This window comes from Methylobacterium platani (assembly GCF_001653715.1).
In the GTDB taxonomy this organism is placed as follows: domain Bacteria; phylum Pseudomonadota; class Alphaproteobacteria; order Rhizobiales; family Beijerinckiaceae; genus Methylobacterium; species Methylobacterium platani.
The window spans coordinates 1-55,788 of sequence record NZ_LWHQ01000045.1; the positions used below are offsets into that span (position 1 = coordinate 1).

At 71.4% G+C, this 55,788-nt stretch carries 54 protein-coding genes; 27 read left to right on the top strand and 27 right to left on the bottom strand.

All coding sequences use genetic code 11. The annotated features are described in order from the left end of the window. Window positions 1-267 (top strand): FG-GAP repeat domain-containing protein (locus tag A5481_RS22160; RefSeq protein WP_197514224.1); only part of this gene is annotated, 267 nt, incomplete at its 5' end. A gap of 140 nt (window positions 268-407) precedes the next feature. Here the strand turns inward: A5481_RS22160 and A5481_RS22165 are convergent. After that, window positions 408-950, bottom strand: a complete 543-nt coding sequence (locus A5481_RS22165) for a Fur family transcriptional regulator (protein ID WP_064504307.1) — start codon at window positions 948-950, stop codon at window positions 408-410. A 175-nt stretch (window positions 951-1,125) separates the two neighbouring features. On the opposite strand from A5481_RS22165, the gene A5481_RS35370 reads away from it, so the two are divergent. From A5481_RS35370 to A5481_RS22175, 3 genes are read left to right on the top strand one after another with little or no spacing between them, the layout of a single operon-like run. Beyond that, the gene (locus A5481_RS35370; protein WP_245239247.1) at window positions 1,126-1,287 is read left to right on the top strand and encodes a hypothetical protein; all 162 of its coding nucleotides are present in this window, start codon (window positions 1,126-1,128) and stop codon (window positions 1,285-1,287) included. Continuing rightward, a complete protein-coding gene (gene aztA, locus A5481_RS22170; protein WP_048437483.1) occupies window positions 1,284-2,117 on the top strand; it encodes a zinc ABC transporter ATP-binding protein AztA in 834 nt (277 codons plus the stop codon). The genes A5481_RS35370 and aztA overlap by 4 nt, the downstream gene beginning before the upstream one ends. After that, the gene (locus tag A5481_RS22175) at window positions 2,114-2,980 is read left to right on the top strand and encodes a metal ABC transporter permease (RefSeq protein WP_048437484.1); all 867 of its coding nucleotides are present in this window, start codon (window positions 2,114-2,116) and stop codon (window positions 2,978-2,980) included. The genes aztA and A5481_RS22175 overlap by 4 nt, the downstream gene beginning before the upstream one ends. A gap of 55 nt (window positions 2,981-3,035) precedes the next feature. On the opposite strand, the gene A5481_RS22180 is transcribed toward A5481_RS22175, so the two are convergent. Both A5481_RS22180 and A5481_RS22185 read right to left on the bottom strand, forming a co-directional pair. Next, window positions 3,036-3,206 carry a DUF2256 domain-containing protein gene (locus A5481_RS22180; RefSeq protein ID WP_156312198.1) on the bottom strand — a complete coding sequence of 57 codons (171 nt, stop codon included), beginning with the start codon at window positions 3,204-3,206 and terminating at the stop codon, window positions 3,036-3,038. A 3-nt stretch (window positions 3,207-3,209) separates the two neighbouring features. Continuing rightward, window positions 3,210-4,076, bottom strand: a complete 867-nt coding sequence (locus A5481_RS22185; RefSeq protein WP_048437485.1) for a methionyl-tRNA formyltransferase — start codon at window positions 4,074-4,076, stop codon at window positions 3,210-3,212. Between the two features lie 206 nt (window positions 4,077-4,282). On the opposite strand from A5481_RS22185, the gene A5481_RS22190 reads away from it, so the two are divergent. Next, window positions 4,283-5,884, top strand: a complete 1,602-nt coding sequence (locus A5481_RS22190; RefSeq protein WP_064504308.1) for a cryptochrome/photolyase family protein — start codon at window positions 4,283-4,285, stop codon at window positions 5,882-5,884. On the opposite strand, the gene bcsS is transcribed toward A5481_RS22190, so the two are convergent. Further along, complete coding sequence (gene bcsS, locus A5481_RS22195) at window positions 5,807-6,574, bottom strand: cellulose biosynthesis protein BcsS (protein WP_245239166.1); 768 nt, start codon at window positions 6,572-6,574, stop codon at window positions 5,807-5,809. The genes A5481_RS22190 and bcsS overlap by 78 nt on opposite strands. Before the next feature lie 347 nt (window positions 6,575-6,921). On the opposite strand from bcsS, the gene A5481_RS22200 reads away from it, so the two are divergent. Both A5481_RS22200 and A5481_RS22205 read left to right on the top strand, forming a co-directional pair. Next, window positions 6,922-7,191, top strand: coding sequence for an usg protein (locus A5481_RS22200; protein ID WP_048436897.1), 270 nt, complete (start codon window positions 6,922-6,924; stop codon window positions 7,189-7,191). 350 nt (window positions 7,192-7,541) lie between these two features. Continuing rightward, window positions 7,542-8,165: an exopolysaccharide biosynthesis protein gene (locus A5481_RS22205; protein ID WP_048436898.1), complete on the top strand. Its 624-nt coding sequence runs from the start codon at window positions 7,542-7,544 to the stop codon at window positions 8,163-8,165. A 102-nt stretch (window positions 8,166-8,267) separates the two neighbouring features. Here the strand turns inward: A5481_RS22205 and A5481_RS22210 are convergent, their stop codons facing one another. The 10 genes from A5481_RS22210 to A5481_RS22255 form a co-directional block, all read right to left on the bottom strand. Next, complete coding sequence (locus tag A5481_RS22210; protein WP_048436899.1) at window positions 8,268-8,861, bottom strand: nucleotidyltransferase family protein; 594 nt, start codon at window positions 8,859-8,861, stop codon at window positions 8,268-8,270. Further along, window positions 8,854-9,888, bottom strand: coding sequence for a molybdopterin-binding domain-containing protein (locus tag A5481_RS22215; RefSeq protein ID WP_048436900.1), 1,035 nt, complete (start codon window positions 9,886-9,888; stop codon window positions 8,854-8,856). The genes A5481_RS22210 and A5481_RS22215 overlap by 8 nt, the downstream gene beginning before the upstream one ends. After that, window positions 9,885-10,583 carry an XdhC family protein gene (locus tag A5481_RS22220; RefSeq protein ID WP_048436901.1) on the bottom strand — a complete coding sequence of 233 codons (699 nt, stop codon included), beginning with the start codon at window positions 10,581-10,583 and terminating at the stop codon, window positions 9,885-9,887. The genes A5481_RS22215 and A5481_RS22220 overlap by 4 nt, the downstream gene beginning before the upstream one ends. Further along, complete coding sequence (locus A5481_RS22225) at window positions 10,580-10,903, bottom strand: XdhC family protein (protein WP_048436902.1); 324 nt, start codon at window positions 10,901-10,903, stop codon at window positions 10,580-10,582. The genes A5481_RS22220 and A5481_RS22225 overlap by 4 nt, the downstream gene beginning before the upstream one ends. A 46-nt stretch (window positions 10,904-10,949) precedes the next feature. Beyond that, window positions 10,950-12,158: a vWA domain-containing protein gene (locus tag A5481_RS22230; RefSeq protein ID WP_064504309.1), complete on the bottom strand. Its 1,209-nt coding sequence runs from the start codon at window positions 12,156-12,158 to the stop codon at window positions 10,950-10,952. Continuing rightward, window positions 12,155-13,057: an AAA family ATPase gene (locus A5481_RS22235; RefSeq protein WP_064504310.1), complete on the bottom strand. Its 903-nt coding sequence runs from the start codon at window positions 13,055-13,057 to the stop codon at window positions 12,155-12,157. Before A5481_RS22235 ends, A5481_RS22230 begins: the two co-directional genes overlap by 4 nt. Window positions 13,058-13,465: 408 nt before the next feature. Next, window positions 13,466-14,266 (bottom strand): FAD binding domain-containing protein, encoded by an 801-nt coding sequence (locus tag A5481_RS22240; protein WP_048434924.1) that lies wholly within the window; start codon window positions 14,264-14,266, stop codon window positions 13,466-13,468. A 20-nt stretch (window positions 14,267-14,286) separates the two neighbouring features. Beyond that, window positions 14,287-16,656: a xanthine dehydrogenase family protein molybdopterin-binding subunit gene (locus A5481_RS22245; RefSeq protein WP_064504311.1), complete on the bottom strand. Its 2,370-nt coding sequence runs from the start codon at window positions 16,654-16,656 to the stop codon at window positions 14,287-14,289. Window positions 16,657-16,817: 161 nt separating this feature from the next. Next, the gene (locus A5481_RS22250; RefSeq protein WP_064504312.1) at window positions 16,818-17,312 is read right to left on the bottom strand and encodes a (2Fe-2S)-binding protein; all 495 of its coding nucleotides are present in this window, start codon (window positions 17,310-17,312) and stop codon (window positions 16,818-16,820) included. Between the two features lie 257 nt (window positions 17,313-17,569). Next, window positions 17,570-18,046 carry an SRPBCC family protein gene (locus A5481_RS22255; RefSeq protein WP_048435882.1) on the bottom strand — a complete coding sequence of 159 codons (477 nt, stop codon included), beginning with the start codon at window positions 18,044-18,046 and terminating at the stop codon, window positions 17,570-17,572. Between the two features lie 226 nt (window positions 18,047-18,272). Here A5481_RS22255 and A5481_RS22260 point away from each other — a divergent pair, with 226 nt between their 5' ends. From A5481_RS22260 to rpe, 8 genes are all read left to right on the top strand, one after another. Beyond that, window positions 18,273-19,193, top strand: coding sequence for a branched-chain amino acid ABC transporter permease (locus A5481_RS22260; RefSeq protein WP_048435881.1), 921 nt, complete (start codon window positions 18,273-18,275; stop codon window positions 19,191-19,193). Then, on the top strand, window positions 19,193-20,611 hold the full coding sequence (livM, locus tag A5481_RS22265) for a high-affinity branched-chain amino acid ABC transporter permease LivM (protein WP_048435880.1): 1,419 nt from the start codon (window positions 19,193-19,195) through the stop codon (window positions 20,609-20,611). The genes A5481_RS22260 and livM overlap by 1 nt, the downstream gene beginning before the upstream one ends. After that, window positions 20,611-21,486, top strand: coding sequence for an ABC transporter ATP-binding protein (locus tag A5481_RS22270; RefSeq protein ID WP_048435879.1), 876 nt, complete (start codon window positions 20,611-20,613; stop codon window positions 21,484-21,486). Before livM ends, A5481_RS22270 begins: the two co-directional genes overlap by 1 nt. Further along, window positions 21,483-22,265: an ABC transporter ATP-binding protein gene (locus A5481_RS22275; protein ID WP_048435878.1), complete on the top strand. Its 783-nt coding sequence runs from the start codon at window positions 21,483-21,485 to the stop codon at window positions 22,263-22,265. The genes A5481_RS22270 and A5481_RS22275 overlap by 4 nt, the downstream gene beginning before the upstream one ends. Further along, complete coding sequence (locus A5481_RS22280; RefSeq protein WP_048435877.1) at window positions 22,265-22,630, top strand: DUF6867 family protein; 366 nt, start codon at window positions 22,265-22,267, stop codon at window positions 22,628-22,630. Before A5481_RS22275 ends, A5481_RS22280 begins: the two co-directional genes overlap by 1 nt. A 157-nt stretch (window positions 22,631-22,787) precedes the next feature. After that, entirely contained in the window at window positions 22,788-23,915 is a 1,128-nt protein-coding gene (locus tag A5481_RS22285) for a branched-chain amino acid ABC transporter substrate-binding protein (RefSeq protein WP_048435876.1), read from the top strand. A gap of 252 nt (window positions 23,916-24,167) precedes the next feature. After that, the gene (gene infA / locus A5481_RS22290) at window positions 24,168-24,446 is read left to right on the top strand and encodes a translation initiation factor IF-1 (protein ID WP_048429304.1); all 279 of its coding nucleotides are present in this window, start codon (window positions 24,168-24,170) and stop codon (window positions 24,444-24,446) included. Between the two features lie 79 nt (window positions 24,447-24,525). Then, complete coding sequence (rpe, locus tag A5481_RS22295; protein ID WP_048435875.1) at window positions 24,526-25,209, top strand: ribulose-phosphate 3-epimerase; 684 nt, start codon at window positions 24,526-24,528, stop codon at window positions 25,207-25,209. Window positions 25,210-25,297: 88 nt separating this feature from the next. On the opposite strand, the gene A5481_RS22300 is transcribed toward rpe, so the two are convergent. The 6 genes from A5481_RS22300 to A5481_RS22325 all read right to left on the bottom strand — a co-directional run bounded on the left by A5481_RS22300 (window position 25,298) and on the right by A5481_RS22325 (window position 31,701). After that, window positions 25,298-25,495 (bottom strand): hypothetical protein, encoded by a 198-nt coding sequence (locus tag A5481_RS22300; RefSeq protein WP_048435874.1) that lies wholly within the window; start codon window positions 25,493-25,495, stop codon window positions 25,298-25,300. Beyond that, window positions 25,492-25,788, bottom strand: a complete 297-nt coding sequence (locus A5481_RS22305; protein WP_048435873.1) for a hypothetical protein — start codon at window positions 25,786-25,788, stop codon at window positions 25,492-25,494. Before A5481_RS22305 ends, A5481_RS22300 begins: the two co-directional genes overlap by 4 nt. An 18-nt stretch (window positions 25,789-25,806) precedes the next feature. After that, window positions 25,807-28,053 (bottom strand): DNA topoisomerase IV subunit A, encoded by a 2,247-nt coding sequence (gene parC / locus A5481_RS22310; RefSeq protein WP_048435872.1) that lies wholly within the window; start codon window positions 28,051-28,053, stop codon window positions 25,807-25,809. A 177-nt stretch (window positions 28,054-28,230) separates the two neighbouring features. Then, the gene (recO, locus tag A5481_RS22315) at window positions 28,231-28,971 is read right to left on the bottom strand and encodes a DNA repair protein RecO (protein WP_048435871.1); all 741 of its coding nucleotides are present in this window, start codon (window positions 28,969-28,971) and stop codon (window positions 28,231-28,233) included. A gap of 61 nt (window positions 28,972-29,032) precedes the next feature. Then, a complete protein-coding gene (locus tag A5481_RS22320) occupies window positions 29,033-30,601 on the bottom strand; it encodes a PAS domain-containing sensor histidine kinase (protein WP_053082512.1) in 1,569 nt (522 codons plus the stop codon). Window positions 30,602-30,969: 368 nt separating this feature from the next. Continuing rightward, entirely contained in the window at window positions 30,970-31,701 is a 732-nt protein-coding gene (locus tag A5481_RS22325) for an SGNH/GDSL hydrolase family protein (RefSeq protein WP_048435870.1), read from the bottom strand. A gap of 213 nt (window positions 31,702-31,914) precedes the next feature. Here A5481_RS22325 and A5481_RS22330 point away from each other — a divergent pair, with 213 nt between their 5' ends. Next, window positions 31,915-32,985, top strand: coding sequence for a hypothetical protein (locus A5481_RS22330; protein ID WP_048435869.1), 1,071 nt, complete (start codon window positions 31,915-31,917; stop codon window positions 32,983-32,985). 7 nt (window positions 32,986-32,992) lie between these two features. On the opposite strand, the gene A5481_RS22335 is transcribed toward A5481_RS22330, so the two are convergent. Further along, complete coding sequence (locus A5481_RS22335; protein WP_064504313.1) at window positions 32,993-34,732, bottom strand: calcineurin-like phosphoesterase C-terminal domain-containing protein; 1,740 nt, start codon at window positions 34,730-34,732, stop codon at window positions 32,993-32,995. A gap of 95 nt (window positions 34,733-34,827) precedes the next feature. Beyond that, window positions 34,828-35,253: an alternative ribosome rescue aminoacyl-tRNA hydrolase ArfB gene (arfB, locus tag A5481_RS22340; protein WP_064504314.1), complete on the bottom strand. Its 426-nt coding sequence runs from the start codon at window positions 35,251-35,253 to the stop codon at window positions 34,828-34,830. A 72-nt stretch (window positions 35,254-35,325) separates the two neighbouring features. Here arfB and A5481_RS22345 point away from each other — a divergent pair, with 72 nt between their 5' ends. The 8 genes from A5481_RS22345 (at window position 35,326) to A5481_RS22380 (ending at window position 45,470) form a co-directional block, all read left to right on the top strand. Next, window positions 35,326-37,860 (top strand): ligase-associated DNA damage response DEXH box helicase, encoded by a 2,535-nt coding sequence (locus A5481_RS22345; RefSeq protein WP_064504315.1) that lies wholly within the window; start codon window positions 35,326-35,328, stop codon window positions 37,858-37,860. A gap of 48 nt (window positions 37,861-37,908) precedes the next feature. Next, window positions 37,909-38,622, top strand: coding sequence for a ligase-associated DNA damage response endonuclease PdeM (gene pdeM / locus A5481_RS22350; protein ID WP_048431729.1), 714 nt, complete (start codon window positions 37,909-37,911; stop codon window positions 38,620-38,622). A 220-nt stretch (window positions 38,623-38,842) separates the two neighbouring features. After that, window positions 38,843-39,592 carry an SDR family NAD(P)-dependent oxidoreductase gene (locus A5481_RS22355; RefSeq protein WP_048431730.1) on the top strand — a complete coding sequence of 250 codons (750 nt, stop codon included), beginning with the start codon at window positions 38,843-38,845 and terminating at the stop codon, window positions 39,590-39,592. 11 nt (window positions 39,593-39,603) lie between these two features. Next, the gene (locus A5481_RS22360; protein WP_048431731.1) at window positions 39,604-40,452 is read left to right on the top strand and encodes a transketolase; all 849 of its coding nucleotides are present in this window, start codon (window positions 39,604-39,606) and stop codon (window positions 40,450-40,452) included. Beyond that, window positions 40,449-41,480 (top strand): transketolase family protein, encoded by a 1,032-nt coding sequence (locus A5481_RS22365; RefSeq protein WP_048431732.1) that lies wholly within the window; start codon window positions 40,449-40,451, stop codon window positions 41,478-41,480. Before A5481_RS22360 ends, A5481_RS22365 begins: the two co-directional genes overlap by 4 nt. Further along, window positions 41,477-42,361 carry an NAD(P)-dependent oxidoreductase gene (locus A5481_RS22370; protein WP_197514226.1) on the top strand — a complete coding sequence of 295 codons (885 nt, stop codon included), beginning with the start codon at window positions 41,477-41,479 and terminating at the stop codon, window positions 42,359-42,361. Before A5481_RS22365 ends, A5481_RS22370 begins: the two co-directional genes overlap by 4 nt. Window positions 42,362-42,562: 201 nt before the next feature. Continuing rightward, entirely contained in the window at window positions 42,563-43,576 is a 1,014-nt protein-coding gene (locus tag A5481_RS22375; RefSeq protein WP_048437120.1) for a TRAP transporter substrate-binding protein, read from the top strand. A 13-nt stretch (window positions 43,577-43,589) separates the two neighbouring features. Beyond that, on the top strand, window positions 43,590-45,470 hold the full coding sequence (locus A5481_RS22380) for a TRAP transporter large permease (protein WP_048437121.1): 1,881 nt from the start codon (window positions 43,590-43,592) through the stop codon (window positions 45,468-45,470). Between the two features lie 145 nt (window positions 45,471-45,615). Here A5481_RS22380 and A5481_RS22385 read toward each other — a convergent pair whose 3' ends face one another. Further along, window positions 45,616-46,353: a transporter substrate-binding domain-containing protein gene (locus tag A5481_RS22385; RefSeq protein ID WP_082173571.1), complete on the bottom strand. Its 738-nt coding sequence runs from the start codon at window positions 46,351-46,353 to the stop codon at window positions 45,616-45,618. 186 nt (window positions 46,354-46,539) lie between these two features. On the opposite strand from A5481_RS22385, the gene A5481_RS22390 reads away from it, so the two are divergent. Continuing rightward, on the top strand, window positions 46,540-47,664 hold the full coding sequence (locus A5481_RS22390; protein WP_048437123.1) for an FUSC family protein: 1,125 nt from the start codon (window positions 46,540-46,542) through the stop codon (window positions 47,662-47,664). A gap of 6 nt (window positions 47,665-47,670) precedes the next feature. On the opposite strand, the gene A5481_RS22395 is transcribed toward A5481_RS22390, so the two are convergent. From A5481_RS22395 to A5481_RS22405, 3 genes are all read right to left on the bottom strand, one after another. Then, window positions 47,671-48,294, bottom strand: coding sequence for a hypothetical protein (locus A5481_RS22395; protein WP_048437124.1), 624 nt, complete (start codon window positions 48,292-48,294; stop codon window positions 47,671-47,673). Between the two features lie 777 nt (window positions 48,295-49,071). Continuing rightward, the gene (locus A5481_RS22400) at window positions 49,072-49,887 is read right to left on the bottom strand and encodes a hypothetical protein (RefSeq protein WP_048437125.1); all 816 of its coding nucleotides are present in this window, start codon (window positions 49,885-49,887) and stop codon (window positions 49,072-49,074) included. 46 nt (window positions 49,888-49,933) lie between these two features. Further along, entirely contained in the window at window positions 49,934-50,326 is a 393-nt protein-coding gene (locus A5481_RS22405) for a hypothetical protein (RefSeq protein WP_048437126.1), read from the bottom strand. Window positions 50,327-50,660: 334 nt separating this feature from the next. Between A5481_RS22405 and flhA the strand changes: the two genes are divergently transcribed. Beyond that, a complete protein-coding gene (gene flhA / locus A5481_RS22410; RefSeq protein WP_048437127.1) occupies window positions 50,661-52,781 on the top strand; it encodes a flagellar biosynthesis protein FlhA in 2,121 nt (706 codons plus the stop codon). A gap of 200 nt (window positions 52,782-52,981) precedes the next feature. Then, window positions 52,982-53,512: a gamma carbonic anhydrase family protein gene (locus A5481_RS22415; protein ID WP_048437128.1), complete on the top strand. Its 531-nt coding sequence runs from the start codon at window positions 52,982-52,984 to the stop codon at window positions 53,510-53,512. A gap of 124 nt (window positions 53,513-53,636) precedes the next feature. Here the strand turns inward: A5481_RS22415 and A5481_RS22420 are convergent, their stop codons facing one another. Next, entirely contained in the window at window positions 53,637-55,712 is a 2,076-nt protein-coding gene (locus tag A5481_RS22420) for a methyl-accepting chemotaxis protein (RefSeq protein ID WP_053082591.1), read from the bottom strand. Window positions 55,713-55,788 lie beyond the last annotated feature (76 nt).

A 55,788-nucleotide genomic window follows, 5' to 3' on the forward strand; every position in this document is an offset into this window, starting at 1 on the left:
GACGTGAACGGCGACGGGCGCGCCGACATCGTCGGCTTCGGCGAGGCCGGCGTCTACGTCGCCCTGGCCGACGGCAGCGGCGGCTTCGGCCAGGCCCAGCTCAAGCTGCAGAACTTCGGCGCCGGGGCGGAGGCCGGCGGCTGGGCCAGCGACGACAGGTACCACCGGGCCCTGGCGGACGTGAACGGCGATCGGCGTGCGGACATCGTCGGCTTCGGGGAAGCGGGCGTCTACGTCGCCTTCAGCCAGGATACGTCGTTCACCTGAGAGTCGTCCGGCTTCCGGGAAGCCGCTCCCGGAAGCCGGACCGGATCGTTACCGGCCGCGATCACGCGCGGACGACCTGCGCACGGGCGACGGCCAGTCCGTCGCAGCCCCCGGATGCTCCTCGCCGGTGCGGCCCATCGTCAGCACGGTTCGGTCCGGCTCGCCTCCCCCCGCCCCTGGCATGCCCCGCACTCCCCCTCGATCTCGACGATCCGGCTCGCCGGCTTGAATCCGGCCTGGGCGAGCGTCCGGTCCAGGCTGCGCTCGATCTCGGCGGAGATCGTCTCGTCGACGCTGCCGCAGCTGCGGCAGATCAGGAAGACCGCGCTCTCGCCGGCACCGTGGCCGTGCTCGCACGGGACGAAGGCGTTGCGGCTGGCGATGCGGTGGACGAGGCCGTGCTCGGTCAGGAAGTCGAGGGCGCGGTAGACCGAGACCGCGGCGACGCGCTTGCCCGGGGCGCTGAGGCGCTCGGCGATGTCGTAGGCGCCGAGCGGCCGGCCCTCCTCCGCCACCACCTCCAGCGTGCGCCGGCGCAGCGCCGTGAACTGCAGGCCGAGATCCTGCGCCAGCCGCTCGGCCCGCGCGACGAGGTCGGCCGTGCGGACGGGGCCGTGGCCGTGGCCGTGGGCATGGTCCCCGTGCGCGTGGTCGTGGTGCCCGCAGGTGCCGTGCTCGTCCATGCGCAAAAACCTCCCGGCGTCCCCGGTGCTTCCTACCCCAAGCCGGCGGCGGTTGACAGGTCCGGCCTGTTACAGTGTAACGACCGGGCCCTGGGCGGCCGTCGGCCGCCCCTCATATGGGGTTCGCGACGGTGCCCGAAGAGGGCGCGCCCGGATTCCGAGCGACGATTCGCCGATGCCGCATCACCATGGTCCCGCGCCGCGGGCCGACGCCGCCGTCCAGCGCCCGCTTCCCGTGCCGTTCTCCCTGCTGCGGCAGGGGCTGGCGCCGCGCCTCGCGGTCGCCGCCGGGCTCGCCGCCCTGGTCTGGGCCCTGATCGGGTGGGCCATGGCGTGAGCGCAGTGTCGGCACCCGGCGGCGCCCTGGTCTTCCGCGGCCTCACCCTCGGCTACGCCCGCCACCCGGCGGTCCACCACCTCGACGGCACCGTCCCGACCGGGTCGCTCACCGCGGTCGTCGGGCCGAACGGAGCCGGCAAGTCCACCCTTCTCAAGGGCATCATGGGCGAGATCGCGCCGCTCGAGGGCGCGGTCGTCCGTCCGGGCCTCGCGCGGCACGACATCGCCTACCTGCCCCAGGCGGCCGAGATCGACCGGGCCTTCCCGATCGGCGTGTTCGACCTCGTGGCGATGGGGCTGTGGCGACGGGTCGGGGCGTGGCGCCCGCTCAAGGCCCATCGCGCCGCCGTCGAGGCCGCGCTCGCCGCGGTCGGTCTCACCGGGTTCGAGCGCCGCCCGATCGGCACCCTGTCGGGCGGGCAGCTGCGCCGCGCGCTGTTCGCCCGCGTCCTCCTCCAGGACGCCCGGGTGATCCTCCTCGACGAGCCCTTCGCGGCGATCGATTCCCGCACCACCTACGAGCTGCTCGCCCTGGTGCGGGGCTGGCACGCGGAAGGGCGCACCGTCGTGGCGGTGCTGCACGACCTCGACCAGGTCGCGCGCCACTTCCCCGCGACCCTGCTGCTCGCCCGCGAGGCGGTGGCCTGGGGCCCGACGGCCGAGGTGCTGACCGCCGACAACCTGCGCCGCGCCCGCCGGCTCTGCGAGGCCTGGGACGAGGAGGCGCCGGTCTGCCGCGCGCCCGCGGCGGCGGCGCACGACCACGGCGCCCACGGCCCGCCGGACCATCTCTCCCACGACCACCACACGCACGGGCACGCCGCGTGATCGATGTCCTGACGGCGCCCTTCGTCGAGTTCGCCTTCATGCGCCGGGCGCTGGCCGGCTGCGTCGCCCTCTCGGTCGGCGCGGCGCCGGTCGGCGTGTTCCTGACCCTGCGCCGGATGAGCCTGATGAGCGAGGCGATGAGCCACGCCATCCTGCCCGGCGCCGCGGTGGGCTTCCTGTGGGCCGGGCTGTCGCTGCCGGCGATGACGCTGGGGGGCCTCGTCGCCGGCCTCGCCGTGGCCTTGCTCTCCGGGGTCGTCGCCCGCTCGACGGTCCTGCGCGAGGATGCGAGCCTGGCGGCGTTCTACCTCATCTCGCTCGCCGCCGGCGTGCTGCTGATCTCGGCCCGCGGCTCGTCGATCGACCTGCTGCACATCCTGTTCGGCACGGTGCTGGCGCTCGACGACGACGCGCTCCTGCTCCTCGGGGGCATCAGCACCGTGACGCTCGCCGGCCTCGCCGTCGCCTACCGGCCGCTGGTGATGGAATGCGTCGATCCGCTGTTCCTGCGCTCGGTCGGCCGGGCGAGCGGGCCGGTGCATTACGCCTTCCTGGCGCTGGTGGTACTCAACCTCGTCGGCGGCTTCGCGGCGCTCGGCACGCTGCTCGCCGTCGGCCTGATGCTGCTTCCGGCGATCGCGGCCCGGTTCTGGGCCCTCGACCTCACCGGGCTGATGCCGGCGGCGGTGATCCTGGCGCTGGCGGCGAGCGTGGCGGGCCTGCTCGTCTCCTACTACGCCGGCCTGCCGACCGGGCCGGCGATCGTGCTCTCGGCCGGGGTGCTGTACGTCGCCTCGATGCTGCTCGGGCCGCGCGGCGGCCTGGTGTGGCGGCTGCTGCCGTCCCGGCACCTCGAGGCCTGAACCTCGGCCGCCGATGCGGTCGCCGGTTCGGCAGCCCCGAGGCCGGGACGCGGATCTATTCGGGCCCCCGCGGCGGCTCGCCCCGATGCGCCGCCCGGCGGCACGCATCCGAGCAGTAGCGCACCTCGTCCCAGACCCGCTCCCACTTCTTGCGCCAGGCGAACGGCCGCCCGCACTGGGCGCAGGTCTTCTGCGGCAGGTCGCCCTTGCGGCGCATCTTCGGCATTCTCTAGCGCCCGGTCTTGCCCGCATCGGCCAGCGCGATGCTGCTCCAGCGGGCGATCTGCACGTAGCCGTCCCGGGCCGCGACCACGAGCTGGCGGCGATAATGGTGCACGACCGTGCCGGGGACGTGGCGGTGGCTCTCGGTCCAGCCATGGGCTTCCTGCACGAAGACCTTGCTGTCGTTGATCCGCGCCAGGGTCTCGATCGTCCCGAAGGCCCGGACCCGGCGCAGGATCGCCTCGACCGGCTGGCGGAAATCGAGGGTGCGGTCGAGGTCGGTCACCCGGGGCCAGTAGGCGCCGTCGCCCTGCGGCTCGGCCTTGCGCCACAGCGACGGCAGGTCGTGGGCGATCGGCCCGCGGGCGAGCCGCGCCGCCGCCACCTGGCAGCGCGTGAGCAGGGTCTCGTGCGTCTCGGCGCGCGAGAGCGGGAAGAGGTCCTGGGCTAGGATGTCGCCGATGTCGAAGCCCCCCTCGGCGAGCACGTGGGCGGTCACGCCCCAGGTCTCGTAGGAGTCGAGGACGGCGCGGAACAGCGGATAGGGCCCGCGCCCGTCCGGCAGCGGCGAGGGGTGGATGTTGAGGGCGTAGCGCACCCGGCCCGGCCAGCCGGTGATGAGCCAGGGATATCCCGCCACCACCAGGGCCCAGTCGCGGCCATGCTCGGCCGAGAGCGCCTCGAGATCGGCGACGCGGATGCGCGAGAGCTGGATCGGCACCCGGTGCCGCCGGGCGAGCGCCACCACCGCGTCGTTCTGGTCGTAGACCCCGTCGCAGGGGCGGGTGAACAGCTTGATCGGCTGCCAGCCCGCGGCGGCCAGGGCCTCGAACACACCGCCGAGGAAATCGATTCCCGCGAAGGCGAACTTCACACCGCAACTCCCTGACCCGTCCAGCCCCGGCGACCGGATCCCGCCCCGCCCGCCCCTGCGTCGGTTCGGCCCGGCCCGACCCTGCCGCCGATGCCGCCATTCGCTCTAGCTAGGGTTATGGGCAGCCGGAGGGGAGCCGCAATGGGGCATGTGTCGTTCAACGTTCCGCGCGCGGTGTCGCGTGCGCTGGCGAGAGGCTGACCGCGTTGCGCACGCTCCGCCTCGTCCTCGGCGACCAGCTCCATCCCCGGCTCGCCACCCTCACCGACCTCGATCCCGACACCGACACGGTGCTGATGGTCGAGGTCGCCGAGGAGGCGACCTATGTGCGCCACCACAAGCAGAAGCTGGTCTTGGTCTTCTCGGCCATGCGCCACTTCGCGGCCGACCTGCGCGATCGGGGCATCGCGGTCGACTACGTCGCCCTGGAGGATCCGGGCAATGCCGGGTCGTTCACCGCCGAGCTCGACCGGGCGGTCGCCCGTCACCGGCCCGACCGGATCGTCGTCACCGAGCCCGGCGAGTGGCGGGTCGAGGCGATGATGCGGGCCTGGGAGGAGCGGTTCGGCCGTCCCGTCGAGATCCGGGACGACACCCGCTTCCTGTGCCCGCGCCCGGTCTTCGCCCGCTGGGCCGAGGGGCGCGAGGCCTTGCGGATGGAGACGTTCTACCGCGCCATGCGCCGGCGCACCGGCCTCCTGATGGAGGGGCGCGACCCGGTCGGCGGGCGCTGGAACTTCGACCACGACAACCGCCGCCGCCTGCCCGCCGGCCACGCGGTGCCCGACCGGCTCCGCTTCCCGCCCGACGCGACGACGGAGGCGGTGATGGGCCTCGTCGCCCGCCGCTTCCCCGACCATTTCGGCGACCTCGACGGCTTCGCCTGGCCGGTCACCCGCGCCGAGGCGCTCGAGGCCCTGCGGCACTTCCTCGACGTCTGCCTGCCCGAGTTCGGCGACTACCAGGACGCGATGCGCGCCGGCACGCCGTTCCTGTATCACGGCCTGATCGCGCCGGCCCTCAATCTCGGTCTCCTCGACGCCGAGGAGGTCTGCCGGGCGGCGGAAGCACGCTGGCGCGACGGCTCGGCGCCCCTCAACGCCGTAGAGGGCTTCATCCGCCAGATCCTCGGCTGGCGCGAATACGTGCGCGGGGTCTACTGGACCCGGATGCCGGACTATCCCGAAACCAACGCCCTCGGCGCCACCCGCGACCTGCCGTGGTTCTACTGGTCGGGCGAGACCCGGATGGCCTGCCTCGCCGAATGCGTGCGGGACACCCGGGCGCATGCCCATGCCCACCACATCCAGCGCCTGATGGTGCTCGGCAACTTCGCCCTGCTGGCCGGCCTCGCGCCGGCCCAGGTCGAGGAGTGGTTCCTGGTGGTCTACGCCGACGCCTACGAGTGGGTGGAGCTGCCCAACGTCCACGGCATGGCGCTCTTCGCCGATGGCGGCCTCCTCGGCTCGAAGCCCTACGCGGCCTCCGGTGCCTATATCGACCGGATGTCGGACTATTGCGGCGCCTGCGCCTACGACGTGAAGAAGAAGGCGGGGCCGAAGGCCTGCCCGTTCAACTACCTGTACTGGAACTTCCTGATCGCCCACGAGGACACCTTGAGCGGCAATCCGCGCATGGCGATGCCGTACCGCACCCTGGGGCGGATGTCGGCGGCGCGGCGCGGCGAGATCGCGGCCGATTCGACCCGCTTCCTCGCGTCGCTCGACCCGTCAGAGGGGCAGCCAGGCGGTGAGCGTGCCGTAGACGCCCGGGCGCCGGACCTGTTCCTCGTAGGCGTAGCCCGCTGAGACGCGCAGGCTCACCCGGTCCAGCGCGACCTCGGTGGCGTGGAGGCCGAGGCTCCATCTCCGGTAGCCGGTCCGGTCGGCATAGAGCGCCGCCTCCGGCCCGACATAGGCCTTCGCGAGGGCGGCAATGCCCGCCTCCGGCAGCCGGGCGCCCCAGGCCGCCCGGCCCCAGAGGCTCCAGCGGGCGGTCCCGGCGACCAGCGTCGCGGTGACGAGGGTCGCCTCGGTCGGGCGCACCCACATTTCGCCCTGCACGCGCAGCCCCGGCCGCGGCGCCGGCAATCGCCGGGTCGCGGGCGAATCCAGCACCTCGAAGGCGAGTTCGGGGCCGGCGAAGAGCGCGACGACGCCCGAGTCGCGCAGCCATTGCCAGCCCGCCAGGGCGCCGGCCTGCACGGTGTGGCGAAACGTGCGGGGCGGGCGCCCGCCGGCCGGGCCGCGCGGGTCGCCCCACCAGTCCCGCTCCGGCCGCAGGCCGTAGCCGAGGGTCGCGAGGGCGACGAAGCCGTCCCGGCCGGTCCCGCCGGGCGCGAGCTTGGCACCGGCGCCGACGAAGGTGGAGCGGCCCGCATCCAGGCTGCCGAACAGCACGGTCCGGACCTCCTCGCGCTCGTCGGCGCGCAGGGCGTCGGGGCAGGCGAGGCTTGCCGCCGCACAGAGCAGGACCGGGCTGACCGAAGGACGAGGCACGGCGTCCGGGACCATCGTTGCGGTGATGGAAATATCTTTTCCATGGAACGCTGCGTCAAGCGGATGCCGGCATCGCATCACAGGCGATCGACGGCGCCCGGGATCGTGTCTCTCGCAGGCCCGCGGCCGGACCGGCGACGAGCCCGGTCGGCAACCCGGGGATCCCTGCGGGACCGGTCTGCCGGATCCTGTCAGCACTCGTGTAGAGAGGCTGCCATGACTTGAAAGATCGACGGATCGACGCCGATTCCGGCTTGAGCTTAAGCACTCGTTAACCGCATCATCGGACCCTTGGTCGGCAAACAGCTGTGCATCCGAGAAGGAACATCGAAAGCCGAGGAGGTTTCATGGTCTCGAAGGAGTTCCGGCAGCAGATCGAGGGATACGGGCTGACGACGGCCCACATCCTCTACCGCATCCCCGATCACCCCGGCGTGCTGCAGACCTTTGTCTGGCAGGATTACGACCTCGCCCCGCGCTTCCCGGTGCTCACCGGCTTCCTCGATTTCTGGAAGCGCGAGCTCGACGGGCCGCTGCATTCGGTACGGGTTGCCCATTCCCAGCTCGTCAAGCCGGCGGAGTTCCGCGCCGTGAACGGGGTGCTGACGCTGCATTGAGCGGGGACGCGGCGCGGTTTCTTCGCCCGCTGCCCTACGATTGCCCGGTTGACCGTGTGTGAGGCCTCCACAGCCGCGCTCCTCGCGTGCGGCGCTCACGTCGGTGAACCATGCACAGGCGCATTCTCTCCGCGGCCGAGCCGCTTCGACGGCGGCTCCGGCCCCTCCTCGCCGGCGGGCCGGGTCGTGCCGATCTGGGCGCGGGGAACACCCATGCCCGCGGGTTGGCCCGGGCGGCGGAGTGGGCTAGAGGGGGCCGGGCGACCCCGGCCCGGGGCGCCGCGCCTCCGTTCGGGGGCGCCACGACCCAGCCGGGAGGCGCCTCCCCGGTACCCGACGGCCAGAATCCCGTGACCCAATTCGCCCGAACCTCCGAGGTCCTGACCGTCCTCGCCGCGCAGGACTCCGAGCGGCTGACCGTCGGCGACATCGTGGCGGTGCTGCGCGACCGGGCCTTCGCGCTGCTCGTCGTGCTGCTCGGCCTGCCGAATTGCCTGCCGATGCCGCCGCCGATCCCGCTGATCTGCGGCCTGCTCCTCGCGCTCGTCGCGGCGCAGCTCGCCGCCGGCATGTCGGCCCCCTGGCTGCCGCGCGCCCTCCTCGGCCGCTCGATCGCCCGGTCCGACCTGCAGCGGGCGGTCAACCGCGCGGTGCCGCTGCTGCGCCGTCTCGAGCGCTGGTCGCGGCCGCGGCTGCGGGTGTTCGAGAACGACATCGGCATGCGCACCATGGGGCTGCTGCTGCTGGCGCTCTCGCTCGTGCTGATCGTCGCCGCTCCGCTCGTCGGCCAGATCCCGCTCGGCCTCGCCGTCACCCTCGTCGGCCTCGGCCTCGTCGAGCGCGACGGCATCGTGGTCGCGGCGGGCCTCGGCATCGGCGTGCTCGGCGTGCTCCTGAACCTCGGCTTCGTCTACGCGGTGTTCACCGCCGTGGTCGGGCTGCTGAACCTGGGGGCCGCCGCGGCGGGGGCGTAATACCGCGGCGCCCTCGGACGGATCCGCTCGAGGGCGCTGGCTGAGCCCGCAACGACCCTGTCTCCTCGCGCCGACGCCGATGCGAAGGCGCGAGCGTATGAATCACGACAGCCCGGCCAACGCCGCCGGCGTATCCACGTCGACCAGCACCCCCGCATCCTCCACCGGCAGGTCCAGCACGTCGCTGCGCCGCGCGAGCAGCGGGCCGGCGCCGCGATCGCCCGTGAGCGTGGCGAGCCCCTCGGCGAGGAGGCGGCGGTTGAGCAGGACCGGGTTGCCGCGCTGTCCCTCCCGCACCGGCACCACCGCGGACGGCGCGACATGGGCCGTCCGGAAGGCCTCGGCGAGCTGCACCAGCAGGCCGGGCCCGACCCGCGGCATGTCGCCGAGCAGCACCAGCGATGCCCCGATCGTCTCCGGCAGGGCCGCCAGCCCGGCGCGCAGCGACGTCGACAGGCCTTCGGCGTAGTCGCGATTCTCGACGAGCGTCAGCGGCAATCCGGCCAGGGCCGCCCGCACCGCGTCGGCGGCATGGCCGAGCACGGCCACGACCGGCCCGAGATCCGCCGCCAGGGCGGCCTCGGCGGCGTGGCGCACCAGCGGCTTGCCGTCGAGCGGGCTCAGGAGCTTCGGGCTCGCGCCGAAGCGGGTGCCGCGGCCGGCGGCGAGCAGGACCGTCCCGACCGGGTCACGCATCGTCGGCGCTCGCGCCGCCGTCCCGCGGCTGGGGCCGCGACACGATCTCCATCAGGAGGCCGCCGACCCCGAACCCGACGATGTCGCCGCGGGTGACCGGGAGACCGGACAGCAGTCGCTGCAGCACCCAGTCGAAGCCGTTCTCCTTCGGCGAGCGGGCGCAGCCGGGCGCCCCGATCACCGGCACGGGATGCCGCGAGTCCTGACCGAGCCGGCCCAGCAGCAGCAGGTTGCCCGGATCGACCGGCATGCCGAGATGGTCGACGACGCCGCCCGCCGCCTCGATCCCGGCCGGGATCACGTCGCGCCGGTCGGCGATGGCCGAGGCGCCGAACACCACGGCGAGCTCCGCACGGTCGCGCTCGATCGCGTGGCGCAGGGCGTGGGCCACCGCCCCGGCCTCGTGCGGCACCCGGACCTCGCCGACGAGGCGGGCGCCGGCTGGTGCCAGCCGCGCCTCGAGGGTGCGCAGGGTCTTGTCGACCACGCTCGCCTTGAGGCCCGGCAGCAGGGTCGAGATCGCCGCCACCCGGGTCAGGCGGTAGGGCGCGACCCGGATCGCCGGGGCCGCGGCGGCGAGCGCCCGCTCCAGGACCGCGCCCGGCACCGCATAGGGTATGATCTTGACGGTCGCCACCATCTCGCCGGCCACGACCGGCTTGTACGGCACCAGGGTCGCGAGGGTCACCGCCTCGTCGACGCGGTTGACGGCGCCGATCGCCGCCTCGTCGAGGACAAGCAGGCCGGCCTGCGCGGCGTGCAGGTTGGCCCGGCCGGTGAAGGGCGGCTCGACGGCGACGCCCGGCCCCGCCACCGCGGCGGCGAGCCGGGCGGCCGCCGCGTCCTCGCCGACATCGTCCGGTTCGAGGCGGACCGCCACCACCTCGGCGATGCCGGCCGCGGCGAGCCGGGCGGCATCCTCCGCGGCGATCGCCCGGCCCTTCCTCACCACCGCATCGCCGGCGCGCACCGAATGGGCGGCGATCAGCCCGACGGACTCCGCGACGGGAACCGGGCCGAACCTCATGCGGGGGCCCGGCGGCGATCCTGCCGCAGGGACGCGATGACCTGGGCGAGCACCGAGACGGCGATCTCGGCCGGGCTGACCGCCCCGATATCGAGGCCGATCGGCGCGGCGATGCGGGCGATCTGCTCAGGCGCCAGGCCGGCGGCGGTCAGGCGCTCGACGCGCTTGCCGTGGGTTTTTCGCGAGCCCAGCGCCCCGACGTAGAAGGATTCGGCCTTCAGCGCCGCGATCAGCGCCGGGTCGTCGATCTTCGGGTCGTGGGTCAGGGCCGCGAGCGCGGTGTAGCGATCGAGCGGCGGCAGTTGCGCCAGGGCGTCGTCCGGCCAGAGCGGCAGCAAGGTCACGTCGGGAAACCGCTCCGGCGTCGCGAAGGCGGTGCGCGGGTCGATGACGGTGACGTCGAGGTCGGTCGCCTGCGCCATCGGGGCGAGCGCCTGGCTGATATGGACGGCGCCGATCACCACGAGGCGCGGCGGCGGTACCTGCACGGTCAGGAACAGCGAGCGCCCCTCGGCCTCGACGGTCCCGCTCCTGCCGGATCGGAACCGGTCCGCGAGTTCGGCGGCCAGCGGATCGCCCTCCGCCTCGGTCTCGCGCACCAGGCGCTGGCCGCCGTCGGCCGTGTCGGTGACCAGGATGACGGCGCGGCGGGCGGCGCGCTCCCGATTCATCTCCCGCAGGATGTCGAGCTTCACGCGACCGGCTCGACCAGCACGCGGATGCGCCCGCCGCAGGACAGGCCGACCCGCCAGGCGGTCTCGTCGGCGACGCCGAATTCGAGCACCCGGGGCTTGCCGTCCTCGATCACGTCGGCGGCCTCGGCGATGACCGCGCCCTCGACGCAGCCGCCCGAGACCGAGCCGAGGAAGTTGCCCTCCTGGTCGATGATCAGATGGGAGCCGACCGGGCGCGGGGCCGAGCCCCAGGTCTCGATCACGGTGGCGAGCGCCACGCCGCGGCCGGCGTCACGCCAGGCCTCGGCGGTGGCGAGGATGTCGGTGTCTGTCGACAGCATCGGGCAAGGTCTCCGGGGCCATCAGCCCCGTTACAACAGGTAGGTGTCAGCCGGCTTCGCGCAACCACGCCTTCGGCTCGCGGCCGCGCGGCTGGTGCGCGCCGAGCGCGCGGCAGAGGTCGGCCATCGCCGACAGGCTGTGGATCGGCCGGAAATCGTCGACGTGGGGCAGCATCGCCCGGATGCCGCTCGCCCGGGCCGAGAAACCGTCGAAGCGCAAGAGCGGGTTGAGCCAGACCAGCCGCCGGCACGAGCGCCGCAGCCGGTCCATCTCGTGGGTCAGTTCCGGCGTCACCTCGCGCTCGAGCCCGTCGGTGAACAGCAGCACCACGGCGCCGCCGCCGAGCACCCGGCGCGACCAGTGCCGGTTGAACAGGTGCAGGGCCTCGGCGATGCGGGTGCCGCCCTCCCAGTCCTGCGCCCGGGCGCTGGCGCGGGACAACGCCTCGTCCGGGTCGCGCCGGGTCAGCTCCCGGGTGATGTTGGTGAGCCGCGTCGCGAAGACGAAGCTGTGCACCCGCCGCTGCTCGCTCATGGCGTGCAGGAAGTGCAGGAACAGGCGCGAATACTCCGCCATCGAGCCGGAGATGTCGCACAGCGCCACGATCGGCGGCGGCCGCTCCCGCGGCGCCCGGAAGGCGAGATCGATGGCGCCGCCGGCCCGCACCGTGCGCTGGAAGCTGCGCCGCGGGTCGATCCGCCCGCGCGGCCGCGCCTCGAACCGCCGGGTCCGGGTGGCGTCGTCGGGAAGCCGCAGGCCTGCGATGAGCCGGCGGGCCTGCGCGACCTCGTCGGCGCTCATCTGGGCGAAGTCCTTGCCCTTCAGCACCTCGGCCTGCGACACCGACAGGGTGACGGTGGTGAGATCCTCCTCCGTGATCCTGGGCTTGGGCCGCTCGGTCTTCGGCGACAGGGCCTCCTGCACCCGCAGCGCCCCGGCATTCGGGGGTTTGGGCGGCGCCTTGTCGGGGGCGACCGGCGACATCTGGGCGATCATCTTCTCGATGAGGTCGCGCCGGCGCCAGAACAGCCGGAACGCCTCGGCGAACAGGGTCGCGTGCTCGCGCCGCCGCACCAGCACGGCGTGCAGCGTCCAGTAGAAATCCTCGCGGCTGCCGATGCCGGCGGCCTCGACCGCCGCGACGGCGTCGATCACGTCGCCGGGCCCGACCGGCACGCCCGCTTTTCGTAGCGCCCGGGCGAAGTAGGCGATGTTGTCCGGGAGGCGGCCGGAGCCCGCGGGCGCCTCGCTCATCCGGCGGAGGACCGCACCTCGTCGAGCAGCGCCTTGGCGCGCCCGCCCTGCATCGCCTGGATGTCGTCCTGGTACTTCAGCAGCACGCCGAGCGTGTCGATGACCAGCGTCGGATCGAGCGCGATGGCGTCGAGCTCGACGAGCGCGGTGGCCCAGTCCAGCGTCTCGGCGACGCCCGGCGCCTTGAACAGGTCTTCCTTGCGGATCGCCTGCACGAAGGCGACGACCTGGCGCGACAGGGCTTCGGGCGCGTGCGGCAGGCGGGTGCGCAGGATCTGCAGCTCGCGCTCCGCGTCCGGGTAGTCGACCCAGTGGTAGAGGCAGCGGCGCTTGAGGGCGTCGTGGATCTCCCGGGTGCGGTTCGAGGTCAGGATCACCAGCGGCGGCTCGGGCGCGCGGATGGTGCCGAGTTCGGGGATCGTGACCTGGAAGTCGGACAGCACCTCGAGCAGGAAGGCCTCGAACGCCTCGTCGGTGCGGTCGAGCTCGTCGATCAGCAGCACCGGCGCACCGCCCGCGCCGGGCTCCAGCGCCTGGAGCAGCGGCCGGCGGATCAGGTAGCGCTCGGAGAACAGCTCGGATTCGAGCCGCTCGCGGTCGACGGCGCCGCCGGCCTCGGCGAGGCGGATCGCCATCATCTGGCCGGCATAGTTCCACTCGTAGACCGCGGCGGCGACGTCGAGCCCCTCGTAGCATTGCAGCCGGATCAGCGGCCGGCCGAGCGATCTCGCCAGCACCTTGGCGATTTCGGTCTTGCCGACGCCGGCCTCCCCTTCGAGGAAGAGCGGGCGCTGGAGCTTGAGCGACAGGAACACCACGGTGGAGAGCGCCCGGTCGGCGACGTAGCCGGCCGACGAGAGCAGCGCCTGGGTGGCGTCGATGGAGGTGGGGAGGGTCATTCGGCGGAGGGGGCTTCTCGCGGGGGCGGTCGCGTCCGCCGGGGTATCGCTGTGTGAAATATTGAGGCGAGCCGCTGCCCGTCCAGTCCCTTCTCCGCAGAGGTGGGGATGTACAGGGAAAGACGACGCGCGGGCCTCCCCCTCTCCCCGCGGGCGGGGAGAGGGCCGACGACACCTTGTCGTGTCGTCGGCAAGCGGAGGCGCAGCCGGAGCGAGGGTGAGGGGGTCTCGACGAGTGAGGCTCCCCCGGAAATACCCCCTCACCCTCGCCCTGCGGGCTGCCTTCACCCCCGACAAGGGGGGTGAAGGCCTCTCCCCGCCCGCGGGGAGAGGGGAAACCCGCGCCTTGTTCTTTCTCCGCACAACCCTACCGCAGAAGGGGGGAGGGTTGGCGATTGAGGTCACACCTTACCGATCCGCCGCCTTCTGCACGGCGCGCCGCGCCATCACGCCGATCAGGTGGGCCCGGTAATCGGCATCGGCGTGGATGTCGCTGTTGAGGCCGCTCGCCGACGGCGACATGCCTTCGAGCGACTTCGCGGAGAAGCGCTTGGCGAGCGCCTCCTCGGCCTCGGTCCAGCGGAAAACGCCGTTCGAGCCGGCGCCCGTCACGGTCACCCGGATGTCGCTCGGGCGCTTGGCGACGAACACGCCGACGAGGGCGTAGCGCGAGGCCGGGTTGCGGAACTTCTCGTAGGCGGCCTTGTGGGGGATCGGGAACGAGACCCCGGTGACGATCTCGCCCTCCTCCAGCGCCGTCTCGAACAGGCCGGTGAAGTATTCTTCCGCCGTGAGCTTGCGCTTGTTGGTGCTGATCGTCGCCCCGAGCGCGAGGCAGGCCGCCGGATAATCCGCGGCCGGATCGTTGTTGGCGACCGAGCCGCCGATCGTGCCGCGGTGGCGCACCGCCGGATCGCCGATGAGCGCCGCGAGTTCGGCGAGCGCGGGGATCGCCTCCTTCACGTCGGCCGAATCGGCCACCGCGCCGTGGGTGGTCATGGCGCCGATGGTGATCGAGCGCGGGCTGCGCTCGATGCCGACGAGGTCCGGCACCTTGCCGAGGTCGATCAGCGTGCCGGGGGCGGCCAGCCGCTGCTTCATCGTCGGGATCAGGGTGTGGCCGCCGGCGACGAGCTTGGCGTCCTCGCCGGCGAGCAGGCTCACCGCCTCCTTGAGGCTGGTCGGCTGGTGATAGGCGAAAGCGTACATGAGGCTCTCCAGACTTGGATTTATTCCGCGGCTTCCGGGCGCAGGTGGGGGCTGCCTTGAGCCGCCCGCCACACCGCCAGGGGTGTCGCCGGCATCGCGATGTTCTCGTGGCCGAGCGCGTCGGTGAGCGCGTTCATCACCGCCGCCGGGGCCGCGATGGCGCCGGCCTCGCCGCAGCCCTTGATGCCGAGCGGGTTCGACGGGCACGGCGTCACCGTCATGCCGACCTCGAACGAGGGCAGGTCGGCGGCGCGGGGCATGCGGTAATCCATGAAGCTCGCGGTGACGAGCTGGCCGTCGGAATCGTACAGCGCCCCCTCGAACAGGGCCTGGCCGACGCCCTGCGCGATGCCGCCATGGACCTGGCCCTCGACGATCATCGGGTTGATGACGTTGCCGAAATCGTCGACCGCCGTGAACCTCTCGATGGTGACGACGCCGGTATCGGGATCGATCTCGAGCTCGCAGATGTGCATCCCGGCCGGGAAGGTGAAGTTGGTGGGATCGTAGAACGCCCCCTCCTTCAGCCCCGGCTCGAGCTGCGCGCCGCTGAACTTGTGGGCGACGTAGGCCTGCAACGCCACCTCGCCGAACGCGAGCGACTTGTCGGTGCCGGCGACCGAGAACCGGCCGTCCTTGAACTCGATGTCGTCCTCGCCGGCCTCGAGCGCGTAGGCCGCGACCTTGCGGCCCTTGGCCACCACCTTGTCGATCGCCTTGGCGATGGCCGACATGCCGACCGCGCCGGAGCGCGAGCCGTAGGTGCCCATGCCGAACTGCACCTTGTCGGTGTCGCCGTGCACGATGGTGACGCTCTCGATCGGCACGCCGAGCCGGTCGGAGACGAGCTGGGCGAAGGTGGTCTCGTGGCCCTGGCCGTGGCTGTGCGAGCCGGTCAGCACCTCGATCGAGCCGGTCGGGTTCACCCGGACCTCGGCCGATTCCCACAGGCCCACGCCGGCGCCCAGCGACCCGACCGCCTGCGAGGGAGCGATGCCGCAGGCCTCGATGTAGGACGAGAAGCCGATGCCCCGCAGCTTGCCGTTGCGGGCGCTCTCGCGCCGGCGGCGGGGAAAGCCCTTGTGGTCGGCGATCTCCAGCGCCTTGTCGAGCGAGGCCGAGTAGTCGCCGCCATCGTACATCATGATGACGGGGGTCTGGTGCGGGAAGCTCTTGACGTAGTTCTTGCGCCGGAACTTCGCCGGGTCCTGGTTCAGCTCGCGCGCCGCGACCTCGACCAGCCGCTCGATGACGAAGGTCGCCTCCGGCCGCCCGGCGCCGCGATAAGCGTCGACCGGCGCGGTGTTGGTGTAGACGCCATCGACCTCGCAGTAGATCGCCGGGATGTTGTACTGGCCCGACAGGAGCGGCGCGTAGAGGTAGGTCGGGACCGACGACGAGAAAGTCGAGAGATAGGCACCGAGATTGGCGATGGTGTGGACCTTGAGGGCCAGGATTTTGCCGCCTTCGTCCATCGCGAGCTCGGCATGGGTGACGTGGTCGCGGCCGTGGGCGTCGCACAGGAACGCCTCGGTGCGGTCGCTGGTCCACTTCACCGGCCGGCCGACCTTCTTCGCCGCCCAGACGCAGACCGTCTCCTCGGCGTAGATGAAGATCTTCGAGCCGAAGCCGCCGCCGACGTCGGGCGCCACCACCCGCAGCTTGTTCTCCGGCGCGATGCCGATGAAGGCCGAGAGCACGAGGCGCGCGACGTGCGGATTCTGGCTCGTGGTGTAGAGGGTGAACGCCTCCTCGGCCTCGTCGTACTCGCCGACCGCCGCGCGCGGCTCGATCGGGTTCGGCACCAGCCGGTTGTTGACGATGTCGAGCGTCGTCACGTGCGCCGCGCGGGCGAAGGCCGCCTCGACGTCGGCCTGGTTGCCCAGATGCCAGTTGAAGACGGTGTTGTCGGGGGCGACGTCGTGCACCACCGTGCCGGCGCCCGCGGCTTTCGCGGTCTCGACCACCGCGGGCAGCACGTCGTAATCGACGGTGATCGCCTCGGCGGCGTCCTTGGCCTGGGCCAGGGTCTCGGCGATGACCACCGCGACGTGGTCGCCGACGTAGCGCACCTTGCCTTGCGCGAGCGCCGGATGCGCCCCGGCCTTCATCGGCGTGCCGTCCTTGGAATGGATCATCCAGCCGCAGATCAGGCCGCCGACCTTGTCGGCCGCGAGGTCCTCGCCGGTCAGGATTCCGACGACGCCCGGCATCCCTGCCGCGGCCGAGGTGTCGATGGCGCGGATCGTGGCATGGGCGTGCGGCGAGCGCAGGAAGGAGGCGTGGGCCTGGCCCGGACGGTTGTAGTCGTCGACGTAGCGGCCCTTGCCGGTGATGAAGCGCTGGTCTTCCTTGCGGCGCACCGAGGCGCCGATACCCGTGGCGGTCATGGGCGTGTCTCTCCCGGATTTGGCCTCGCGGGCCGGCGCCGAGGGCCGGCCTCGTTCTCGGTGGCGTTTGTTGTTGGTCCGGATGGCGCGGACGGGATTCGGTGTGTCGCAGGTCTGAAACCCTCCCCCGCAGAGGGGGGGGGGGAGGGTTGGGCGTCGCGCTACTCCGCCGCGACCTTCTGCGGCTCGGCCGCCATGTTCTCGGCGCCCGCGGCGATCGCCTTGACGATGTTGTGATAGCCGGTGCAGCGGCAGATGTTGCCTTCCAGCTCGTCCCGGATGGTGTGCTCGTCGAGCGAATTGCCCTTGCGGCGCACCAGGTCGACGGCAGTCATGATCATGCCCGGGGTGCAGTAGCCGCACTGCAGGCCGTGATGCTCGCGGAAGGCCGCCTGCATCGGGTGCAGCTCGCCGCCGGAGGCCAGACCCTCGATGGTGGTCACCGACCGGCCGTCGCACTGCACCGCCAGCACGGTGCAGGCCTTGATCGCCTCGCCGTCGAGATGGACCACGCAGGCGCCGCACTGGCTGGTATCGCAGCCGACATGGGTGCCGGTGAGGCGAAGGTTCTCGCGCAGGTACTGCACCAGCAGCGTGCGCGGATCGATGTCGGCGGTCACGGCCTTGCCGTTCACCGTCAGGCTGACAGCGCTCATGGGTGACGTCCTCCTCCTGGACCAGGACACCTTGGCCGGAAACCCGCAGGTCCTGTGCGTCGGACCCTGTCGCGCGTGGTGGCCGGGCCGGCCGTGCCTCTCTGGAATCGCTCGAATTCGAGTGTCGACCGGCCGGAAGCGCCGGTCAAGGCGCCCCGCCCCGCCTTTTTGGCGCCGAAACCGGCCGATTTCGCCCGGTTTCGGGCATTTCGCCCATTTGCCTCGCAACAAGTTGATCGCGGGCGATGCAATCGGGCTCAGGCGGCCGTGGTCTCGCCCGCGGCGCCGCCCTGGACCTCCTTGGCGAACGTGTCGAAGAAGGTGTCGGCGTATTTCTTGGCGACGCCGTTGATCAGGCGACCGCCGAGCTGGGCGAGCTTGCCGCCGACGCTGGCCTCGACGTCGTAGGTCATCTTGGTCTGGCCGCCCTCGGCCGGCTCGAGGCGCACCACCGCCCCGCCCTTGGCGAAGCCCGCGACGCCGCCCTGGCCCTCGCCGGTGATGCGGTAGCCGTTCGGCGGATCGATGTCGGTCAGCGTCACCTTGCCCTTGAAGGTCGCCTTGACCGGCCCGACGGCGATCTTGGCCGAGGCCTGCAGATCGTTGTCCCCGACCTTCTCGAGAGTGTCGCAGCCCGGGATGCAGCGCTTGAGCACCTCCGGGTCGTTGAGCTTCTCCCACACGGTCTGCTGGTCGGCCGGCAGCACGACCTCGCCGGTCATCGTCATCGCCATGGCGGCCCTCCCCCCTTGTTGGTTGCGAAACAGGCTTCGCCCGGAGGGTAGCGGAGCCGTAGCGTCAGGACCAGCCGGGCTTTCGCACACCCGCCCGGCTTGACCCGATTGTCGTGTGGTGCGGTGCTTGCTAAGGCTCACGTCAAGGGATGGCCGCGACACCCGGATGACGGGGCGCGGCCGGGGAGGCACGGGCGGAACGCCCGCGAACGGAGAACGTGACCGCATGGAGGTCTTCGCGCAGCAGCTCATCAACGGGCTGACGCTGGGGTCGATCTACGGCCTCATCGCCATCGGCTACACGATGGTGTTCGGCATCATCGGCATGATCAACTTCGCCCACGGCGACGTCTTCATGCTCTCGGCGTTCATCGCGCTGATCACCTTCCTGATCGTCACGACCTGGCTCGGCATCTCGTCGATCGCGCTCGCCCTCCTGATCGTCCTGGTCTGCGCGATGCTGCTGACGGCCCTGTGGGGCTGGGCGATCGAGCGGATCGCCTACCGCCCCCTGCGCGGCTCGTTCCGGCTGGCACCGCTGATCTCGGCGATCGGCGTCTCGATCTTCCTGTCGAACTTCGTCCAGGTGGTGCAGGGCGCCCGCAACAAGCCGACGCCGCCGATGATGCGCGACGTGATCACGCTGTGGACCGGGGATAACGGTTACGCGGTGGCGCTGTCCTACAAGCAGATCATCATCATGCTGACCACGGTCGTGCTGCTCGCCGGGTTCTGGTACCTGGTGCAGAAGACCCCGCTCGGCCGGGCGCAGCGCGCCTGCGAGCAGGACCGCAAGATGGCCGCCCTCCTCGGCATCGACGTCGACCGCACCATCTCGCTGACCTTCGTGCTGGGCGCGGCCCTCGCGGCGGTCGCCGGCACGATGTACCTGCTCTATTACGGCGTGGTCTCGTTCTCGGACGGCTTCACCCCCGGCGTGAAAGCCTTCACGGCGGCGGTGCTCGGCGGCATCGGCAGCCTGCCCGGCGCGGTGCTCGGCGGCCTCCTCATCGGCCTCGTCGAGACCTTCTGGTCGGCGTATTTCTCCATCGAGTACAAGGACGTGGCGGCGTTCTCGATCCTCGCGATCGTGCTCATCTTCATGCCCTCCGGCATCCTCGGCCGTCCCGAGGTCGAGAAGGTCTGATGGCGAACCCGGCCAACACCGTGGCGGCGCCCGGCGCCCCCGACCGCGCCGCGACCGACATGGCGGCGATCGTCAAGGACGCGGCGTTGTTCGCGCTCGTGACCTTCGGGCTGTGCATCCCGATCGTCGCCTTCCGCACCGACCTGAGCCAGACCTCTTCCCTCGACCTCGTGCCGCGCTGGGGCCTGGTCGCGATCCTGTGCGGCCTCGTCTTCGTCGGGCGCCTCGCCCAGCGGCTGGTCCTCGCCAACCGCGACGCCCGCCGGGCGCTGACCCCGTCGCCGGCCCAGGCGACGGAGGCGGTCCACGCCGAGCCGAACGCCTCTCAGAAGATCTCCGGCTACGCCCTTCCCGCCTTCCTCGGCGTGACGCTGGCCTTCCCGCTGCTGGCGGTGCTCGGCACCGGGGGCCTCGGCGAGTCGCGCTACTGGATCGACCTCGGCATCCTGATCCTCACCTACGTGATGCTGGGCTGGGGCCTCAACATCGTGGTCGGCCTCGCGGGCCTCCTCGATCTCGGCTACGTCGCGTTCTACGCCGTCGGCGCCTATTCCTATGCGCTGCTCTCGACGGTGTTCGGGCTGTCGTTCTGGGTCTGCCTGCCGCTCGCCGGCCTGTTCGCGGGCCTGTGGGGCATGGTGCTGGGCTTCCCCGTGCTGCGGCTTCGCGGCGACTACCTCGCCATCGTGACGCTCGCCTTCGGCGAGATCATCCGCCTGGTGCTGATCAACTGGACCGACTTCTCGGGCGGCGCCGCGGGCATCTCGTCGATCCCGCGCGCCACCTTCTTCGGCGTGCCGTTCACGGCGGACGAGGACGGGTTCGCCGCGATGGTCGGGCTCGACTTCAGCCCGATGCACCGGGTGATCTTCCTCTACTACCTGATCCTGACGCTGGCGCTGATCACCAACGGCGTGACGCTGCGCCTGCGCCGGCTGCCGATCGGCCGGGCCTGGGAGGCCCTGCGCGAGGACGAGATCGCCTGCCGCTCGCTCGGCATCAACACCACCAACACCAAGCTCACCGCCTTCGCGCTCGGCGCGATGTTCGGGGGCTTTGCCGGCTCGTTCTTCGCGGTGCGGCAGGGCTTCGTCAGCCCGGAGAGCTTCAACTTCCTCGAGAGCGCGATCATCCTGGCGATCGTGGTGCTCGGCGGCATGGGCTCGCAGATCGGCGTCGCGGTCGCCGCCGTCGCGATGGTCGGCGGGCCGGAGCTCCTGCGCAACCTCGGCTTCCTCAAGGCGGTGTTCGGCGACGGGTTCGATCCGAGCGAGTACCGCCTGCTCCTGTTCGGCCTCGCCATGGTGGTGATGATGATCTGGCGCCCCCGCGGCCTGATCTCGGAGCGCTCGCCCTCGATCGTCCTGAAGGAGCGCAAGCGCATCTCGGGCTCCCTCGTGAAGGAGGGTCACGGCTGATGGCACACTCCGCGTCCCCCTCCTCGCTCGCCTCCCCCCGCATGGCCGATCCCGTCCTGACGGTGGACCACGTCACCATGCGGTTCGGCGGCCTCGTCGCCGTCAACGACCTGTCGTTCCGGGTCGGCCGCGGCGACATCACGGCACTGATCGGCCCGAACGGCGCCGGCAAGACCACGGTCTTCAACTGCATCACCGGCTTCTACAAGCCGACGGAAGGCATGATGACCCTGCGCCACCGCGACGGGTCCGAGTTCCTGCTGGAGCAGCTGCCCGGCTACGCGGTGAACCGGCGCGCGCACGTCGCGCGCACGTTCCAGAACATCCGCCTGTTCACCGGCATGACCGTGCTGGAGAACCTGCTGGTCGCGCAGCACAACCCGCTGATGCTGGCCTCCGGCTTCACCCTCGCGGGGCTCATCGGCCTGCCGGTCTACCGGCGGGCCGAGAAGGCGGCGATCGAGAAGGCGAAGGCGTGGCTCGAGCGCATCCACCTGATGCACCGCGCCGACGATCCGGCCGGCGACCTGCCCTACGGCGACCAGCGCCGGCTCGAGATCGCCCGCGCGATGTGCACCGATCCGGTCCTGCTCTGCCTCGACGAGCCGGCCGCCGGCCTCAACCCGCGCGAATCGCTGCTCCTCAACGACCTGCTGCGGGCGATCCGCGACGACTACGACACCTCGGTGCTGCTCATCGAGCACGACATGTCGGTGGTGATGGAGATCTCCGACCACGTCGTGGTGCTCGATTACGGCACCAAGATCGCCGACGGCACGCCGACGGAGATCCAGAGCGACCAGAGCGTCATCGCCGCCTATCTGGGCGTCGAGGACGAGGAGGTGGAGCAGGTCGAGGCGGAGGTGGGAGTATGAGCGTCGCCGGCATCAACGTCCTCAAGGACGAGACCCGTGCCCGGGCCGCCGGCTCCCGGGCGCCGCTCCTCACGGTGCGCGGGGTCAAGACCTATTACGGCAACATCATCGCGCTCAAGGGCGTCGATCTCGACGTCAACGAGGGCGAGATCGTCACGCTAATCGGCGCCAACGGCGCCGGCAAGTCGACCCTGATGATGACGATCTTCGGCTCGCCCCGGGCGCGCGAGGGCACCATCACCTATGCGGGCCGCGACATCACCCGGATGCCGACCCACGAGATCGCCCGCCTCAACCTGGCGCAGTCGCCGGAGGGGCGGCGGATCTTCCCGCGCATGACCGTCTACGAGAACCTGCAGATGGGGGCGTCGGTCAACGGCGGCGCCCATTTCGAGCAGGACCTGGAGCGGGTCTGCACGATGTTCCCGCGGCTCAAGGAGCGGCTCTACCAGCGCGGCGGCACCATGTCGGGCGGCGAGCAGCAGATGCTGGCGATCGCCCGCGCCCTGATGAGCCGGCCGCGGCTGCTGCTCCTCGACGAGCCGTCGCTCGGCCTCGCGCCGCTGATCGTCAAGCAGATCTTCTCGGCCATCAAGGAGCTCAACGAGCGCGACGGCATGACGGTCTTCCTCGTCGAGCAGAACGCCTACCACGCGCTCAAGCTCGCGCATCGCGGCTACGTCATGGTCACCGGCACCATCACGATGTCGGGCACCGGCAAGCAGCTCCTCGACGACCCGTCGGTGAAGGCGGCCTATCTCGAGGGAGGACGGCACTGATGCAGGGGATCCTCTACGAGGAGAGCACGATCTGGCTCTTCCTGCTCGTCACGGTGGTGATGGGCGGCTGGATGGCCTGGATGATCGGGCGCGGCATCGCGCTCGGCTGGAAGCCGTACTGGCAGGCGGCGGTCTCGCTGCTGCTGCTCGGCCTCGCCGTGCGCTTCATCCACTACGCCCTGTTCGAGGGCACGCTGTTGTCGCCGCGCTACTACGTCGTCGACACGCTCGTGCTGCTCGTCATCGGCTCGGCCGGCTACCGCGCCACGCGGGCGCGGCAGATGACGACGCAGTACCGCTGGCTCTACGAGCGCAGCGGTCCCCTGACCTGGCGGGCCAAGGCCGGCGCGAAGGCCGGCGCCTGACGCCCCTGCCCTCCTGCGCCCCGAGACGGGGGCAGGATGCGACCCGATCCGGGGGCTTCGTCCCCCGGCACCCGATCCGGGGTCCCCGCGCCCCGGTCTCCCGGCCGAAAGGGCCTGCGAGCCCGACGTTCTTTCGTCGATCCAGAGGAGTACAGAGATGAAGCGCACGCTACTGGCCGGCTTCGCCCTCGCGGCCGGCCTCGCCTGGGCCGGATCGGCGCAGGCCCAGATCAAGATCGGCGTCGCCGGTCCGATCACCGGCAACAACGCCGCCTTCGGCGCCCAGCTGAAGAACGGCGCCGAGCAGGCCGTGAACGACATCAACAAGGCCGGCGGCATCAACGGCCAGAAGATCGTGCTGGTGATCGGCGACGACGCCTCCGATCCGAAGCAGGGCGTCTCGGTCGCCAACAAGTTCGCCGCCGACGGCGTGAAGGCCGTGGTCGGCCACTTCAACTCCGGCGTCTCGATCCCGGCCTCCGACGTCTACGCCGAGTCCGGCATCGTCGAGATCACCCCGGCCTCGACCAACCCGAAATACACCGACCGCAAGCTGTGGAACACCTTCCGCACCTGCGGCCGCGACGACCAGCAGGGCGCGGTCGCCGGCGCCTGGCTCGCCGAGAAGTTCAAGGGCAAGAACGTCGCCTTCGTGCACGACAAGACCCCGTACGGCCGCGGCCTCGCCGACGAGACCCTGAAGGCGCTGAAGGCCAAGGGCGGCAAGGACGTGCTGTTCGAGGGCATCAACCCGGGCGAGAAGGACTATTCCGCCCTGGTGTCGAAGCTGAAGCAGGCCAAGGCCGACGTGGTCTATTACGGCGGCCTGCACACCGAGGCCGGCCTGATCGTGCGCCAGATGCGCGACCAGGGCCTCAACGCTCCGCTGATGAGTGGCGACGGCATCACCGACAAGGAGTTCGCCCAGATCGCCGGCCCGGGCGCCGACGGCACGCTGATGACCTTCTCGCCGGATGCCCGCAAGAACCCCAACGCCAAGGACGTCGTCGCCGCCTTCAAGGCGCGCAACATCGACCCCGAGGCCTACACCCTCTACTCCTACGCCGCCGTGCAGATCCTGAAGGACGCCATGGAGGCCACCAAGTCGACCGACGGCAAGAAGGTCGCGGCCTACATGCACGAGGGCAAGCCGTTCAAGACCGTGATCGGCGATATCTCGTACGACAAGAAGGGTGACATCACCCGTCCCGACTACGTGATGTACATGTGGAAGAAAGGCGGCGACGGCCGGATCGACTATACCGGCAACGAGATGACCCAGTAAAAACCGGCATCGCCGAATCGGCCCGGCGCCCCGCGCGCCGGGCCTTTTTTCCGTTGACGAAGCCGTGCGTGCGTCACCCGCGCGGCTTGCGCGTCCCTTCGCCTCACCTTACATGCACAGCGAGCGTTACAAGGCCATCAGCGCGCCCGGCATCTCGGCCGAGCACCCGTACGGCCGGCCGCGTCGCGATCAATCGATGAAGATGTCTCCCGGCGGCGCCGACCGCGACGGCGACCCGGGTGGAGAGTGTGAATGGCGAAAGAAGAGTTGATGCAGTTCGACGGTCTCGTGCTCGAGATCCTGCCGGACGCACGGTACCGCGTGCAGCTCGACCAGGGCCACGAGATCGTGGCTTACACGGCCGGCAAGATGAAGAAGAACCGCATCAAGACTCTGGCCGGCGATCGGGTCACCGTCGAGATGTCGCCCTACGACCTGGAGAAGGGCCGTCTGGTGTTCCGCCACAAGGACGAGCGCTCCTCGGGCCCGCGTCCGCCGTTCCGCGGCGGCAGCCAGTTCCGCCGGCGCTGATCCTTCTTCCATCAAGACCGATGTCTGCGCGGGGCTGGGGTGAGAACCCTGGCCTTTTGCGCGTCTCAAGAGGCCTGCCATGACCCGCCCCCTGGTGATCGCCCCCTCGATCCTCTCGGCCGATTTCTCCCGGCTCGGCGAGGAGGTCCGCGACGTGGTCGCGGCCGGGGCCGACTGGGTCCATATCGACGTGATGGACGGCCATTTTGTGCCCAACCTCACCTTCGGCCCGGCGGTGGTCAAGGCCCTGCGCCCGCACACCAGCGCGGTGTTCGACGTCCACCTGATGATCGCCCCGGCCGACCCCTACCTCGCGGCCTTCGCCGAGGCCGGCGCCGACATCATCACGGTCCATGCCGAGGCGGGCCCCCACCTGCACCGCTCGCTCCAGACCATCCGGGCGCTCGGCAAGAAGGCGGGGGTTGCGATCAATCCGGGCTCGCCGGCGAGCCTCGTCGAGCCGGTGCTCGACATGGTCGACCTCGTGCTGTGCATGACCGTCAACCCGGGCTTCGGCGGTCAGAGCTTCATCGGCTCAGTCTGCGAGACGGTCTCGCGGGTGCGCGCGATGACCGCCGGCCGCGACATCGACATCGAGGTCGACGGCGGCGTGACCCCGGAGACGGCGCCGGCCGTCGTGAAGGCGGGCGCGAACGCGCTGGTCGCCGGCTCGGCGACCTTCAAGGGCGGGCGCGAGGCCTATGCGTCCAACATCGCGGCGATCCGCCGGGCGGCGGAGGGCGCGACGGGGCAGTGGGTGTGAAATCGGCTTGCGGTCGGGTACCCTGCCGCGGGAGTGGCGATGACGGCCGCAATCGCCCATACGCGACCGGCCGTCCAGGACCGCTCCCTCAGCGCCCGGCCACCCGCCGCACCGGTCCCGGATGCGCCCGCGGGCGTCGGGGCGGGGTCGCCGCCGCGGCTTCGACTTTCGCCGCCCGCCGGTCGAGCCGGGCGGCCGAGCGGCGCGAGGCCGTCACGCCGGCGAGGGCGGCCGCGCCGACCAGGCAGGGCACCAGGACCAGGGCGTAGGTCGTCAGGCTCATCATCGCAGGGTCGTCAACGTCAGCCTCGCACCGAAGTGTAGACCAACGCCGAGCACGAACCAAACGACCATCAGCGCGAGGGCGGGCGCGGTGACGCGGCCCGTCGTCGCCATGGCGGCGGTGAGCGGAGCGACGATGCCGGTGATCATGAAGCCGGCCGCCCCGATATTCATCAGGTTGGCGGTCAGCTTCACCTGCTCGTTGTGGACGAGGATGTCGCGGGCGAGCAGCACCCGCTCGCGCTCCTCGTCGCTGTCCTGGTCACCCTCCCCCCGAGGTTGCGGCCCGCTCGCCATGCGCGATCCGGGCCCCGGTCACGGGCGCGCGGCTTTGGGGTAGCCCCGCGGCGCCATCGCCCCGGCGCCGCCGCGATGGCCGACCCACTTCGCCAGATCCTCGCCGGCTTCCGTCCGCGTGCGCCCGGCGCTGTCGGGCCAGGTCAGACCGTCGGCGAGGCGGAAGATGACGACGGAATCGAGGGCGCCGTCGCGGTACTTCTGCAGCCGCACGCCCTTGCCGCGCACCATCTCGGGAATCTCGGCGAGCGGGAACACGGTCATCAGGCGGTTGGTGCCGCAGACCGCGACGTGGTCGCCCTCCCCCACCTCGACGACGAGGCTCGCCGTCGCCGGATCGTCGAGGCCGATCACCTGCTTGCCCTTGCGGGTATTGGCCACGAGGCCGTCGGCCGGGGTGACGAAGCCGCGCCCGTCGGTGGTGGCGAGGAGCAGCTTCACGCCGGGCTTGTGCGCCCAGACGGTGACGATCTCCGAACCCTCGTCCATGTCGACCATCAGGCGGATCGGATCGCCGACGCCGCGCCCGCCCGGGAGCTTGGCGGCATCGAGCGTGAACACCTTGCCGTTCGAGGCCAGCACCAGGATCTTGGCGGTGGTCTCGGTCGGGAAGCCGATCTTCAGGGCGTCGTCGCCCTTGAACTGCACCGCCGAGAGATCGGCGACGTGGCCCTTGAGCGCCCGGATCCAGCCTTTCTGCGACACGATCACGGTGATCGGCTCGCGCTCGACCATCGCTTCCGAGAAGTCGATGCCGGAGGTATCGGGCGGGTTCTCGAGCGTCGTGCGGCGGCGGCCGAGCGGGGTCTCGGGGCCGTAGGTCTTGCGCACGTCGCGGATCTGCTTGGTGATCGCCTTCCACTGCCGCTCGTCGGAGCCGAGCAGCCCGTCGAGGTCCGCCTTCTCGGCGGTCAGCGTCTCGTGCTCGCGCTTCAGCTCCATCTCCTCGAGCTTGCGCAAGCTGCGCAGCCGCGTGTCGAGGATCGCGTTGGCCTGCAGCTCGGTGAGTTCGAAGACCCGCATCAGCTCGGCCTTCGGCTCGTCCTCCTCGCGGATGATCTGGATCACCCGGTCGAGGTCGAGATAGACGATGAGGAGGCCGCCGAGGATCTCGAGCCGGCGCTCGATCTGGGCGAGGCGGTGGCGCGAGCGGCGCTGCAGCACGACCCGGCGATGGTCGAGCCATTCGCGCAGGGCTTCCGCCAGGCCGATCACCCGCGGCACCGTGCCCCCGACCAGCACGTTCATGTTGAGGGAGATGCGGCTTTCCAGCTCGGTGAGCCGGAACAGCGATTCCATCATCACCACGGGGTCGACGGTGCGCGAACGCGGCTCCAGCACCACCCGCACGTCCTCGGCCGATTCGTCGCGCACGTCGGCGAGGAGCGGCAGCTTCTTCTCCTGCAGAAGCTCGGCCATCTTCTCGATCAGCCGGGCCTTCGGCACGCCGTAGGGGATCTCGGTGACGACGACCGCCCAGGTGCCGCGGCCGAGATCCTCCTTCTGCCAGCGCGCCCGGACCCGGAAACCGCCGCGCCCGGTACGGTAGGCCTCGGCGATCGAGGCCGCCGGATCGATGACGATGCCGCCGGTCGGGAAGTCGGGTCCCTTGACGAAGTGGGTCAGCTGCTCGGAGGTCGCGGCCGGGTGACCGATGAGGTAGAGCGCCGCCTCGCACAGCTCCGCCACGTTGTGCGGCGGGATCGAGGTCGCCATGCCGACGGCGATGCCCTGCGAGCCGTTGGCGAGCAGGTTCGGGAAGGCCGCCGGCAGGACGACCGGCTCCTCCTCCTGCCCGTCGTAGTTCGGGCGGAAATCGACCGCGTCCTCGTCCATCCCCTCCAGCAGGAGACGGGCGACCTCGGTCATCCGGCACTCGGTGTACCGCTGGGCCGCCGGGTTGTCGCCGTCGATGTTGCCGAAATTGCCCTGGCCGTCGACCAGGGGGTAGCGCTGGGCGAAGTCCTGGGCGAGGCGCACGAGCGCATCGTAGACCGCGACGTCGCCGTGGGGATGGTACTTGCCGATCACGTCGCCGACGACGCGGGCGCACTTCTTGTAGGCGCTGCCGGGATCGAGGCGCAGCAGGCGCATCGCGTGCAGGATGCGCCGATGCACGGGCTTGAGGCCGTCGCGGGCATCGGGCAGCGCCCGGTGCATGATGGTCGAGAGCGCGTAGGCGAGGTAGCGCTCCTCCAGCGCCGCCTTCAGGTCGACGTTCTCGATCCCGTCGCGATCGGAGGGTGGCTCGAAGGGCTTTCCCATGGGCGGACGTCAACTCACGATTTCGGCGGTCTCAAGACCAGAACATAACACGAACATCTGCCGATTGCCAGGAACGGATGGACAACCTTTCCGTGCAATCGGTCGAGGCCTTCGCGGCGCGCCGGTACCGGCGCCGGTCGGGCTTGGCCCCGCCCCGTTCGGCGCGGGGCGAGGGATTCACGAGGCTCCCGCGGTGCCGAGCGCCACGAAGCGCACCCGCTCCTCCGGCTCGGGCACGTCGCGCGGGCCCCAGATGTGCTGATCGAGGAAATAACCCGTTAAGGTAAAGCCTTGCTTGACCTCCCGGCTCGTCGGCACGTTGAGGCCGCGGCGGTCGGCGCGGTCGACCAGGAAGTCGGGCAAGGCCAGCAGCCGGTCGCGCCAGGGCTCGCCGGCGGCGGCGCTCACGGCGCGCCCGCTCTTCGGCGAGACGAAAGCCAGGTACTCGTTGGTGCCGGTGGCGGCGCAGGACGAGAGGTCGAGGCCGAAGCCGAGCTCGGCCAGCACCGCGAGCTCGAACCGCACCATCAGGGCGGGCGCCACCTCGGGCTCGTGCAGGTGCTCGATCAGCACCTTGGCGACGGCGAACAGGGCCGGATGGGGATCGCGCTCAGGGAGAAGCCGCAGCAGCCCGGCGGCATAGCCGATGCCGTAGAGGGCGAGGCGCGAGCCGATCAGCCGGGCGCTGGCGCTCTCCAGCGGCTCGACCGCGTAGGCGCCCAAGGACTCGTCGAGGCGGGCCCGCCACACCGCCCGCACCAGGTTGCCGGGCTGGAGCACCGGCTGCATCCGCCGCGAGCGCCCGCCATGGACGAGGCCGAGATGGCGGCCGTGCTCCGCCGTCATCAATTCGAGGACGACGCCGGTCTCGCCGTGCCGCCGCGCCCCGAGAACCAGCCCGTCATCCGTCCATTGCATGGGAGGGTAGATAGTCGCTCGAGCGCCGGATCGGAACCGATCGTCAGGCCGGCACCGGCCGTCAGGCCGGCGGCAGCATCACGGCAAACCAGATCCGCGTGCCGCGTCCCGGCTCGCTCGAGACGCCGATCCGCCCGCCCATCAGCTCGACGAGGTGCCGGCAGATGACGAGGCCCAGCCCGCTGCCGCCGAAGCGGCGCCGGATCGATTCGTCGCCCTGGCCGAACGGTACGAACAACCGCTCCTGCTGCGCCGCCGACATGCCGATGCCGGTGTCGCTCACGGTGAACAGCAGCCTGCCCTCGCTGCCCCGCCCGGTATCCGGGGCCACCGCCAGGACGACCCGCCCCGCCGGGGTGAACTTCACCGCGTTGGTGAGGAGGTTGAGCAGCACCTGGCGCAGGCGTCCGACGTCGCCGAGCACCAGGGTCGGGGTGGCGGGGTCGCGCCAGACCTCCACGGCGACGCCCTTGCGGGCGGCGGCCCCGCGGGCGACGGCGGCGGTGCCCGCCAGCAGGTCGGCGAGGAGGAAGGATTCGGGGTCGAGGGCGACCTGGCCGGCCTCGATCTGCGCCACGTCGAGGACGTCGTCGACGACCCGGATCAGGATCTCGCCGGCCTCCTGGACGGCCGCGAGGTGGCGCAGGGTCTCGGGCTCGCGCGAGCGGCTGAGCATGTGCTCGGTGTAGCCGAGGACCGCGTTGAGCGGGTTGCGGATCTCGTGGCTCATCATCGCCAGGAAGTCCGACTTCGCGCGGTTGGCCTGCTCGGCCCCGTCCCGGGCGCTGGCCAGCGCCTGCTCGGCGCGCTTGCGGGCGGTGATGTCGAGGGTGAGGCCGACGATGCGCCCGCTCAGGCCGTGAGCGTCGTCGAGGACGCGGCCGAGGCTCTGGATCCAGCGCACGCCGCCATGCTCGGCCGTGACCCGGACGTCGACCGAGAACGGGGTGCGGGTGGTGACCGCCTTGGTCACCGCGTCCCACAGCATCGCCCGGTCGGCGGCGTCGACGAGGCCGGTCCAGGCCGAGGAGGTGATGATGCAGGCCTGCGCCGACAGGCCGTGCAGGCGCGCGCCCTCCGCCGACAGGGAGAGCGCGCCGGTGCGCATGTTCCAGTCCCACAGCCCGACGCCGGCGGCCTTGTGGGTGAGGAGCAGCAGGTTGGTGGTGGCCTCCAGCGCCTGGTTGTCGGCCACGACGTCGTCGACGTCGGCGGCGGTCACCATCCAGCCGGACAGCGAGGCGCCCTCGCGGACCGGCACGAGGTCGGTCTGGTGCCAGTGCCAGCGCCCGCTGACGTCGCGCAGGCGGATCGTCAGGTCGTAGGGCTGGCCCGACTCGACCGCCGCGGCGCGCGCCGCCGCAGCCCGGGCCCGGTCCTTGGGGTGGATCGCGCCGTCCAGGTCCTCGGGCTCGCCGAGGCCCGAGGCGATCGCCCGCGCGGCCCGGTTGGCGAATTGCACGGCCCCCGCGGGATCGAGCATCCAGATCTTCTGCGGCAATGCGTCGAGGATCAGGCGCGACGGCAGCCCGCTCATCCCCGGTTCGCTCTCCGGCAGCGCACGGCCGAGGGCGTCGCCCGGTCCGGCGACCGGAATGCCCTCGAACGGATGCGCGGTCCGCGCCGTCATCAGCTCTCCACCTCGACCACGCCCGGCCCGGTGCACGCCGCCCGGTTCCGCAACGTCATCAATCGCGGTCCGTGCCGAACCGAATCAGTTCCGGCCCGGACCATGCCTCTGCTAGCCCATGGACGCGATTTGTCCAATAGCCCGTATTCGGCGGGCCAGGAGTTAACACGCAAGTTCTGCCCCGATCTACGAACTGCCGGAGCGTCTCCGAGAAGAGATCGGCGGTTGCGCCGGTCCGACAGCGGATCGATGCACGCCGGCAATGCAGGTGCGGCTTTCCCGTCCCATGACGGCAAGGTCGACATCGGCGACACCGGTGAAGCGCGACGCCGCCGCGGCGGATCATCATCGCGCGTGTCCAGCCCGTCTCACGGGGACCGGGCCGTATGCTCGGGACAGGCCGCCGCCTCGAGGCGCGCGGCGACGCCGTCCCGCGTCGCGGGATCGAGGCCGAGATGGACGCCGTCCGGCGACCGGCCGGCGGCCGCCGGCGCGCGCAGGTCCGCGAAGGCATCGACGTAGGCGCAGCCGGCCCGGGCGCATTCCTCGGACAGGATCGCCGAGTAGGCCGGCGCGGCCTCGACGTCGTAGAACTTCGCGATTCCGGGGCGGCCGGGATCGAAGGGCGGGACCGCGGTGGCGACGACGCGCCGGGCCCGGGGCACCAGCTCGGAGAACAGGGCGCGGGCCTCCGCCCGGAAGCGCTCGGCCGCGTCGGGATGGCCGTCGCGCTGGCGCCGGGTGAGGTCGTTGGTGCCGATCGTCACCACGATCGTCTCCGGCGGCCGCGGCAGCGCGATCCAGCCGGCCACCGCCCGCAGGCCGGCGACCCGCGTGCCCGCGATGCCGCCGTTGACGACCGGCCGGCCGCACAGGGTCGGCAGGTAGAGCCGCTCGATCTGCGAGTCGCCGAGGAGCAGGCCGTAGGGTCCCTCGACCTGCTTCAGGAGACCGGTGACCGCGAAGGCCCGCGCCTCCCGGAAGGCCGCCACGCCCTGCCCGTTGCCGGCGCCGCGATGCCGGCTCGCCACGAACGCGGCGGCTCCGGCCGCCAGGACGGACACGGCCAGGACGGCCCCGACGATGATTGACTTGCGCACCCGCCCTCGCGTCCCGGTCCCGACGCCCCGGTTCTGATGTCCCCGCGGGCGGTACAAGCGCCGACGCCCGCCGCGAGTCAATCGCGGTCGCGCCCCGCCCCTGGACGGTTTCCGGCAGGTTATCCACAGGCGGCGGGTTTTCCCCCGACATCTTCACGCCTGATTCGGCGGTTCTCATCATGGTTGAGGGCAGGTAATCGGAGAGCCCGCGCCATGATGCCAGTGGAGATCGACCCGTCGGAGGTGCGCCAGCCGCGCCAGGAACCGCAGGAGCGCGCCCGCCCGCGTCTCGGCCGTCCGGCGATGCTGGCGGCCCTGGCGGTGGTCGGGATCGGCGGCTGCGCCGGGCTCGCGGCGGCGGCCTATCCGACGATCAGCGACATGCTGCGGCCGCGCCCCGCCGAGGTGCATTTCGGCCGCGTCGCCGACATGCCCGAGATCAAGGACGGCGTCCCGGCCCTGCGGACGACCCCGGTGCGCCAGGTGGCGATCCCGCCCGCGCCGATACCCGGCCAGAACCCCGTCCAGGCTCCTGTGCCGGTCGACGCCTCCGCGCAGGCCTTCATGCCGGCGCAGGGCCCCGCGCCGGTGGCCGCGCCCGCTCCCCTGCTCGATCCGAAACCGACCGCGCGGCCGGGCCGGTGGACCCCCGCCACCGACGTGGCCGCGACCGGCGCCACCGCGCCGTTCCAGCCCATGCCGTCGGCCGTTCCGAGGGCCCAGGAATCGCCGAAGACCCAGGAGACGTCGAAGACCCAGGAATCGTCGAAGACTCAGGAAGCTCGGACGACCCCGGAGACGGCCCGCCCGATCGCCGCGACGCCCCGCCCGGCGAGCGCGCCGCGCGAGGCCGCCGTGACGGAGCGCCCGCGCCCCTCCGAGGCCGCGCCGCTGCCGCCGGCCCGCTCGGTCCAGGCCCGGCCCGCCGCACCGCGGGAGACCGCCGCCGAGGAGAAGGCGCACAAGCCCGCGCCGTCCCGGGAGGCCAAATCCGAGACAGCGAAGTCCGAGCCGGCGAAATCCGCCTCGAGCCGGCACGCGGCCGAGACGGCCGCCGTCGAGAAGCGCCCGGTCGAGAAGAAGGCCGCCGAGAAGCCGGTGGCCCGGCGCGAGAAGACCGACGCGCACCAGCGCAGTGCGGCGGCCCAGCCCGCGGCCGCCCCGGCGGCGCAGCCCGAGGAGCCGACCCGCTTCCTCGGCGTGCCGATGCCGGACCTCGCCCCGGCCGGCCGCGCGATCAAGGACACGGTCGATGCGGTGATCTCGTTCCCGAGCCGCCTGTAGCGCGGCGCTACCCGGCGCGGGCGGCCCCGTCGACGAGTTCGAGCACCAGCGCGTCGCGGTGCGGCCGGCCGTACTCGTCGGTCGCCTCGACGGTGAGGCGGTGCGTGCCCGCCGCCAGGTCCCGCGGCAGGCGCGCGACAAAGAGGTGCGAGCACGGCTCGGCCTTGACCCAGGACTTCTTCGTCGCGGCGTTGCGGGCGTAGAGCGCGGCGACGAACGGGTCGGGCCGGCGCACCCGCGTCATCGCCACCGGTGCGCGATCGCCGATCCGGAACGCCACCCGGCTGCGCGGCCCGCCGTCGAACAGGTTGACCACCACCTGGGTGCTGCCGGCGCTCTCCGCCGGGATCGTCGCGCCGAGCAGCTCGTAGAGCCGCGTGTCGGGCAGCCGGGCGATGTCGGCGCCATGGAACTGGCTCTCCAGCACGATCCGCATCTGGCGGTCCGCGTCGTCGCTCGCCGGCACGTAGCGGGTGGTGTAATGCCGCCCGCCGGTCACGCTGAGCACGTGGAAGCCGTGGGGCGTGCCGTCGCGGCTGTCGGCGGTGGCGATGCCGCGCCGGTCGGGCGGGCCGCTCCACCACGAGCCCGAGACGGCGGTGAGCACGTGGTGATGATGGGCGTCCTCACCCGTCGCGCCCGGTCGGCCGTCCGGCCCGAGATAGTGGTGCTCGGTGGTGTGGGTGTGGCCCGAGACGCTGAACGAGGGCCGCCCGGCGAGGAGCCGCAGCAGCTCGACCCGGTCGGCGGTGCCGGCCGCGGGATCGTCGGGGCCGAGATCGGTGACGAGGGGGATGTGCATCGCCACGACGACGAGCCGGTCCGTCGGCACCTCCTTCAGCAGGTTCTCGACGAAGGCGAGCTGGCGCTCGCCGATCCGGCCCTCGTAGCGCCCGCCGCGCCCCGCCGTCGCGGTGGCGGCGCCGAGATAGTGGACGTTGTCGAGCATCACGAACAGCGCGCCGCCGTGCTCCAGCGCGTAGTACGGCGCCCCGAAGGTGCGCTTGAAGGTCTCGCGGGCGTAGCGGGCGTCCGGCGCCTCGAAGTTCAGGTCGTGGTTGCCGCCGAGGTGGAACCACGGCACGCCAACCTGCGCCATGATCCGGTTCTGGCGCGGATAGAGCGAGAGGTCGTCGAACAGCACGTCGCCGGTGGTCATCCCGAAGGCGACCTTGCCGAAGGCGACCTTGCCGAACGCGCCCCGGGTGCCGAGCACCCGGGCGACCGCGGTGTCGCGCACGAAGGTCAGCTCGGCGTGGCTCTCGGGTTGGGTATCGGTGAACAGCACGACGTCGAAGTCGCCGCTCTCCGGGCGGCGCACGAGCCCGAAATCGACGGAGGCCGGCAGCGGCCCGGTCGGCGCGATGCCGGGATAGCGCAAGCCGAGGTCCGGCGGCGTGCCGGCCGGCTGGTGCAGGTAGGAGAAATGCGGCAGCCCGTCGGGGCCGAGCGGCAGGGAAAAGCCCGTGGGCTTGACGACGAAGATCACCGCCTCGTCGCCGACCGGCAGGGCGTAGCGCCCCTCGGCATCGGTGCGGACCACCTCGCGGCTGTTCGAGACCAGCACGTCGGGCAGGCCCGGATCGCCCGGGCCGCGCCGGCCCTTGGCCCCGCGATCCTCGTAGACGATCCCGGTGACCTGCGCGGGAGTGCCGCCGCCCTGCGCCCGCGCCGCCAGGGGCGCCAGGGTGAGGGCCGCGGCGCCCGCCACCGTGTCGCGTCGCGTCAGCGTCGTCCGCCCGGTCATCGGCTCGTCTCCGTCGAGGGTCGGGCAAGGAATCACGGCAACGCGACCGTTCGGTGACGTCGGGCAGAATCCCGCCATCGTCTGCCCGGCGACGCTCAATCCATCCCCGGCTTGCCGCCCCGCAGCTTCTTCACGTCGCCTCGCCGGCCCTTCTCCTCCAGCCGCCTCTTCTTCGAGGCCAGCGTCGGGCGGGTCGGGCGGCGCGGGGTCGGGGGCACGGCGGCCTCGCGGACGAGGTCGACCAGGCGCTCCCGGGCCTCGGCGCGGTTGCGCTCCTGGGTGCGGTGGTTCTGCGCGGTGATGACGAGCACGCCCTCGGCGGTCACGCGCCGACCGGCGAGCTTCATCAGGCGGATCGCCACGGCGTTCGGCAGCGACGGCGAGCGGCGCACGTCGAAGCGCAGCTGCACCGCCGACGAGACCTTGTTGACGTTCTGGCCGCCCGGACCCGAGGCGCGCACGAAGCTCTCCTCGAGCTCCGATTCGTCGAGGGTGATCCAGGGCGTGCATTCGAGACCCACGACGGCGCTCCCGGGAACGGTTCGAGGCCGCCGCCATCCCACGAAACGCTCACGCGCGCTACATGGCAGGGCGTGCCGAAGAAACGCTCCCCCCTTCCCTCCCTCCCCGATTCGCCCGCCCCCCCGGCCGCCCTGCCCGCCGCCTTCGCGGACTGGTTCGCGGCGCGCGGCTGGGCGCCGCGGCCGCACCAGCTCGCCCTGCTGGCGGCGGCGCGAGCCGGGCGCTCGGCCCTGCTGGTGGCGCCGACCGGGGCCGGCAAGACGCTCGCCGGCTTCCTGCCGACCCTCGTCGAACTGGCCGAGGGCGACGGCAAGGGCGGGCTGCACACCCTCTACATCTCGCCGCTGAAGGCGCTGGCGGTCGACATCGCCCGCAACCTCGAGGCGCCGGTCGCCGGGATCGGGCTGGAGCAGAGGATCCGGATCGAGACCCGCACCGGCGACACCCCGTCGCACAAGCGGACCCGCCAGGTCGCGCGCCCGCCCCACATCCTGCTCACCACGCCCGAGCAGCTCGCCCTGCTGGTCGCCCACCGCGAGGCGGCGGAGCTGTTTCGCGGCCTCAAGCGGGTGGTGCTCGACGAGCTGCACGCGCTCGTCACCTCGAAGCGCGGCGACCTCCTGAGCCTCGGCCTCGCCCGGCTGCACCGGCTGGCGCCGGGCCTCGCCATGACCGGCCTGTCGGCGACGGTGCGCGAGCCCGATGCCCTGCGACGCTACCTCGTCCCTCAGGTCCCCGAGCCCGTGATGGCCGACCTCATCACCGTCGCCGGCGGAGCGCGGGCCGACCTGCACATGCTGGAGACCGGCCGCACCCTGCCGCTCGCCGGGCACACGGCGTGGCAGTCGATGCCGGCGGTCTACGACCTGATCCGGACGCACAAGCTGGTCCTGGTCTTCGTCAACACCCGGCTCCAGGCCGAGTACACCTTCCAGGAACTCTGGAACCTCAACGACGACGGCTTGGCCATCGCGCTCCACCACGGCTCCCTCGATGCGACGCAGCGCCGCCGGGTCGAGGCCGCGATGGCGGCGGGCGTGCTCCGCGCCGTGGTCTGCACCGCGACCCTCGACCTCGGCATCGACTGGGGCGACGTCGACCTCGTGATCAATATCGGCGCGCCGAAGGGCGCGAGCCGGATCATGCAGCGGATCGGCCGGGCCAACCACCGCATGGACGAGCCGTCGAAGGCCTATCTGGTGCCGGCCAACCGCTTCGAGATGCTGGAATGCCGCGCCGCCCTCGACGCCGTCGAGGAGGCGGCGCAGGACACGCCCGATCCGCGCATCGGCGCCCTCGACGTGCTGGCCCAGCACGTGCTCGGCATGGCCTGCGCCGGGCCGTTCTCCGACGACGACCTCTACGACGAGGTGCGGGCCGCCTCCCCCTACGCCGACCTGACGCGGGACGACTTCCTCCTCGTCCTCGATTACGTCGCCACCGGCGGCTACGCGCTGCGGGCCTACGAGCGCTTCGCCAAGATCCTGCGCGGGCCGGACGGGCTGTGGCGGGTGCGCGACGCCCGCACCGCGCAACAGTACCGGATGAATGTCGGGACGATCATCGAATCGACGAAGGTCAAGGTGCGGCTCGCCCGGCGCAACCGCACCAAGCCCGGCGCCGTCCTGCCGGCGGGGGGGCGCGTCCTCGGCGAGATCGAGGAGGATTTCGCCGAGACCCTGACGGTCGGAGACACCTTCCTGTTCGCCGGCGAGATCCTGCGCTTCGAGGGCCTGCACGAGGACGAGGCGCTCGTCACCCGCGGCGCTCCCGGCACCGACCCGGCGATCCCGAGCTATGCCGGCTCGAAATTCCCGCTCTCGACCTTCCTCGCCGCGCGGGTGCGGGCGCTGATCGCCGATCCGTTCGAGTGGGACCGGCTGCCGGCGCAGGTCGCCGACTACCTGGTGCAGCAGCGCCGGCGCTCGGTGCTGCCGGGACCGCGCGACCTCCTGGTCGAGACCTTCCCGCGCGCCAACCGCCACTACCTCGCCTGCTTCCCGTTCGAGGGGCGCCTCGCCCACCAGACCCTCGGCATGCTGCTGACGCGCCGCCTCGAGCGGGCCGGGATGCGGCCCTTAGGCTTCGCCGCCAACGATTACGGCCTGGCCATCTTCGGCACCCGCGACCTGTCGGAGCGCATCGGCCGCGAGCCCGGCTTCCTCGGTCGCCTCTTCGCCCAGGACATGCTCGGCGACGACCTCGAGGAATGGCTCGACGAATCGGCGATGATGAAGCGCACCTTCCGGCAATGCGCGGTGATCGCCGGGCTGATCGAGCGCCGTCACCCGGGCCTGCGCAAGACCGGGCGGCAGGTCACGATCTCGACCGACCTGATCTACGACGTGCTGCGCAAGCACCAGCCCAGCCACCTGCTGCTGCGGGCGGCGCGGCAGGATGCGGCAACCGGACTCCTCGACGTGGCCCGCCTCGGTATGATGCTTGCGCGCATCCAGGGGCGAATCATCCACAAGGCCCTCGACCGGGTCTCGCCGCTCGCCGTGAACGTGATGCTCGAGATCGGGCGCGAGCGGGTCTACGGCGAGGGCGCGGACGAGATCCTGGCCGAAGCCGAGGCGGCGCTGCTCGACGAGGCGCTGGCATGAGGGAACTGACCGGAGGGCGCCCCGCTCCGCGACAAGGACGATGACACCGTGGCGCTGCCGCTGAAGCTCGAGAAGACCCACAAGGCCCCGGGCGTGACCCTCGCCGGAGAAACCCTCGCCCTCGATCTCAGCGGCGGATTGTGGCTGCCGGAGCACCGCACCCTGGTGGTCTCCGACCTGCACCTCGAGAAGGGCTCGGCCTTCGCCGCCCGCTCGGGCCAGTTCCTGCCGCCCTACGACACCCGCGAGACCCTGGCCTGCCTCCACGAGGCGGTGGCGCGGCTCGACCCGGCCCGGGTGGTCTGTCTCGGCGATTCCTTCCACGACGCCCAGGGCCCGTCCCGCCTCGACGTCGCCGACCGCGCGCTGATCGCCGCCCTGCAGGAGGGACGCGACTGGGTCTGGATCTCCGGCAACCACGACCGCGCGGTGCAGGACGGCGTCGGCGGCCGCTTCGCCGACATCCTGACCCTCGGCGGCCTGACGCTCCGGCACGAGCCGGCCGCGACCCCGGAGCCCGGCGAGGTCGCCGGCCACTTCCACCCGGTCGGCAAGGTGGCGATGCGCGGCCGCGCCGTGCGCCGGCGCTGCTTCGTCCTCGATGCCAGGCGCCTGGTGATGCCGGCCTTCGGCGCGCTGACCGGCGGGCTCAACGTGCGCGACCGGACCTTCGACGCGCTGTTCCCCGGCGGCTTCACCGCCCACCTGATCGGCGACGGCCGGGTCTTCGCGATCAGCCGGACGATGCTGACGCGGGACTGAGCGGCGCTCCCCTCCTCCCGGCGGGCACGGTGGAGCCGCGCCCGCCGAGGTGAATCCGATTCACCTGCGCCTGTAAATTCCGCGTTTGTCCCCGTCCGGCGCCCCGGGCACTCTGCGGGCAACGAGACGAGGGAGGAACCGTCGAGGACGGGCGGCGCAGCGGGGGTGAACCCCGGTGCCGTGCACTCTCCCCCGTGCCCGACGAACGAGGGAGAACGACATGCTTCTGACCGACAAGGTGTGCCTGATCACCGGCGCCGCTTCGCTGCGGGGCATCGGCCGCGCGACCGCGAAGCTCTTCGCCGGCCACGGCGCCAAGGTGGTGATCCTCGATCTCGATGCCGGCCAGGCCGAAGAGGCCGCCCGCTCGCTCGGCGAGGGCCACCTCGGTCTCGCCTGCAACGTCACCGACAAGGCCGCCTGCCAGGCCGCCGCCGACGAGGTGGTCGCCCGCTTCGGCCGCATCGACGTGCTGATCAACAATGCCGGCATCACCCAGCCGCTGAAGTTCATGGAGATCGAGCCCGGCAACTACGAGGCGGTGCTCGACGTCAACCTGCGCGGCACGCTCTACATGAGCCAGGCGGTAGTGCCGCAGATGCGCAAGCAGCAATCGGGCTCGATCGTCTGCATGTCGTCGGTCTCGGCGCAGCGCGGCGGCGGCATCTTCGGCGGGCCGCATTACAGCGCCGCCAAGGGCGGCGTGCTGGGCTTAGGGAAAGCAATGGCCCGCGAGCTCGGCCCCGACACGGTGCGGGTCAACAGCATCACCCCGGGCCTGATCCAGACCGACATCACCGGCGGCAAGCTCACCGACGAGCTGAAGGTCGAGATCGCCAAGGGCATCCCGCTCGGCCGCCTCGGCGTCGCCGACGACGTCGCCAATGCCTGTCTGTTCCTGGCTTCCGACCTGTCCTCCTACATCACCGGCGCCGTCATCGACGTGAACGGCGGCATGCTGATCCACTGAGCGAGGCGACCATGCCCCCGATGGAACCCGGGCAGAACAGCCCGTCGCTGGCCGAGCGCGCCTACCGCATCCGCCGCAACGCCCTCCTGATGGGCGAAGTCCAGGGCCAGGGCTACATCGCCCAGGCGCTCGGCATCGCCGACGTGCTGGCGGTGTCGTACTTCCACGCCATGCGCTACCGCCCGGACGATCCGGAATGGGAGGGGCGCGACCGCTTCCTGCTCTCGATCGGCCACTACGCCATCGCGCTCTACGCAGCCCTCCTCGAAGCCGGGATCCTGCCCGAGGACGAGCTGACGAGCTACGGCGCCGACGACAGCCGCCTGCCGATGTCCGGCATGGCCGCCTACACCCCCGGCATGGAGATCACCGGCGGCTCGCTCGGCCAGGGCCTCGCCCTCGCGGTCGGCTTCTGCTTGGGCCTCAAGCGCAAGAAGTCGGACTCGTTCGTCTACTGCCTGATCTCCGACGGCGAGCTCGGCGAGGGCTCGATCTGGGAGGGCGCCTGGTCGGCGAGCCATTGGCAGCTCGACAACCTGATCGCGATCGTCGACGTCAACAATCAGCAGGCCGACGGCCCGGCCTCGCAGGTCACCGGCTTCGAGCCGGCGGCGTCGCGCTTCGAGGCCTTCGGCTGGCACGTCCAGCGGGTCGACGGCAACGACATCGACGCGCTCGTCCAGGCCTTCGACGCGGCCAAGGCGTGCTCCGAGCAAAAGCCCCGCATCATCATCTGCGACACCAAGATGGCGAAGGGCATTCCCTTCCTGGAGGCGCGCGAGCGCAACCACTTCCTGCGGGTGGAGCCGCAGGAATGGCAGGACGCGCTGAAGATCCTGGATGCCGGGAGGCCCGCATGAAACGCTCGAAATACACGCGCCCGGCCTGGCTCTCCGAGGCCAACACGGGGGAACGACTGACCACCTCGGCGATGATCGCCTCGCTGGCCGGCCCCGACCAGCGCGTAGCGCCCGCCCCGTTCGGCCACGCGCTCGCCAAGCTTGCCGAGGAGCGGCCGGAGATCGTCGGGCTGACCGCCGATCTCGGCAAGTACACCGACCTGCACATCTTCGCCCAGAAGCACCCCGAGCGCTTCTACCAGATGGGCATGGCCGAGCAGCTCCTGATCAGCGCCGCCGCCGGCCTGGCGCGCGAGGGCTTCCAGCCCTTCGCCACCACCTACGCGGTGTTCGCCGCGCGCCGCGCCTACGACTTCATCTGCATGGCGATCGCGGAGGAGAATCTTAACGTCAAGATCGTCTGCGCCCTGCCGGGCCTCACCACCGGCTACGGCCCGAGCCATCAGGCGACGGAAGACATCGCGATCTTCCGCGGCCTGCCCAACATGACGATCCTCGACCCCTGCGACGCGCACGAGATCGCGCAAGCCGTGCCGGCCATCGCCGATCACAAGGGGCCGGTCTACATGCGGCTCCTGCGCGGCAACGTGCCCCTGGTGCTCGACGAGTACGGCTACACGTTCGAGCTCGGCAAGGCCAAGACGATCCGCGACGGCAACGACGTGCTGATCATCTCGACAGGCCTGATGACCATGCGGGCCCTCGAGGCGGCGGATGCGCTCCGCGAGGACAAGGTCGACGTCGCGGTGCTGCACGTCCCGACGATCAAGCCGCTCGACACGCAGACCATCCTGCGCGAGGCCGGCAAGGGTGGGCGCCTCGTGGTGGTGGCGGAGAACCACACGGTCGTCGGGGGCCTGGGCGAGGCGGTGGCGGGGCTGCTGATGCGCTCCGGCACGATCCCGAAGGCCTTCCGCCAGGTCGGCCTGCCGGACGAGTTCCTGGATGCCGGCGCCCTGCCGACCCTCCACGACCGCTACGGCATCTCGACCGGCGCCATGGCGCGGAGCATCCGCGAATGGCTGTGAGCGCCGAGCATCCCGTCGCTTTCGTGGGCTTAGGCTCGATGGGCCTGCCGATGGCCCGCAACCTCGTGCGCCACGGCTTTCCCGTCCGCGGCTTCGACGTGCGGGCGGAGGGGCGCAGCGCCTTCGCGTCGGCCGGCGGCACCCCCGCCGGGACGATCGCGGCGGCGGCCGAGGGCGCCGGGGCGCTGGTGCTGATGGTGGTCAATGCCGACCAGGCGGAGGCCATCCTGTTCGGCGAGGGTGCGCTCGATCGCCTGGCGCGGGACGCCGCCATCGTCCTGATGGCGACCTGCCCGCCGGCCGCCGTCGCGGCTTTGGCGAAGAGGGTGACCGCGACCGGCCGGTCCTTCGTCGATGCCCCCGTCTCCGGCGGGGTCGTCGGCGCCGAGGCAGGCAGCCTCACCATCATGGCGGCGGCCCCCGCCGCCGTGATCGCGGAGGTGCGGCCGCTCCTGGAAGCGATGGGCGACAAGGTGTTCCATGTCGGGCCCGAGCCCGGCCAGGGCGCCACCATGAAGGCGGTCAACCAACTCCTCTGCGGGGTCAACCTCGCGGCGGCGGCGGAGGCGCTGTCGCTGGCGGCCAAGGTCGGCATCGACGGCGCGACGGCGCTCGAGATCGTCTCGGGCTCCTCGGCCTCGAGCTGGATGCTGCGCGACCGCGGCCCGCGGATGCTGGAGGAGGCGCCCCGGGTCACCAGCGCCGTCGACATCTTCGTCAAGGACCTCGGCATCGTGCTGGAGGCCGGCCGCAGCGAGAAGGCGGCGCTGCCGCTGGCGGCCCTGGCGCATCAGCTCTTCCTCGCGGCCTCCGGTCGAGGCGCCGGCTTGGAAGACGACAGCCAGGTCATCGGGTCCTATCGGGCGCTCAACGGCAAGTAGTTCGAGCACTTTCCCCTCCCCCTTGTGGGGAGGGGCCAGGGGTGGGGGTGGTGCAGAAGGCACCGCTGAGACTTCTCCGGCACCACCCCCACGCGGGATCTTCGATCCCCATGACCCCTCCCCACAAGGGGGAGGGGAAGGCGCTTCATTTTCAGAAACCGGCCCAACCGGTCCAGATCCCCAAATCCCCGAGGAAACCCCATGAACCACGCCCTTTCCCGCCGCACCCTGCTCGCCGGCGCCGCCGCCCTCCCCCTCGCCACGATCTTCACCCGGCCCGTCCGGGCCGCCGAGTTCGAGTACAAGCTCGCCACCGGCCAGGATCCGACCCACCCGGTCAACATCCGGGCGCAGGAAGCCCTGAACCGCATCCGCGAGGCCTCGAACGGCCGGCTCGACATCAAGCTGTTCCCGGCCAACCAGCTCGGCTCCGACACCGACCTGCTGTCGCAGGTGCGCAACGGCAGCGTCGAGTTCTTCAACCTCTCGACCTCGATCCTCTCGACCTTCGTCCCCGCCGCGGCGCTGCCGAATACCGGCTTCGCGTTCAAGGACTACACCGAGGTGTGGAAGGCGATGGATGGCGGCCTCGGGACTTACGTCCGCGAGCAGATCGCCAAGACGCCGATCCAGGCCGTCTCGAAGGTCTGGGACAACGGCTTCCGCCAGATCACCTCGTCGACCCGCGAGATCAAGACGCCGGAGGACCTGAAGGGCTTCAAGATCCGCGTACCCCCGTCGCCGATGCTGACCTCGCTGTTCAAGGCGTTCGATGCCGGCGCTGCGCCGCTCAACTTCAATGAGCTGTACTCGGCGCTGCAGACCAAGATCTTCGAGGGCCAGGAGAACCCGCTCGCGATCATCGCCACGACCCGGCTCTACGAGGTGCAGAAGACCTGCAGCCTCACCGGCCACGTCTGGGACGGCTACTGGATCCTCGGCAACAAGAAGGCGGTCCAGCGCCTGCCGGAGGACCTGCGCGCCATCGTCACCCGCGAGCTCGACCGCTCGGCCGACGACGAGCGGGCGGACATCGTCAGGCTCAACGACTCCCTGGTGAAGGAGCTCGGCTCGAAGGGAATCACCTTCATCGACGTCGACCGCCAGAAATTTCGCGATGCGCTCAGCCGCACGACATTCTACAAGGACTGGAAGAACAAGTACGGCGACGCCGCCTGGGAGCACCTCGAGGCGGTCGCCGGCAAGCTGGCCTGAGGGAGGCTGAGAGATGCACGTCGACATCGCGACGGAGACGCCGGCCCTGCCGGCGGCCTCCGCCAAGCGCGCCTGGGCGCGCACGCTCGACAAAGCCCTCGGCCCGCTGGTCGAGATCCCGGCCGCCCTGCTGGTGGTGGCCGAGGTCGTGGTGCTGCTCGCCGGCGTCGTCAGCCGCTACGTCTTCCACTCGCCGATCGTCTGGTCGGACGAGCTGGCCTCGATCCTGTTCCTGTGGCTCGCGATGCTGGGCTCGGTGGTCGCCTACCGCCGCGCCGAGCACATGCGGATGACGGCGCTCGTCAGCATGGCCTCGCCGAAGGCCCAGGCCTTCCTGGAGGCGGTGGCGCTCGCCGCCGGGCTAGCCTTCGTGCTGATGCTGCTGCATCCGGCCTACGAGTTCGCGGCGGAAGAGGTCTTCGTCCAGACGCCGGCGCTCGAGATCACCAATGCCTGGCGCGCCGCCGCCCTGCCGGTCGGCTTCGGCCTGATGCTGGTGGTCGCGGCGCTGCGCCTGATCGAGTGCGCCGACTGGCGCCACGCGGTCGGCGCGGTGGCGCTCACCGGCCTCATCATCGCGGCCCTGATGCTGGCCGAGCCGACCCTGCGCACGCTCGGCAACTGGAACCTGCTGATCTTCTTCGTGCTCGGCGTCGGCGCCCTCGTCTTCACCGGCGTGCCGATCGCCTTCGCGTTCGGGCTCGCCACCTTCGGCTACCTGATGCTGACGACCCGGGCCCCCGCCATGGTGGTGGTCGGGCGCATGGACGAGGGGATGAGCCATCTCATCCTGCTTGCCGTGCCGCTCTTCGTGTTCCTCGGCCTGCTCATCGAGATGACCGGCATGGCGAAGGCCATGGTGGGCTTCCTGGCGAGCATGCTCGGCCACGTCCGCGGCGGCCTGCACTACGTGCTGGTCGGGGCGATGTACCTCGTCTCCGGCATCTCCGGCTCCAAGGCCGCCGACATGGCGGCGGTGGCCCCCGTGCTGTTCCCCGAGATGAAGAAGCGCGGCGCCAAGGAGGGCGACCTCGTCGCGCTGCTCGCCGCCACCGGCGCGCAGACCGAGACCATCCCGCCCTCGCTGGTGCTGATCACCATCGGGTCGGTGACCGGCGTATCGATCACCGCGCTCTTCACCGGCGGCCTGCTGCCGGGCGTCGTGCTCGGCGTCACGCTCTGCATGCTGGTCTGGTGGCGCTATCGCGGCGAGGACCTCAGCCACGTCAAGCGCGCCACCAAGGGCGAGGTCCTAAGGGCGCTCGTCATCGCCTTCCCGGCGATCGCGCTCCCCTTCGTCATCCGCGCCGCGGTGGTCGAGGGCGTGGCCACCGCCACGGAAGTCTCGACCATCGGCATCGTCTACGCGATCCTGGCCGGCCTCCTGATCTATCGCCAGTTCGACTGGCGCCGGGTCTACCCGATGCTGGTCTCGACCGCCTCGCTGTCGGGGGCGATCCTGCTGATCATCGGGGCGGCGACCGGCATGGCCTGGGCGCTGACGCAGTCGGGCTTCTCGCAGAGTCTCGCCGTGATGATGAAGAGCCTGCCCGGCGGCGCGCTCGGCTTCCTGGTCGTCTCGGCGGTGGCCTTCGTGATCCTCGGCTCGGTGCTCGAGGGCATCCCGGCGATCGTGCTGTTCGGACCCCTGCTGTTCCCGATCGCCCGCCAGGTCGGCGTGCACGAGGTGCACTACGCGATGGTGGTGATCCTGGCGATGGGCGTCGGCCTGTTCGCGCCGCCCTTCGGCGTCGGCTACTACGCCGCCTGCGCGATCAGCCGGATCCATCCAGATGCCGGCATCCGGCCGATCATCGGCTACATGACGGCCTTGCTGGTCGGCCTCGTGGTGGTGATCCTGGTGCCGTGGATCTCGATCGGGTTCCTGCACTGACGGGGGCAGGATCGGAACACGGTTCCGACCCGCCTCCCGGTCATCCCGGGGCCGCGTCGCGGGACCCGGGATGACGTCGCGAGACGTCGGATGGTCGCGCGAGGACGTCGAACGCGCCCGATCCTCCCGCAGACGGGCGCGGTCCCTACTCCGCGGCCTTCGCCAGCGCCTTCTGGTAGGCGCCGCTCCTCAGGGTCGGCGTCAGCCAGCCGTCGACCGCGGCCTTCAGCGCCGGGTCGCGGGTCATCCAGTAGGCCTTGTCGGCCTTGTCGAAGGTGTCCGGCACGGCGGCCGGGCAGAGCACGCCGGCATTGAGCCGCGACTGGTAATCGACCTCGGCCCCGTCGGTGACCATCAGGTCGGCCCGGCCCTCGGCCACCTCCTTGAAGATGGCGCGGTTGTCCGGAAACACCCGCACCGAGGCGTGCGGGAAGTTGGCATCGGCGAAGCGCTGGTTGGTGCCGCCGGGATTGACCACGACGCGGACCTCCGGCTTGTCGATGTCCTTCACCGAGACGAAGCGGGCCTTGTCGGCGCAGCGCACGATCGGCCGCTTGCCGTCGGTGAGCACCGGCACCGAGAAATCGGCCACCGAGGCCCGGTCGGGCGTCACGCTGACGCCGCCCATCGCGACGTCGTAGCGGTCGGCCAGGAGGTCGTCCTTCAGGGTCTTCCAGGTCGTCGGCACGATCTCGACCTTGACGCCGAGCGCCCGGGCGAGGTCGCCCGCCATCACCACGTCGGCGCCCTTGATGCTGCCGTCCGGCAGGCGCACCGAGTAGGGCGCGTAGTCCCCGGTCAGGCCGACCCGCAGCGTCCCGTCCTGCTTGATCGCCGCCAGCGATCGCGCCTCGGCCGGCACGGATGAGAGGATGGCCATCATCCCGACTACACCTGCGATCTTGCGCATCGTCACTGCCCAATCCTCTCTTGCCGCTCGTTCATCTCTCGTAGGGACATCGCACGACCCCGGTAAAGCCCGGATGACGGCCAGCCCCGCGCGATGAAACCCTCGCCGGAGCGAACCCTAACCATTGACTCGGCGGCCCGCACCGGTTTCCTCGCCGCCATGGCCTCTCTCCCCGACAGCCTGCGGCGGGCACCCACGACCCTGCGGCGCACGCTCGACCGCCAGCGCCCGCGCCTGCTGCAGGGCCTGCGGATGACCGCGGCGAGCCTCGCGACCTTCGTGCTCGCCGAATCCCTCGGCCTGCCGCAGGGCTACTGGGCGGTCATCACCGCGCTCATCGTCACGCAGGGGAGCGTCGGCGGATCGCTCAAGGCGGCGTTCGACCGCTTCCTCGGCTCGGTGCTGGGCGCCTGCTACGGCGGCGCGGTCGCCTTCGCGATCCCGCATCACGGCGGCGCCTCGACCTTCGCGGCCCTGTTCGTCGCGGTGGCGCCCCTCACCGTCGCGGCGGCGGCCTCGGCGGGCTTCCGGATCGCGCCGATCACCGCGATCATCGTGCTGCTCTCCACCACCGGCTCGACGCTGGGTCCCCTCGCCTTCGCCCTCGACCGCATCCTCGAGATCGGGCTCGGCTGCGTCGTCGGGCTCGCGGTCTCGCTGCTGGTGGCGCCGGCCCGGGCGGCCCGGGCGGTGACCGGCCAGGCCGCGGCCCTCGCCCGCCTGCTCGCCGGGCAGCTCGAGGCCCTGGCGCGCCTCGACGGAGAGGAGACGCCGGAGGCCAAGGCCCTGCCGCCGGCGGTGCGGCGGAGCCTCGCGCGGCTCGAGACCCTGGTGGGCGAGGCCGCCCGCGAGCGCCGCAGCCGCCTCTCGGCCGCCCCCGACCCGGACCCGCTGCTGCGCACCATGACGCGCCTGCGCCACGACCTCGTGCTCCTGCGCCGCGCCATCGCGGAGGCCGACGAGGACGTGCTGCGGGTCCACCTCGCCGAGGCCTGGGGCGATGCGGCGAACGCCGCGGCGGCACGCCTGCGCGTCGTCGCCGACGCCCTCGCCGGGGGGAGCCGGCCCGCCGACACCGACGCGGCGGATCTCGCGGCGGCGATCGCCGGCTACCGCGACGCCATCGACGGCATGCGCCAGCGCCAGGTCACGCGGACGCTCTCCACCGACGGCGTCGGCCGAATCTTCTGGCTCGCCTTCACCCTGGAGCAGGTCCGCCGCAACCTCGACGACCTCGCCGAGCGGGCGGCGGATTTTGCCGGGGCGGAGACCGGCACTGCCTGATCCGGCTCAGGCCGGCAGGGCGCGCCAGACCGCAAGGCCCGCGCAGCCGACGAGGGCGAGCGCCAGGACGAGGCGGGGCGCCCGCCCGGCGCCGGCGAGGCGCGCCCGGCAGGCCGGCCGGGCGAGGGCGAGGCCGACGAGGCCGAACCAGGTCGCCGCCATGCAGAACACCGCCGCCCCCGCCACCGGTACCGCGTCGCGGCCGGGATGGGCGAGGAAGAAGCCGGCGAAGAACGAGAGGCTGACCGGGTTGGTCAGCGCCGCCCCGAGGCCGAGGGCGAAGGTGCCGGCGTGGCGCCCGGGCGCGAGCCGGGCCGGATCCCCGGCGAGCCCGGCCCGTCCGCTCGCCAGCCGATAGGCGGCGCGCAGCATCAGGAGGGTGAACAGGGCGGTACCGAGCCCGGTGACGAGGCGCCCGCCCGGCAGGAGCGCGGCGCCGAACCCGACGAAGGCCGCCGCGAGCCCCGCCCCGCAGGCGACGCCGAGAGCCGCCACGACCGGGCCCCAGCCCGGGACCGCGACGCTCGCCCGCAAGACCACCAGGAGGTTGGGCCCCGGGGCGGCCAGGACCGGGGCATAGGCGGCCACCAGCGGCCCCAGCAGGGCGGGCCACGTCTCCACGTCGGGCATCGGGCATCTCCCCGGCGCGTCGGCGCCGTTCGGATACCAGAAAGATGCCAAACCACGCGGCCGCGCGTCCTTCGATTGGAGGAGGCGGGGTGCGCTGGCGCACAGTTCATACTGGTCGATGGACAGTCCGGCAGCCGATCGTCGGGCCAAACGACTGCCGATAACAATCATTGCAGCACCGGAGGCAAATCGTACCGACGTCGAAGGCCAATTGCGAAGACTCGATTCGGGGTGATCACCGTCGTCAAGCAGACGAGCCGCGAGCGGAGGCTCACGGACGGGCCTTCGCAAAATCTAACGTATGACCTCTTTGCACAAGCGCGATTTTTTGATCATGTCCAAGCAAAATTTTATTTCGTTATCCTGAAAGACTTCACAATATATTACTCCAGAATTCACTGAACCCCTTCAGACCATCGAAGATGGAGCGATCTCGAAGCAGGGCTACGGAAGTCTCAGCGATCCCCGAAGGTCGCTTCGGGGTCAGTCGATCCTCGATCAGGCGACACGTCAGGACGAGGCGCAAGCGCGGAGCACGTCGCATTCATGCTCGTAATTTGAGCCCGTGCGGCGATCGAGCGGTCTATCGGATCGCCTGATGCCGCCAAATCGTTCTATCGGATAATCAATAAACAACATCAGACGAAATTTCGATCGAGTGTCGGACGGTCGCATCGCGATGATGCTGTTCAAAGACAGTCGCGATACCGGACCGCGAACGAGAAGCGGCGGCAGGGTCGCCCCTGCCGCCACCTTTCTCAATCCGTGTTCCGGCGATCAGCGCCGCTCGGTGCCGATCGGCTGGCGGGCCGGGGGCAGTTCGTCCTCGATGCCGAGGGTGCGCTCGCGGGTGGTACCGGGCAGGCCGGGATCGACGGTCTGGGTCGTCGGCGCGGCGCCGGCCGCGAAGGGCATGCCGCCGGTATTGAGGCCGGTGGTGGTGCTGCCGGCGGCGCCGACCGCCGACGAACCGCCGGCGACGGCGGCCGGGTTGGTCATCGACGGAGCGGTCTCCTCGTGACGGCCGGTCCAGCCCTCCTGGCGCCAGCCGCGGCTGCGGTCGTCCATGTCGACCGAGCCGTGCTCCTTCAGGATCGCGTAGACCCGGTCGGCATGGGCGTCGTCGGCCCGCACGGTGACCAGCGTGCCGCCGCGGCGCACGCCCTCGGCGTAGGTGTGGGCCTGTTCCTCGCTCAGGCCGGCCCCGGTGAGGGAGCCGATCAGGCCGCCTGCTGCGGCACCGACACCGGCACCGGCCAACGTGGCGACGAGCCAGCCGGCAGCGACCACCGGGCCGACGCCCGGGATCGCCAGCAGGCCGAGGCCGGTCAGCAGGCCCGCGCCGCCGCCGAGCACGGTGCCGATCGAGGCGCCGGCCCCGGCGCCGTTCGAGGCGTCGTGCGCGGTCTCGCCGGTGGTCGTGCCGGTCGTCGTCGTGTCGTGGGTGCCGATATGGCCGGAATACCGGTCGCCCTGGTTGTTGGCCACGATGCTGATGTCGGCGTGCGGCACGCCGGCCGCCTCCACCTTGCGCACCGCCGCCGAGGCGTCGTCGTAGCTGTCGAACAGGGCCGTGATGGTACGGGTCGCCATGGGCGTCGTCCTTTGATCGAGGGAGGGGAAGGCGGTGCCGCGGGGCTTAGCGGGCGGTCGAGACGTTGCCCTTGAAGTCGAGGCCGACCATCACGGTGTTGCCCGACTGCATGGCCTGGCCGCGCCAGATGCCCTGGTCGTCCTTCTTGAGGTCCTTCACGTCCTTGAAGCCGGCCTGCTCCATGCGGCTGCGGGCCTGGGCCTCGGTGAAGCTGTTGGCGCCGGGCTCGAGCTTGGCGTTGGTGGCGACGGTACCGGTGGTGCCCGGGTTGTTCTTGTCCATCATGTCGGTGTTGGGCCGGGTCACCGCCTCCTGGCCCTGCGACTGGGTGCTCGGCTTGGCGTTGTGGGCCGGATCGCCCGTCACCGTGGTCTGGGCCTGGGCCGCGCCGGCCCCGAGCATGCCGAGCGCCGCGAGGGTGATGAGGGTCTTGCGCATGATCTCCTCGAACCTTGTCTGACCGATCGATGCCATCTCAATCGTTGCCGCGCGTCTTAGTTCCGCAGATGTAACGTTGAACTCGGCATCGGCGTCGAGTTCCAAAAAATTCGTATTCAGCTTGACCGTTGATGCGTCGATCTTTGTCTTTGTTCTGTGGTGCGGCGCACAAAAACGGAACGCCGGGATTGTTCCGGTCCGAAACTGAACAGAATTTCATTGTGCGCGGGCGTCGGCGATCGGGCGGGCGGGGGCCGCACGGCGCGACGGTCGTTAACCGATCCCTAACCATGCACCCGGCAGGAATTGCCGGGTCGACGGTGGATGGGTTCTGATGAGCGAGACCGGGGCACTCGGCGCGGGCCGCATCTTCGCGCTGCCGACGCGGGCCGACCTGATGGCGCTGACGCGCCGCAGCGACATCGTGCTCGCCGTCGCGGTGCTCGGCATCCTGGTGGTGCTGATCTTCCCGCTGCCGGCCCTGCTCCTCGACCTGCTGCTGGCGGTCTCGATCATCCTGTCGGTCCTGATCCTGATGACCGGCCTGTTCATCGAGAACCCGCTCGAATTCACGGTCTTCCCGGTCGTGCTGCTGATCGCCACGATGCTGCGGCTGGCGCTCAACCTCGCTTCGACCCGGCTGATCCTCGGCCACGGCCACGAGGGCACGGCGGCGGCCGGCCACGTCATCGAGGCGTTCGGCCACTTCGTGATGGGCGGCAACTTCCTGATCGGGATCATCGTCTTCGCAATCCTGATCATCGTGAACTTCGTCGTCATCACCAAGGGCTCGGGCCGCATCGCGGAGGTCGCGGCGCGCTTCACCCTCGACGCGATGCCCGGCAAGCAGATGGCGATCGACGCCGACCTCTCGGCCGGCCTTATCGACGAGAAGACCGCCAAGACCCGCCGCCAGTCGCTCGAGGACGAATCCTCGTTCTTCGGCGCCATGGACGGCGCCTCGAAATTCGTGCGCGGCGACGCGATCGCGGCGCTCCTCATCACCTTCATCAACGTGGTGGGCGGCATCATCATCGGGGTCGCCCAGCAGGGCCTGAGCTTCGGCGACGCGGCCCGGAGCTACACCCTGCTCACCGTCGGCGACGGACTCGTCAGCCAGGTCCCGGCGCTGATCGTCTCGACCGCGGCGGGCCTCCTCGTCTCCAAGGCCGGCGTGCGCGGCGCCGCCGCCCGGGCGCTCGGACGCCAGATCGCCAACTACCCCAAGGCGCTCGGCATGTCGGCCGGGGTGATGATCCTGATCGGGCTCCTGCCCGGCATCCCGATGCTGCCCTTCCTCGCCCTCGGGCTCGGCGCCGCCTACCTCGCCCGCCGCATCGCGCTGATGCCCAAGCCCGTCGAGGCCGAGGCCGCCGCCGGGGACGCATCCGCCGCGGACGGCACGGCGGCGCAGAAGGAGGAGACCGCCGCCGACCTCCTCAAGCTCGACGACCTGAAGCTCGAGATGGGCTACGCGCTCCTGCCCCTCGTCAACGGGCCGGCGGGCCAGGACCGCCTCACCGACCAGATCCGGGCCCTGCGCCGGCAGCTCGCCGCCGAGCTCGGCTTCGTGATGCCCTCGGTGCGCATCCTCGACAACGTCCAGCTCGAGGCCAACGCCTACGTGGTGCGGGTGAAGGAGATCGAGGCCGGGACGGGGCAGGTCTTCCCGGGCCAGTTCATGGCGATGGACCCGATGGGCGGCCAGGTGCAGCTGCCGGGCCAGCACCTGCTGGAACCGACCTTCGGCCTGCCGGCGACCTGGATCGACGCCTCCCTGCGCGACGAGGCCCAGCTCAAGGGTTACACCGTGGTCGATGCCGCGACCGTGGTCTCGACCCATCTCACCGAGATCATCAAGGCCCACGTCGCCGACCTCCTCAACCACGTCGAGGTGCACAAGCTCCTGAAGGAGCTGCCGAAGGAGCACGGCGAGCTCCTCAAGGAGGTGGTGCCGGGCCAGATCGCCACCACGGGCATCCAGCGGGTGCTGCAATACCTTCTCGCCGAGCGGGTCTCGATCCGCGACCTCGGCACCATCGTGGAGGGCATCGCGGAGGTCGCCGGACACATCAAGAACCCGCGCGACATCGTCGAGCACGTCCGCGCCCGCCTCGGCCGCCAGATCTGCGCCCAGTACCAGGGGCCGGGCGGGGTGCTGCCGATCATCACCCTGTCGCCGGCCTGGGAGGGCGCCTTCATGGAGGCGATCGTCGGCCAGGGCGACGAGCGCCACCTGGCGATGCAGCCCTCGAAGCTGTCGGACTTCGTCACCACGGTGCGCGACCGCTTCGAGGAGGCGGCGCGGATGGGCGAGATGCCGGTCCTCGTCACCTCGGTCCAGGCCCGGCCCTTCGTGCGCTCGATCATCGAGCGCTTCCGCCGCGAGACCCCGGTGATGAGCCAGGCCGAGATCCACCCGCGGGCGCGACTGAAGACCGTCGGCTCGGTCTAGCCAGATGTCGCCGAGGCGGTTCCCGGTTCGGCGCCAAAAACCTGCGAGAGAACAAGAATCCAAGTGGGCGAAGCGTCGGCCTGCCGACGCAAGTCCGCTGAGCCTCCGGAGGAGTCCGCAGCGGCGCTCTGCGCCGGCCGCGGGCTGACGGCGCCGGCCCGGCATGGCAAAGGAGGCCGGACACGACCCCGGAGGATCCGATGCCGCTCTACGCCCTCGACGCCGTCAGCCCGGTCCTGCCGGAGGATGGCAGCACCTGGATCGCGCCCGACGCCCACGTGATCGGCCGGGTGCAGCTCGGCCGCGAGGTCGGCGTGTGGTTCGGCGCGGTCATCCGCGGCGACAACGAGCCGATCGCGGTCGGCGACCGCACCAACATCCAGGAAGGCGCGGTGCTCCACACCGATGCGGGCTTCCCGCTCACCCTCGGCGACGGCATCACGGTCGGGCACGGCGCGATCGTGCATGGCTGCACGGTCGGCGACAACACGCTGATCGGGATGGGCGCGACGATCCTCAACGGCGCCCGGATCGGCCGCAACTGCCTCGTGGGGGCCAACGCGCTCGTCACCGAGGGCAAGGAGTTTCCCGACAACAGCCTGATCGTCGGCGCCCCCGCCAAGGCGGTGCGGGTGCTCGACGAGGCGGCGGTGGCGGGCCTGCGGGCCTCGGCCGACCGCTACGTCGCCAATGCCAGGCGCTTCGCGCAAGGGCTGCGCCGCATGGATTGATGCCATCGCGCCTCGCCCGACCGGCGCGTCGGCCTCGGCGCCGGGAAAAGGCCTTGCGGGCCTGCCCGCCATCTCCGAGTGAGTTCGTTCGACAATGCCGGGGCCTGACGGCGCGGGCCGTCGATCAGGCGGCGCGCACGGTGGCGAGGAAGCGCTGCACCTCGCTCGAGAGATGAGCGGACTGGCGCGACAGCGCCGAGGCCGAGGCGAGGACCCGGCCCGCCGCGTGCCCGGTCGCCTCGGACGCCTCCGCGACACCCGCGATGTGGCTCGTGACCTCCATCGTCCCGGTGGAGGCCTGGGTCACGCTGCCGACGATCTCCCGGGTCGCCGCGCCCTGCTGATCGACCGCCGCGGCGATCGAGGCCGCGACCGCGTCGATCTCGCGGATCCGCGCGGCGATCGAGCCGATCGCCTCGACGGCCTGGCCCGTCGCGCCCTGGATCTGGCCGATCTGGCCGGCGATCTCGTCGGTGGCCCGGGCCGTCTGGTTGGCCAGTTCCTTGACCTCCGCCGCCACCACGGCGAAACCGCGGCCGGCCTCGCCGGCCCGCGCCGCCTCGATCGTGGCGTTGAGCGCCAGCAGGTTGGTCTGGGCCGCGATGGTCGAGATCAGCTTCACGACGCCATCGACCCTGGCGACCGTGCGATTGAGCGCGAGCACGAGGGAGGCGGTCTCTCCGGCCTCGCCCACCGCCAGCTTCGCCAGATCGGCCGAGCCCGAGACCTGCCGGCCGATCTCCACCACCGAGGCGCCGAGCTCTTCGGCCGCCGCCGCCACGGTGTTGACGTTGGCCGCCGCCTGTTCCGCCGCCGCCGCGACCGTGACCGAGCGGCCGGCGGTTTCGGTCGCGGCCGCACTCATCTGCCCGGCGGTTCCCTGCAGCTCCGTCGCCGAATCCGAGACCAGCCCGACGATGCCGCCCACCGCCGCCTCGAAGCGGTCCGCCATCTCGCTCATCGCGGCACGGCGCTGCGTCTCGGCATCGGCGCGGGCCAGGGCGGTCTCCGCCTCGAGCCCGCGCGCGTGGATCAGGTTGTCCTTGAACACCTGCACGGCGCCGGCCAGCGAACCGATCTCGTCGCGCCGCCCGACGCACGGCACGGCGATGTCGACATGCCCGCCGGCGATGCGGCCGACCGCTCCGGTCAGGGTCTGGAGCGGCTGCACCACCCGGGAGAACAGCAGGACCGCGGCGCCGGCCGACAGCGCCAGGATGAGACCCACGACGCCGAGCGCGACCATGACGGCGCTCCTGGCGCCCTGCGCGGCCCCCCGGGCCTCGGCCATGGCGTGATCGAGGGCCGCATCGCGCAGCACGAGGAGGTTCGCCAGGCCCGGCAGCGTCCATTTGCGGAACTCCGTCCGGTTGAACGGCCATGCGACGGGCTGGTCCGGGGCGAGCCGGCTCTGCGCCCGGGCGGTGGCGATCATCTCCAGCCAGCGGGCGTCGTCGCGCTTGACGAAGGCGGCCTGCTGCCGCTCCAGCTCCTGCTTCAGGACCTCGGCGTCGGGCATGGCCTCGATCAGGCGCGTGGCGTTGTCCCAGGCCTGCGCGGTGCGGCCGGTGAGCTGATCGACGGCGGGGAAGTCGGCCGCAGGCGGGCTGCCGGTGACCCAGTTGCCCAGGAACACGGCCCGGCGGCCGACGAATTCCCGGACATCCATGACCAGGGTCGCGACCTCCACGGCGGCGGCGATCCGCGGCGCCTCCGCGGCGACGCGCCGGCCGGCGGACTTGGCGAGATCGGACAGGCGGGAGGTCCCCCGCTGCAACTCCTGCATGACCTGCGCGGAGAAGCCCCGATCCCGCTGCGCGCCGGGCAGCTTCGCCTGGGCGGCGACCGCCTCCCTCAGGCCCGCCAGCGCCGCCCTGGTCTCGGAGAGGCTCCGCCCGTCCAGGCCGGCGGCGCGGACGCTCCGCTCGGCGGCGTCGAGCAGCGAGTCGCTGGCGCGGGCCGCCAGGGCGAGGGCCGGCAGGTCCGGGGCCTCAGCCTTCGCGGCGGCGTTGATGGTGCCCATCTCGACGCCGAACACCGTCTGCGCCCGCTGGACATCGGCTACGACCGTCGCGGCGACCTCGGCATTGGCTGCCCGCGTCCAGGAGCGCCAGTTCTCCGAGGCGATCCAGCTCGTGGCCGCGAGGCCCGGAATCGCCACGATGGCGAAACCGGTGAGGACGATAATCTTGATGCGCATCGGGATCGCTCGATCGTTCTTCGGCGAATGTGCGACAAAACGACTAATCGTGACTTAGGCGGTGTGGACAGTTACC

Bases quoted from the DNA above. Each gene is read 5' to 3' on its own strand.
- A5481_RS22330 (WP_048435869.1), top strand. From the start codon at position 31,915: ATGATGCCAGTGGAGATCGACCCGTCGGAGGTGCGCCAGCCGCGCCAG.
- livM (WP_048435880.1), top strand. From the start codon at position 19,193: ATGGCGAACCCGGCCAACACCGTGGCGGCGCCCGGCGCCCCCGACCGC.
- A5481_RS22165 (WP_064504307.1), bottom strand. From the start codon at position 950: ATGGACGAGCACGGCACCTGCGGGCACCACGACCACGCGCACGGGGAC.
- flhA (WP_048437127.1), top strand. From the start codon at position 50,661: ATGAGCGAGACCGGGGCACTCGGCGCGGGCCGCATCTTCGCGCTGCCG.
- A5481_RS22355 (WP_048431730.1), top strand. From the start codon at position 38,843: ATGCTTCTGACCGACAAGGTGTGCCTGATCACCGGCGCCGCTTCGCTG.
- A5481_RS22375 (WP_048437120.1), top strand. From the start codon at position 42,563: ATGAACCACGCCCTTTCCCGCCGCACCCTGCTCGCCGGCGCCGCCGCC.
- A5481_RS22230 (WP_064504309.1), bottom strand. From the start codon at position 12,158: ATGAGCGAGGCGCCCGCGGGCTCCGGCCGCCTCCCGGACAACATCGCC.
- A5481_RS22280 (WP_048435877.1), top strand. From the start codon at position 22,265: ATGCAGGGGATCCTCTACGAGGAGAGCACGATCTGGCTCTTCCTGCTC.
- A5481_RS22240 (WP_048434924.1), bottom strand. From the start codon at position 14,266: ATGTACGCTTTCGCCTATCACCAGCCGACCAGCCTCAAGGAGGCGGTG.
- A5481_RS22320 (WP_053082512.1), bottom strand. From the start codon at position 30,601: ATGACGGCGCGGACCGCGCATCCGTTCGAGGGCATTCCGGTCGCCGGA.
- A5481_RS22365 (WP_048431732.1), top strand. From the start codon at position 40,449: ATGAAACGCTCGAAATACACGCGCCCGGCCTGGCTCTCCGAGGCCAAC.
- A5481_RS22255 (WP_048435882.1), bottom strand. From the start codon at position 18,046: ATGGCGATGACGATGACCGGCGAGGTCGTGCTGCCGGCCGACCAGCAG.
- A5481_RS22390 (WP_048437123.1), top strand. From the start codon at position 46,540: ATGGCCTCTCTCCCCGACAGCCTGCGGCGGGCACCCACGACCCTGCGG.
- A5481_RS22360 (WP_048431731.1), top strand. From the start codon at position 39,604: ATGCCCCCGATGGAACCCGGGCAGAACAGCCCGTCGCTGGCCGAGCGC.
- A5481_RS22260 (WP_048435881.1), top strand. From the start codon at position 18,273: ATGGAGGTCTTCGCGCAGCAGCTCATCAACGGGCTGACGCTGGGGTCG.
- A5481_RS22380 (WP_048437121.1), top strand. From the start codon at position 43,590: ATGCACGTCGACATCGCGACGGAGACGCCGGCCCTGCCGGCGGCCTCC.
- A5481_RS22250 (WP_064504312.1), bottom strand. From the start codon at position 17,312: ATGAGCGCTGTCAGCCTGACGGTGAACGGCAAGGCCGTGACCGCCGAC.
- A5481_RS22275 (WP_048435878.1), top strand. From the start codon at position 21,483: ATGAGCGTCGCCGGCATCAACGTCCTCAAGGACGAGACCCGTGCCCGG.
- A5481_RS22400 (WP_048437125.1), bottom strand. From the start codon at position 49,887: ATGGCGACCCGTACCATCACGGCCCTGTTCGACAGCTACGACGACGCC.
- rpe (WP_048435875.1), top strand. From the start codon at position 24,526: ATGACCCGCCCCCTGGTGATCGCCCCCTCGATCCTCTCGGCCGATTTC.
- recO (WP_048435871.1), bottom strand. From the start codon at position 28,971: ATGCAATGGACGGATGACGGGCTGGTTCTCGGGGCGCGGCGGCACGGC.
- A5481_RS22415 (WP_048437128.1), top strand. From the start codon at position 52,982: ATGCCGCTCTACGCCCTCGACGCCGTCAGCCCGGTCCTGCCGGAGGAT.
- A5481_RS22200 (WP_048436897.1), top strand. From the start codon at position 6,922: ATGGTCTCGAAGGAGTTCCGGCAGCAGATCGAGGGATACGGGCTGACG.
- infA (WP_048429304.1), top strand. From the start codon at position 24,168: ATGGCGAAAGAAGAGTTGATGCAGTTCGACGGTCTCGTGCTCGAGATC.
- A5481_RS22285 (WP_048435876.1), top strand. From the start codon at position 22,788: ATGAAGCGCACGCTACTGGCCGGCTTCGCCCTCGCGGCCGGCCTCGCC.
- A5481_RS22335 (WP_064504313.1), bottom strand. From the start codon at position 34,732: ATGACCGGGCGGACGACGCTGACGCGACGCGACACGGTGGCGGGCGCC.
- A5481_RS22225 (WP_048436902.1), bottom strand. From the start codon at position 10,903: ATGCTGTCGACAGACACCGACATCCTCGCCACCGCCGAGGCCTGGCGT.
- A5481_RS22405 (WP_048437126.1), bottom strand. From the start codon at position 50,326: ATGCGCAAGACCCTCATCACCCTCGCGGCGCTCGGCATGCTCGGGGCC.
- A5481_RS22395 (WP_048437124.1), bottom strand. From the start codon at position 48,294: ATGCCCGACGTGGAGACGTGGCCCGCCCTGCTGGGGCCGCTGGTGGCC.
- A5481_RS22210 (WP_048436899.1), bottom strand. From the start codon at position 8,861: ATGCGTGACCCGGTCGGGACGGTCCTGCTCGCCGCCGGCCGCGGCACC.
- A5481_RS22420 (WP_053082591.1), bottom strand. From the start codon at position 55,712: ATGCGCATCAAGATTATCGTCCTCACCGGTTTCGCCATCGTGGCGATT.
- A5481_RS22235 (WP_064504310.1), bottom strand. From the start codon at position 13,057: ATGACCCTCCCCACCTCCATCGACGCCACCCAGGCGCTGCTCTCGTCG.
- A5481_RS22215 (WP_048436900.1), bottom strand. From the start codon at position 9,888: ATGAGGTTCGGCCCGGTTCCCGTCGCGGAGTCCGTCGGGCTGATCGCC.
- A5481_RS22270 (WP_048435879.1), top strand. From the start codon at position 20,611: ATGGCACACTCCGCGTCCCCCTCCTCGCTCGCCTCCCCCCGCATGGCC.
- A5481_RS22305 (WP_048435873.1), bottom strand. From the start codon at position 25,788: ATGGCGAGCGGGCCGCAACCTCGGGGGGAGGGTGACCAGGACAGCGAC.
- A5481_RS22385 (WP_082173571.1), bottom strand. From the start codon at position 46,353: ATGATGGCCATCCTCTCATCCGTGCCGGCCGAGGCGCGATCGCTGGCG.
- parC (WP_048435872.1), bottom strand. From the start codon at position 28,053: ATGGGAAAGCCCTTCGAGCCACCCTCCGATCGCGACGGGATCGAGAAC.
- A5481_RS22180 (WP_156312198.1), bottom strand. From the start codon at position 3,206: ATGCCGAAGATGCGCCGCAAGGGCGACCTGCCGCAGAAGACCTGCGCC.
- A5481_RS22300 (WP_048435874.1), bottom strand. From the start codon at position 25,495: ATGATGAGCCTGACGACCTACGCCCTGGTCCTGGTGCCCTGCCTGGTC.
- A5481_RS35370 (WP_245239247.1), top strand. From the start codon at position 1,126: ATGCCGCATCACCATGGTCCCGCGCCGCGGGCCGACGCCGCCGTCCAG.
- A5481_RS22245 (WP_064504311.1), bottom strand. From the start codon at position 16,656: ATGACCGCCACGGGTATCGGCGCCTCGGTGCGCCGCAAGGAAGACCAG.